Raw genomic sequence first — 57,671 nt, forward strand, 5'->3', positions numbered from 1 at the left:
CCGGTTGCTGGCTGAACTGGGCTGGTCACTGCGGTGCGCGCCGATGCCGCCGAAGGGTCAGCACTGGCGGCTGCTGTCGACGATCAAGGAGCTCGACCCGGCCTGGGTGCGCTATCTCGGCGAGGGCGCGGCATGATGCCCGACTTGCGGGGCACTCTCGGCGCGTCGGTGCACCGCGACTGATACGGTTTGCGCGTGAGCACAGCACTTACCCATTCCCTCCTCGGAGGGGTTCCGCTGTTGTTGTTCGTGGTCCTGGCGTTGATCTTCATGACCCGCAGGGGACCGCACCCGGCTACCTACAAGATGTCCGAGCCGTGGACCCACGAGCCCATCCTGTGGGCTGCCGAGGAGCCGCAGGATCACGGGCACGGCGGGCATGATTCACACGGCGTGACGATCGGAGGCGGCGCAAGTGGCAAGTGGTGAACTGGCGACTGCCACGCAGGACCTGGACCTGCCCTACGGCTACGCCCTGACGTACAGCGGTCGGATCTCGGGAGTTACCGAGCCCGGTGAGCTGTCGGTGCACTACCCGTTCCCGACGATGGACCTCGTCGTCCTCGACGACGCGCTGAAGTACGGGTCGCGGGCGGCCAAGGCCCGGTTCGCGGTCTACATCGGCGACCTGGGTGCGGACACCGCGGCCACGGCACGCGAGATCCTGGCCAAGGTGCCGACCCCCAACAATGCGGTGCTGCTTGCGGTCTCACCCGATCAGCACGCCATCGAGGTGGTCTACGGCGCCGACGTCAAGGGCCGTGGCATCGAAGAGGCTGCCCCGCTGGGCGTCTCGGCGGCTGCCGCCTCCTTCAAGGAAGGCAACTTGATCGACGGTCTGATCAGCGCCGTGCGCGTGCTGTCGGCCGGCGTTGCCCCCGCCTGATTTTCCATACCTGGCACCGAGCGTGCGTGGTTGTCATACGACGGCCACGCACGCTCGCTGCATTTGTGGGGTCGGCTAACCCACCAGCGCGTTGCGGATCTCCACATAGCGCGTCAAGAACATCCGCTCGTCGAGCCGTTTGCGCCGCATCCAGGTGCTGACCTCGAAGTTGCACTTGCTGGCATTGCACGACCCGCATGCCGGTACCACGTTGTCCACGGTGTAGCGCCCGCCGCGCGAGATGGCCATCACGCAGTCCTTCTGGAACGGGCCACCCGCGCCGCCGCAGTACGCGCACCCGCCCCACGCCGCTTTGATGGCCTCCCACTGCTCGTCGGTGAGGTCGTGGACCACGAGGTCCATCCGACGCTTGCGCTTGCGGGAAGCCCGGGCCGCGCGGGTTCGACTGACCGCCATCGGCCAAGCCTATTTGCCCCGCGAGCGTGCGCAGAATGCTCCTCCGACACGGCGTGTCGGGGCGCAGACGCGCACGCTCGCGGGGGCAGACGAATCAGCTCACATCGAAGGCACGGGCGCGCAGGGAACGCTCCACGCCGGCACGTCCCTCGATCACCAGGCGGCGCAGCGCGGGCGGCACCTCGGGATCGGACAGGAAGGCGTCAGCCGCATCGAGCCCGTTGCGGCTGATGTCCCACGACGGGTACAGCCCGATCACCACGGTCTGCGCGACCTCGCTGGACCGCCGCTCCCACACCCCGGAGATCGCGGCGAAGTAGCGAGTCGTGAACGGCGCCAGCAGTTCGGCCTGGCCGGGCTGCACAAAGCCGCCGACGATTGCACGGGTGGTGATGTTGGCGATCGTGTCGTCCTCGATGACCTGCTCCCACGCCGCGGACTTCACGACGTCCTGCGGGCGGGCCGCCGATGCCGCCGCGGCCTGACGCTTGCCTGCCGCGGTCGGGTCGCTCTCGGCCTCGGCGTCGATGAACGGCGTCTCGGGTCCATCGGCGTCGATCTGTCCGGTGCGGGCCAGCGCGGTGACGATCCGCCAGCGCAGATCGGTGTCGATCACCAGGCCGGGCATGTTCACCTCGGCCGGTTCGTTGTCGAGCAGTGTCGACAGCACGGCGACGTGGTTCGCCGACAGCACCGAGGTGCACAGCGCGTTCACGAAGGCGAGCTGGTGATCAGAACCGGGGGCAGCGTCCCGCGCCCGATCGAGCAGCGCATCGGCGAACGCCGGCCAGCCGATCTCGGTGGCCCACGCGGGATCTGCGTAAGAACCGAGTGCGGTCTGGGCCTGCATCAGGAGGCGCTGCGCGACACCCACCTCGGATTCGGCGTGGATACCGCTCATCACCAGGGCGACGAAGTCGCGGGCCTTCATCTCGGCCTCGCGCGTCATCTCCCAGGCCGCCGACCAGGCCAGGGTCCGGGGGAGTGGATCGGCGATATCGGCGATCCGCGACAGCACGGTCGACAGCGAGGTCGGGTCCAGCCGCAGCGAGCAGTACGTCAGGTCGTCATCGTTGACCAGGATCAGCTTCCCGCGTGAAACACCCACCAGGGCAGGGACATCCGTGACCGGACCCTCCACGTCGAGCTCCTCGCGGTGTACCCGCACGAGCTTGCCCGAGCCGGCAGGGTCGTCGTCGTAAATGCCGACGGCCAGCCGGTGCACCCGGGTCTCCCCGGCGCCCGGCGCCGCCCCCGACTGCGCGATGACGAACCGGGTGAACGCACCCGAATCGTCCACATCGAAATCAGCCCGCAGCGTGTTCAAACCCGTTGTCTTGAGCCACTGTTGACCCCAGCCGGACAGGTCGCGCCCGGAGGACTTCTCCAGTGCGCCCAACAGGTCGCCGAACGTGGCGTTCCCGAACGCGTGGTCGCGGAAGTAGTCGCGCAGCCCGGACAGGAACTCTTCGAGCCCGACGTAGGCCACCAGCTGCTTGAGCACCGAGGCACCCTTGGCGTAGGTGATGCCGTCGAAGTTGACCTCGACCGCGGCCAGATCCGGGATGTCGGCGGCAACCGGATGGGTCGAGGGCAGCTGATCCTGCCGGTAGGCCCAGGACTTCTCCACATTGGCGAAAGTGGTCCACGCCGTGTCGTATTCGGTGGCCTCGGCCTGGCAGAGCACCGACGCGAACGTCGCGAAGGACTCGTTGAGCCACAGGTCGTCCCACCACTGCATGGTCACCAGATCGCCGAACCACATGTGTGCCATCTCGTGCAGCACGGTCTCGGCGCGGCGCTCGTAGGAGGCCCGGGTCACCTTGGAGCGGAAGACGTAGTCCTCCAGGAACGTCACCGCGCCGGCGTTCTCCATGGCGCCCGCATTGAACTCGGGCACGAACAGCTGGTCGTACTTGCCGAAGGCGTACGGCGTGCCGAAATTGGCGTGGTAGAAGCCGAAGCCCTGCTTGGTTTCGGTGAAAAGCCGCTCGGCGTCCATGAATTCGGCCAGCGAGGCCCGGCAGAAGATGCCCAGCGGGATCTCGCCGTGGGTATCGGAATACGAATCCCGCCACACCGCGTAGGGTCCGGCGATCAGCGCCGCCAGGTAGGTGCTCATCTTCGGCGTGGTGGCGAAGGTGTGCACGGTGACCGGCCCGTCGGGTTCGGCGGCGGCGGTCGCCCCGTTGGAGATCACCTGCCAGTGCGAGGGCGCGGTGACCTGGACGTCGAAGGTGGCCTTCAGGTCCGGCTGGTCGAAGCAGGCCAACATCCGCTTGGCGTCGGCGGTCTCGAACTGCGAGTACAGGTAGACCTCGTCGTCGACCGGGTCGACGAACCGGTGCAGGCCCTCACCGGTGTTGGAGTACAGGCAGTCGGCATCGACGACCAGGACGTTGTGGGCGGCCAGCCCGGACAACGTGATGCCAGTGGATTCGTCGTAGCCGGATACGTCCAGCGCGACGCCGTTGAGCGTGGCGCTGCGCACCGTGTCGGCCGACAGGTCGATGAAGGTGTCGGAGCCGGCGAGGGCATCGAACGTCACCGTCGTGGTGGACCGGAAGGTGCGGTCGCCGGGGTTGCCGGAGCCGTCGGTGAGGTCGAGGACGACGCGGTAATTGTCGACGGTGACCAGAGCGGCGCGCTCGACGGCCTGTTCGCGGGTGAGATTGGGAAGTGCCACCCGTCCAACCTAGTGGCTGGACGGCGGCCGGACCCGGCCTACCGGGGGAAGCCGGCGATCCCGGCCAGTCCGTTGAGGGCGTCCAGGTTGTTCAGGATCGACCCGTCGCCGATCGAGGACATCATCTGCGGGCAGTACATCTGGATGGCGATGCCGGTGAAGAACGACGCCATCTGTGGGGACATGCCGCCGTCGCCGCGCATCTGGGAGGCCACCGACGCGAAGTCCTTGCCCGGCTCGACCAGCATCGGACACACGTCCTGGCCCATCTGCACTGCGGTACCCGGATCGCCGTAGCCCACCCCGGCGTTGTTCAGCGCGTTCAGGAATGAGCTGTCGGTCGGATCGGCCGGGGCCGGCACCGGGTCGGCCTGCGCCGGAACTGCCAACGCGAGGGCGGCGGCGACGGCACCGGCCGTCGCCAGGAAGGCACGAGCGGCCATATTGAGCTCCTCAGATATCACGCAGAACCCGTACATCGCTCTGCTCACTTGGGCAACAGTGGTTCACCAGGGTCACAGGAACACCACGTTTCGGTAAAGGTTCGCGCACTATGCGTTTCCTGTGCTGCTGCCGTGACTTCATCATGCATGTCGACATGCCGGCGACATGCCAGTCACCCTGATTGTCGCAATCGCTCCCCGGATAGTTACTCGCATCGGGAACATCTCGGCGAGGGTGCACAGTTGTGCTGAACGCAGTTGTGCCTTGAACCACACGAGAGGAACGCGTAGATGGCTCCCCAGGATCAACCCAACGATCAACAGGACACCGCCGGCTTCTGGTTCGACCCGCTGTGCCCCTGGTGCTGGATCACCTCACGCTGGATCCTCGAAGTCGAGAAGGTCCGCGACATCGACGTGCAGTTCCACGTCATGAGCCTGGCGGTACTCAACGAGGGCCGGGACCTGTCCGAGAACTATCAGGAACTGATGAAGAAGGCGTGGGGCCCCGTCCGTGTCGCCATCGCTGCCGAAGAGCTCAAGGGGCCGGAGATCCTCGGTCCGCTGTACACCGCGATGGGATTCCGGATTCACAATCTGAACAACAAGGACCTCGATGAGGTGATCGCGCAGTCACTCGAAGAGGTCGGCCTGCCCGCCGAACTGGCGGAGGCCGCCGAGTCCGACAAATACGACGAGGCGCTGCGCAAGAGTCATCATGCCGGGATGGACGCCGTCGGTGACGACGTCGGCACCCCGACCATTCACGTCAACGGGGTCGCCTTCTTCGGCCCGGTGCTCTCGAAGATCCCGCGTGGCGAAGAGGCCGGCAAGCTCTGGGATGCCTCGGTGACATTCGCGTCGTATCCGCATTTCTGGGAGCTCAAGCGCTCCCGCACCGAGAGCCCCGAGTTCGAATGAGCGGGTAACGCCGAGCGCGAGCATGCCGGGCAGGGGGGCGTCGTCTGCGAGAATGACCGCCATGCGCGTCTACATCGGTGCCGACCACGCCGGATTCGAATTCAAGAAAACCATCATCGAACACCTCAAGAAGACCGGCCACGAGCCGATCGACTGCGGTGCGTACAGCTATGACGCCGACGACGACTACCCGGCGTTCTGCATCGACGCGGCGGTCAAGACCGTCGCCGACCCGGGCAGCCTGGGCATCGTGCTCGGCGGCTCGGGCAACGGTGAGCAGATCGCCGCGAACAAGGTGCCCGGCGCACGATGTGCCCTGGCCTGGAGCGTCGAGACCGCCAAGCTGGCTCGCGAGCACAACAACGCGCAGCTGATGGGCCTGGGCGGACGCATGCACACCGAGGAGGAGGCGCTGGCCATCGTCGACGCCTTCCTGGCGACCCCGTGGTCGGAGGCCGAGCGCCACCAACGCCGCATCGACATCCTCGCCGCCTACGAGAAGGACCACGTGGCCCCGCCGGTGCCCGGCGCCTGACCGTGCCCGAAGGGCACACCCTGCACCGGCTGGCCCGGCTGCACCAGAAACGTTTCGGCCGGGCGCCGGTGCTGGTCTCCAGCCCGCAGGGCCGCTTCACCGACGGTGCGGCGGCGGTCAACGGGCACGTGTTCACCCGGGCCGACGCCTGGGGCAAGCACCTGTTCCACCATTACGACGGCGGCCGGGTGGTGCACATCCACCTCGGCCTGTACGGCACGTTCACCGAAGTGCCCGTCCCGCTGGGGCTGCCGGTCGGCCAGGTGCGGATGCGGATCGTGGGCACCGAGTACGGCACCGACCTTCGCGGGCCGACGGTGTGTGAGGTGATCGCCGAACCCGACATTGCCGGTGTGGTCGCGCGGCTCGGCCCCGACCCGCTGCGCAAGGACGCCGACCCCGCGTCGGCCTGGGCGCGAATCAGCAAGTCGCGCAGGTCGATCGGTGCGTTGTTGATGGACCAGTCGGTGATCGCCGGGGTCGGCAACGTGTACCGCAGTGAGCTGCTGTTCCGTCATCACCTGGACCCGTACCGGCCGGGTACGCATGTGGGGCAGGACGAATTCAGCGCCATGTGGACCGATCTCGTCGAGCTGATGAAGGTCGGGGTCCGCCGGGGCAAGATCGTCGTCATCCGCCCAGAACACGATCACGGTGCGCCGGCCTATGGTCCGGGCCGTCCGCGCACCTACGTCTACCGCCGGGCGGGGGAGGCCTGCCGGGTGTGCGGGACCGCAGTGCGCACCGCAGAACTGGAGGGCCGCAACCTGTTCTGGTGTCCCGACTGCCAGGTGTGAGTGCGCGCGGGCGGAGCGGACACGGGACAATCTCCCGGTGGAATTGATCCTCGTCGTTGTCGGAGCCATCCTCGTCACAGCAATCGCGCATCGGCGAGGTCTCGAACCTGCCCTGATCATCGTGGTGATCGGCAGCGTGGTGTCGTTCCTCCCGGGCTTCGAACCGCCCGAACTTGATTCGCACATTCTGCTGACGGTGGTGCTGCCGCCGCTGCTGTACTCGGCAGCCCTGGACTTCTCCTTCCCGACGTTCTTCCGCAACATCCGCCCGATCCTGGGTCTCGGCATCGGGCTGGTCGTGGTGACGGCCTTCGCCGTGGCGGCGGTGTCGTCCTGGTTGGTGCTGGTGCCGCTGACCTTCGGGCTGGCACTGGTGCTCGGCGCGATCGTCGCACCACCCGACGCCGTCACCGCCGTAGCGGTGGGGCGCAAGCTGGGTCTGCCCAAACGCGTGATGGCGATCCTCACCGGAGAGAGCCTGATCAACGACGCCGCCGCGCTGACGCTGTTCTCCATCGCGGTGGCACAGGTCGCCGGCAGCCACACCTTCATCGAGAACCCGTTCCTGCTCTTCGGCTACAGCGCCGTCATCGGTCCGTTGGTCGGGGCACTACTGGGCTATGTGACGTTGTGGATTCGCAAGCAACTGGACAATCCAGGACTGGAGACCGTGCAGGGGTTGGTGGTGCCGTTCGCGGCGTTCATCACCGCCGAGGAGTTACACGCATCCGGTGTGTTGGCAGTGGTGGTCGCCGGCTTCATCGTCGGCAACGGCGCGATGGGCGCCGGGTATCAGACCCGACTGCAGGAGCGGTACGTCTGGAACTCGTTGGACGTGTTACTCGAGGCCTTCGTGTTCGCTTACATCGGTCTGCATCTGCGCTTCGTCCTGGAGGATCTGCAGGAAGCCCACGAGTCCATTGCCGTGGTCGGGGTCGCTTCGGCGATCGTGTTGGTGATCGTGCTGATGATCCGACCGTTGTCGGTGTTCCTGATGTTCGGGCGCAACAAGCTGTCCCGGCACGTGGAGAACAAGTTCAGCGCGCCGGTTTCCGACGGCACCCGCGGCCTGTTCGGCCGGGTCAGACGAAAGCCCAAGGCGCACTGGCGCACCCTGATCGATCGCCGGTCGTTGAGCTGGCGGGAGAGCGTCGTCGTGTCCTGGACCGGAATGCGCGGAGTGGTGACGCTGGCCGCGGCCGCCGCGATCCCGGTCACCACCGCGTCGGGCGAACCGTTCCCGGAACGGGCCACCATCCAGGCCATCGCGTTCATTGTGAGCGTGGGCACCCTGTTGATCCAGGGTTGGACGTTGCCGCTACTGATCCGCCGACTGAACCTGTCCCGGTTCTGCGACGATCACGCGGCGGACCGGGAAGAGGAACTGAAGGCCGAACGGGTGGTGCACGATGCGGCCGACGAGGTGCTCGACGCGTTCGAGGCGGACCCACCCGAAGGCCTGGACCGGGGTGTGGTGAGCGAGATCCGCGCGGTGATCGCCCGGCATTCGCAGGACGCCGACGAGATGCCCGACCCCGAGGCGCTGACGAAACGAGCGGCGGTGTTCACGGGTCTCTATCGCGATGTGCTGTCGGCGCAACGTGGCGCGCTCATCGCCGAGCGCGATGAAGGGCGCATCGAGGATGAGGCGGTGCGCGCCATGCTCGAACGCCTGGACCTCCAGGAGGCTGGTGTGTCGGCGCGTCTGGAGAGCCGCCTCTAGAGACTGCTCGGCAGAAGGTCAGAAGCCCCCGAAATCACCGCCGAAGTCGCCGAACCCGCCACCGTCGAAATCACCGCTATCCCAGCCGCCGGCGTCCGTACCGCCCCAGTCGCCGCCGTCGGCGCCGCCGGTGTCACCACCGTCGAAACCACCGCCGTCCTGGCCCGCGGCGAGCCCGTCGGAGTAGCCGTCACCGTAACCGTTCTCGAAACCCTGTGAGCCGTAGCCGACTCCGTGCATACCCGAGAACATCGCATCGAACAGCAACACCGATCCCAGGCCCCAGGCGCCGGCCACCAACGCCGGCTTCCACCACGGCTCGGAGTACCAGCCCGCCGGCACCGGGCGCCCGGCCACGCGGCCGCCGGGGTAGTAGTTCGGGGTGCGCTGCGACGGGGTCGGGGAGGCCTCGATCTCGCGGCCCTCGAAGTTGATCCGACGGTCCTCGGTGACCTCGCCGGCCGAACGCTGTCCGCTCAACGACTCCAATTCCGGACCCGGATCCATGCCCATCGCAGTGCGGGCCGCGCGCACGTAATAGAGGCCCTCGATGGCACTCTCCTTGGCCAGCGCGGCCTGCTTGCCCGTGGTGGCCTGATCGATCTGCGAGGACGCCGCGGTGTAGCGCTCGGAGGCGTCTGCCAGCGCCTGCTTGGACGCATCGTCGGACCCGGTGAGGTTGAGCACCTGCCCCCCGAGACGCTCGATCAGTCGGCGGGCGTCAGCCTTGGCGTCGGCCAGGGACTCCGCGGAGCGGCGACCATTGGCCTGCGACGAGCTGTAGACGGCAAACGCGATCGCGGCGATGACCAGGACGATGAGTATCAGCAAAACGCTGTTCATGGCGTCCAGCGTACCGACGGAAATCGGTGATTCCGGGTCCTCGAAGCGAACTCAAATTACGCCGAGAGCGGAGTAAACCTCGTTGGACAGCGCGACCGTGCGTGGATCGGCATTGCACTTGGTGGCGTCGAAATAATTCATCACGTAGGCGTAGCCGATCCGGTGCTCCAGATCGACGAACGCGTACGAGCCACCTGACCCGCCGTGCCCGAAGATTCTGGTATTCGGCCCGGCCACACCGCGCTGGTTGAGCATGTAGCCCAGGCCCCAACCGTGGTCGGCCACTCGCGGGCCCAACACCACGTCGGCGTCGAAACCGCCTTGGGAGATCCGGCAGCGCTCCATGTGCTCGCGGGTCAGCAGCTTCTCCTGGGCCAGCGCGTTGTAGACGGTCGCCATGCCGAGTGCGGAGACGTGCGCATTGGTGCTCGGGAACTCCGCGGCGCGCCAGGTGTCCAGAGCTTGCACACCCAACTCGTCGTCCGGCACGAAGTCCATCGACACCGCCCAGCCGGCCATCGGATGGTCATCGAGCGAGGCCGGTGGTTGGGTGACCTGGTGGTCGGCCAGCAGGCTCCGCACCGACGGCTTGTTCACCATCTCCGCGCATCGATGGTGCTGCCAGACAGGTAACCCGATGTGGATGTCGGCGCCCAGCGGTTCGGCGATCTCGGTGCGCAGATACTGACCCAGGGTGCGGCCCGTGACCCGGCGCACCACCTCGCCGAGGATGAAGCCGAATGTCACCACGTGGTAACCCTGCGCGCTGCCCGGCGGCCACCATGGCGTCGCGGCGGCGATCCGGGCGCACACCGCGTCCCAGTCCGTCACCTGCCGCCAGTCCACCGGTTCGCGCGGGCCGATCACCCCCGAGCGGTGACCGAGCACCATGGCGATGGTGATGTCCTGCTTTCCGGCCTGGCCGAACTCGGGCCAGTACCGGGCCACCGGCGCATCCAGGTCGATCTCACCGCGATCGGCCAACAGGTGGATACACGTGCTCAACAGCCCCTTGGAGCCGGAATACACACTGGTCAGGGTGTCCTGCTGCCAGGGTCGGGTGCCGCCCGCGTCGGCAGATCCGCCCCACAGGTTGACCACCAGATCGCCCTCGACCCAGACTGCGACAGCGGCGCCCACCTCACCCCGGTGGGCGAAGTTGTCCTCGAAGACGTCGCGCACCCGGGCGAATTCGGACATGCAGAAGCCATCGATCGTATCGATCGGCTGACTTCTCAACGGTCCTCCAGCAGTGGGCAATGGACGTGGGCAACGATGGCGTCGAAGTGCCGCTACACGTCACTGCCCCGATGCTAGGGGCGGCCCGCTAACTGAATCGATGGGCGCGGTCGGATCGTTACGAGGTTGGCGTCGGGCCTGCGCCGATTCGACGCAGGATCGAGACCGGAGGTTTCATCGTTTGCCCAGGTGAGCCACGCCCGGACCGTGCAGCTCGGCAGCGACCGCGGCGACGCGTCCCGTCATCGCCAGCAACAACGCCTCGCCAGGTCCGTGGACTTCGCGCCCGCGGCCGGCCGACCGCTCAGCGTGATGGCCTGCGACGTCGCGGACATTCCAGCCGCGGCACAAGGTGGGAGCCTGCCACTGTTGCGGGCTCAAGTCGTCGAGCAGATCGGCGAACTCCTGGCGTTCCTTGTGGGCCAGGGCGCGGACACTGATCATTCGGTTACCGAAACCGGCTGGCTTCGGGGGTGAACCCGAAACAGACCGCAGGTATTTCCGTCACTGCATATGCGCGAGCGACTCCGCCGATCGTGGGGAGGATCGGCGGAGTCGGCGGGTTTTTTGACTCAGTGACCGACGGGGGTGCCGCGCCGTCCCGAAAGTCCGGTGTAGACCGCGATCAACACGATTGCGCCCACGACGCCCACCACGAACGGGAGGATCTGGAACCCGCCGTTCGCATTGCTGTATCCGAAGGCCGACGTGAGCCAGGAGCCAAGCAGGGCTCCGGCGATCCCGAGCACAACGGTCATGAGTGTGCTCAAGTTCTGCTTACCGGGCATGACGAGTCGCGCGAGGACTCCGATAATCGCGCCGACGACGATTGCGCTGATAATTGCACCGATCATCTCGTTGCCTTTCGTTCAAGCCGACTTCCTTATGGTCGGTGTGATGTAACCCACTGTCCTCCGATTCTCAGCTCACTGCTCGCGCCGAGATGATCTCGATATGCAGCCGCGGCCTACTCGTGGGTTACCCGGTCAGTTGCCGGGATCGAAACGGCACGTAGATCGCTGTGACAGCGGGATAATCGGCTTTGTGTCCGTCGTTCTCTGGGTGATTGCCGCGGTGTTCGCCGTCGGCACCGTCGCCGGTGGGTTGTTGCGGCTTCGTGCGTGGCTCGCCAAGCCGGTGCCGCCCGAGGTGATCGAGGCGGCACACCGTGATGACGACAAGGACGAGTAGCACGATGAAAACGATGCTCGTCGGAGCGCTGGCGGCAAGCGTTCTGTCCATCGGATCGCCGGTCGCAGATGCGGATCGACCTGAACCGCCCCCGCTGTACGGCTACTACAACCTCGTCATCGACTTTTCGAAGCAGGCGTTCAACGGAATGCCGACACCGATGAATCCGATAACGGTGCCTGTCGAATTCACCACCCACTGTGACGTGAAGGGATGCACTGCGCGCATGGACAACACGGACGACCATGCCCGCAACCCAGGTGCCCCCGTGGCCTATGAGTACAGCTGGAACAACGGCCGGTGGGAGACAAGCGGCGAGTATCCCTATTTCTGCGACCGCAGCGACCCCAACAGCGCCGTGAAGGCCCAGCGCTCGGATTACTGGATTCCGAACCCAGACGGCAGCTTCTTCGGAGAGCGCACCCTCGTCATCGGTGGAGTCGGATGCCCAGGAGAGGGACCAGGCACCCATACCGTGCCGATATCGCTGACACCGATCGAGTCGCCGGCCGCGACGGGGCGGTGAGCAGGGGCAAACAAACAAAAAACCGCCCATCAGGGCGGTCCTTGTGGAGCGGGCGACGGGAATCGAACCCGCGTAGCTAGTTTGGAAGACTAGGGCTCTACCATTGAGCTACGCCCGCATGTGCAGCATCAGCACTGTACCGGTGTGCCCCCGACCAAAGCCAATTGAATGCTCCGTGCCGTGAGCACGTAGTATCTCGCGTGGTCCGTTTGTGGGGTTTGCCGCAGCGGATCGACGACCAGCACGGGGTGTAGCGCAGCTTGGTAGCGCATCCGCTTTGGGAGCGGAAGGCCGCAGGTTCAAATCCTGTCACCCCGACTCACCCGCCAGTACGAAAGAACTATCTAGGAGCAGGAACAGTGAAGAGCACAGTCGAGCAGCTGAGCCCCACCCGGGTGCGCATCAATGTGGAGGTGCCCTTCACTGAGCTTGAGCCCGATTTTGATCGTGCGTTCAAGTCGCTGGCCCAGCAGGTCCGCCTGCCCGGCTTCCGCCCGGGTAAGGCCCCGCGCAAGTTGCTGGAAGCCCGCGTCGGCCGCGGTGCGGTGCTGGAGCAGGTCGTCAACGACGCGCTGCCGAGCCGCTACAGCGAGGCCGTCACCGCTTCCGACGTCAAGCCGCTGGGTCAGCCCGAGATCGAGGTGACCAAGCTGGAGGACGGCCAGGAACTGGCGTTCACCGCCGAGGTCGATGTGCGCCCCGAGATCACCCTGCCCGAGTTCGACGCACTCAAGATCACCGTCGACCCGATCCAGGTGAGCGATGAGGAGGTCGACGCCGAGCTGCAGTCGCTGCGTGCCCGTTTCGGCACCCTGACCGGCGTCGAGCGCGCTGTTCAGGAAGGCGACTTCGTCTCCATCGATCTGTCGGCCACCGTTGACGGCACCGAGGTGCCCGAGGCCGCCACCGAGGGTCTGTCGCACGAGGTTGGTTCCGGTCAGCTGATCGAGGGCCTCGACGACGCGATCATCGGTCTGAAGGTCGGCGAGTCCAAGGTCTTCACCACCAAGCTGGCCGCCGGTGAGTACGCCGGTCAGGACGCCGACGTGACCGTGACCGTGAAGTCGGTCAAGGAGCGCGAGCTGCCCGAGGCTGACGACGATTTCGCCCAGCTGGCAAGCGAATTCGACACCATCGGCGAGCTCAAGGAGAGCCTCACCGACCAGGTGCGTCGGACCAAGAGCGTGCAGCAGGCCGAGCAGATTCGCGACAAGGCCATCGAGGCGCTGCTGGAGCAGACCGAGGTTCCGTTGCCGGAGAAGATCGTTCAGGCCCAGGTCGACGACGCCCTGCACAACGCAATCCACGGCCTTGAGCACGACGAGGACAAGTTCGCCGAGCAGCTGGCCGAACAGGGCAGCAGCCGTGAGGAATTCGACGCCGAGAACAAGTCGAATGCCGAGAAGGCCGTCAAGACGCAGCTGTTGATGGACGCAGTCGCCGACAAGCTCGACATCCAGGTCGGTCAGAACGATCTCACCGAGCGTCTGGTGCTGATGTCGCGTCAGTACGGCATCGAGCCCCAGCAGCTGATCCAGATCCTGCAGCAGAACAACCAGCTGCCGGCCATGTTCGCCGACGTGCGTCGCGGGCTGACGATCGCCGCTGTCGTGCACGCCGCCACCGTCACCGATACCGGCGGCACCGTGATCGACACCACTGAGTTCTTCGGTCCGGCCGAGGATGCCCAGGCCGAGGTTGCCGACGACGCGCCTGCTGAAGAGTCCGCCGAGAAGTCCGCCGACAAGGACACCGAAGCCGCCGAGTGACGCTGTGAGCGAAAGCGCCCCCGTACGGGAGTGCCTGGCTCCGCAGTTTCGTTAGTGTCGTCAGTACCAATGCGAAAGAGAAAGCAGGTATCCAGTCGTGACTGACATGCGTTCGAACGGGAGCGGGTTCAGCCTCGTCGACTCCGTCTATGAGCGCTTGCTTGCCGAGCGGATCATCTTCCTGGGCTCGCAAGTGGACGACGACATCGCCAACAAGCTGTGCGCGCAGATCCTGTTGCTGTCGGCGGAGGATCCGACCAAGGACATCCACCTCTACATCAACTCGCCCGGCGGCTCGATCAGCGCCGGCATGGCCATCTACGACACGATGGTGCTGGCGCCCTGCGACGTCGCCACCTACGCGATGGGTATGGCCGCCTCGATGGGTGAATTCCTGTTGGCCGCGGGCACGAAGGGCAAGCGGCACGCCCTGCCGCACGCCCGGGTCCTGATGCACCAGCCCCTCGGTGGTGTCACCGGAAGTGCCGCGGACATCGCCATCCAGGCCGAGCAGTTCCACGTCATCAAGAAGGAAATGTTCCGGCTCAACGCAGAGTTCACCGGCAAGTCCGTCGAGCAGATCGAGGCCGACTCCGACCGCGACCGCTGGTTCACTGCGCAGGAGGCGCTGGAGTACGGGTTCGTCGACCACATCATCACGAGCGCCAACGTCAACGGCACCGGACCGGGAGCAGGGCTGAAGAAATGACCGACCACATTCATCCCTCACTGGACTCCCGCGTGCAGCCGCAGGCCCGCTACATCCTGCCGTCGTTCATCGAGCACAGCAGCTTCGGCGTCAAGGAATCCAACCCGTACAACAAGCTGTTCGAGGAACGCATCATCTTCCTCGGCGTGCAGGTGGACGACGCGTCGGCCAACGACATCATGGCCCAGCTGCTCGTGCTGGAGTCGTTGGATCCCGACCGCGACATCACCATGTACATCAACTCGCCCGGTGGATCGTTCACCTCGCTGATGGCGATCTACGACACCATGCAGTACGTGCGCGCCGACATCCAGACGGTCTGCCTCGGTCAGGCCGCCTCGGCCGCCGCGGTGCTACTGGCCGCCGGAACCCCCGGTAAGCGGATGGCCCTGCCGAATGCCCGCGTCCTGATCCACCAGCCGTCGCTGGGCGGGGTGATCCAGGGACAGTTCTCGGACCTGGAGATCCAGGCCGCCGAGATCGAGCGGATGCGCACCCTGATGGAGACCACCCTGGCCCGTCACACCGGCAAGGATCCCGAGCAGGTCCGCAAGGACACCGACCGCGACAAGATCCTCACCGCCGCGCAGGCCAAGGACTACGGAATCATCGATACGGTCCTGGAGTACCGCAAGCTCTCTGCGCAGAGCAGCTAGGAAATCCCCAGCCCGATGACACACGCCCTGCCCCGTTATTGCGGTGCGGGGCGTGCGTCGTCGTGGAGGGATCGTCGACCCCGACGAATGCCCGTGTATGGCGCAGGTCACGTCTTCGTATCGCAACGACACGCCAGGGACACGGTCAGCGTGCCGACGGGTGGCGAGCCGCCAGGAGAGATATGTTCTCCTGCACACAACCAAATACCACCGGAGCGATTCGGCCTTATCGGTCGCACCGCAACGGAACGAACGGGTAGCGTCGGGTTTACGCCCGAGGTGACCCAGCAAGTGGCGTAACGACCGACTGCAAACAGGAAGTAGGACCCCCCCACATGGCGCGCATTGGAGACGGCGGTGACCTGCTGAAGTGCTCGTTCTGCGGCAAGAGTCAAAAGCAGGTCAAAAAGCTCATTGCCGGTCCGGGCGTGTACATCTGCGATGAGTGCATCGATCTGTGCAACGAGATCATCGAGGAGGAACTCGCCGACGCTGACGACGTCAAGCTCGACGAGCTGCCCAAGCCCATGGAGATCCGGGACTTCCTCGAGGGCTACGTCATCGGTCAGGACACGGCAAAACGGACGCTGGCCGTGGCCGTCTACAACCACTACAAGCGGATCCAGGCGCAGGAGAAGTCCCGCGATTCCCGCACCGAGCCCGTCGAGCTGACCAAGTCCAACATCCTGATGCTCGGCCCCACCGGCTGCGGTAAGACCTACCTGGCCCAGACCCTGGCCAAGATGCTCAATGTGCCGTTCGCCATCGCCGACGCCACCGCACTGACCGAAGCCGGGTATGTGGGCGAGGACGTCGAGAACATTCTGCTCAAGCTGATTCAGGCCGCAGACTACGACGTCAAGCGCGCCGAGACCGGCATCATCTACATCGACGAGGTCGACAAGATCGCCCGCAAGAGCGAGAACCCGTCGATCACGCGCGATGTCTCCGGCGAGGGTGTGCAGCAGGCCCTGCTGAAGATCCTGGAAGGGACCCAGGCCTCGGTCCCGCCGCAGGGCGGCCGGAAGCATCCGCACCAGGAATTCATCCAGATCGACACCACGAACGTGCTGTTCATCGTGGCGGGCGCATTCGCGGGCCTGGAGAGGATCGTCTCGGACCGGGTCGGCAAGCGTGGCCTGGGGTTCGGTGCCGAGGTGCGGTCCAAGGCCGAGATCGACACCCAGGATCACTTCGCCGAGGTGATGCCCGAGGATCTGATCAAGTTCGGTCTGATCCCGGAGTTCATCGGTCGTCTGCCGGTCGTGGCCTCGGTGACCAACCTGGACAAGGAGTCCTTGGTCAAGATCCTCTCCGAGCCCAAGAACGCTCTGGTGAAGCAGTACGTCCGGTTGTTCGAGATGGACGGTGTGGAACTGGAATTCGACGCTGACGCGTTGGATGCGATCGCCGATCAGGCCATCCACCGTGGTACCGGTGCCCGCGGCCTGCGCGCCATCATGGAGGAAGTCCTGCTGCCGGTGATGTACGACATTCCCAGCCGCGACGACGTCGCCAAGGTGGTCGTCACCAAGGAGACCGTGCAGGACAACGTGCTGCCGACCATCGTGCCGCGTAAGCCGCCGCGTTCGGAGCGCCGCGAAAAGACCGCTTAGGTCCCTCTTCGCGAGCAGTCATAAAAGTGCCCCAAATCAAACGATTTGGGGCACTTTTACGTCTGCTGGGCGAAATCTACTGCTGCACGCGATCGGGGCGGGTGTAGACGTTCATCGAGTCGCCCCGTAGGAACGCCACCAGGGTCAGTCCCGATTGGCTGGCCAAATCGACGGCCAGCGAGGACGGTGCCGAGACCGCGGCCAGGATCGGGATACCCGCCATCACGGCCTTCTGGGTGAGCTCGAACGAAGCCCGGCCACTCACCAACAGAACCGTCGCGGTCAATGGAACCCGGTGGTGTTCCAAGGCCCAGCCGATCACCTTGTCGACGGCGTTGTGCCTGCCGATGTCCTCGCGGACGACGAGCATGGTGCCGTCGACGGTGAACAGCGCCGCCGCGTGCAAGCCTCCGGTGCTGGCGAACAGCTTCTGGGCATCGCGCAGCTGGGCCGGCATCGCCGAGAGCGCCGCGGCGGCAACCGTCGACGGGTCATCGCCAGGGCAGTGTCTGCTGCTCAACCGCACCGCCTCCAGGGAGGCCTTGCCGCACACCCCGCACGATGACGTGGTGTAGAAGTTTCGGGTCACGTCCACATCGGGCTGCGGCACGTCAGGGGCCAGGGTCGCGTCGAGCACGTTGTACGTGTTGACTCCGTCCGCCTCGGCGCCCCGGCAGTAGCGCACCGACACCAGATCCTCGCGTTGCCCGATCAGGCCTTCGGTCAGCAGAAACCCTTGGGCCAACTCGACATCGGCGCCAGGGGTACGCATCGTGACGGTGATGGGCCTGCCGTCGACCCGGATCTCCAAGGGTTCCTCGACCACGAGGGTCTCGGGCCGGGCCTCGGCCGTCCCACCGGTGAAGTGGTGGGCGCGGCGGCGGGCGGTTACCCGGCCCACTAGGGGACATCCGTTTCGCGTCGCTGCAGCCGGATGACGACGGCCTTGGATGCCGGTGTGTTGGATCTTGCGGCGGTGTGGTCCAGCGGCACCAGTGGATTGGTCTCCGGGTAGTAGGCGGCGGCATTACCGGCCGGCGTCGAGTACGGCACCAGCAGGAAGTCTTTGGCGTACCGCTCCTCGCCCTCGAATTCCGAAACCAGGTCGACGCGATCGTTGGGTTTGAATCCCAGTCGTTCGATGTCGGTGGGGTTGACGAATACCACCCGGCGGCCGCCCTTGACTCCGCGGTAGCGGTCGTCCAGGCCATAGATGGTGGTGTTGTACTGGTCGTGACTACGCAGGGTCTGTAGAACGAGCCGGCCTTCGGGCACCGGAACCCACTGCAGCGGGTTGACCGCGAAGTTGGCTTTGCCTGTGGTGGTAGGGAATTCGCGCGAATCCCGTGGCGGGTGTGGGAGCTGGAACCCGTCAGGCCGGCGCACCTTGGTGTTGTAGTCCGCGCAGCCCGGCACCACCGCGGCGATCGCGTCGCGCACGGTGTCGTACTCGGCGGCGAAGGACTCCCACGGCACCGGATGGTCCGGACCCAGCAGGGTGCGGGCGAGCTCGCAGACGATGCCCACCTCGCTGCGCAACTGATCACTGGGCGGGTGCAGGCTGCCGCGCGACAGATGGACCATCGACATCGAATCCTCAACCGAGACTTGCTGTTTGTGCCCACCCACGATGTCGCGGTCGGTGCGGCCGAGGGTGGGCAGGATCAACGCGGTCTGGCCGTGCACCACGTGGCTGCGGTTGAGCTTCGTCGAAACCTGAACGGTCAGAGAGCAACTGCGCAACGCAGCCTCGGTGACCTCGGTGTCGGGCGTGGCCGAGACGAAGTTGCCGCCCATCCCGATGAACACGCCGGCCCGGCCGTCGCGCATGGCACGGATGGCGTCGACGGTGTCGTAGCCGTGCTTGCGCGGGCTGGAGATGCCGAACCGGGCATCGAGGGCATCCAGGAACTGGTCGGGCATCTTCTCCCAGATGCCCATGGTCCGGTCGCCCTGGACGTTGGAGTGGCCGCGCACCGGGCACACCCCGGCCCCGGGCTTGCCGATCATGCCGCGCAACAGCAAAAGGTTGGTGGCCTCACCGATGGTGGCCACCGCGTGATGATGCTGGGTCAGGCCCATCGCCCAGCAGATCACGGTGCGCTGGGAAGAAGCGAGCAGGTCGGCGACCCGCTGCAACTGGGCACGGTCCACGCCGCTGGCCTCGGTCACGGTGTCGAGGTCGACGCCGCGGGTCTGGGCGGCGTACTCGTCGTACCCGGCGCAGTGCGTGGCGATGAACTCGTGGTCGACGACGGTGCCGGGGGCACTGTCTTCGGCTTCCAGCAGCAGTCGGCCCAACCCGGCAAACAACGCCATGTCCCCGCCGAGGCGGATCTGTACGAACTCGTCGGCGATCGGAACCCCGTGCCCGACAACACCGTGCACCTTCTGCGGATCCTTGAACCGGATCAGGCCGGCCTCGGGAAGCGGGTTGATCGCAATGATCTTGGCGCCGTTGGCTTTTGCCTTCTCCAGCACCGACAGCATGCGCGGGTGGTTGGTGCCCGGATTCTGCCCGGCGATGAGGATCAGGTCGGCCTCGGTGACGTCCTCGACGGTGACCGAGCCCTTGCCGATACCGATCGATTCAGTGAGTGCGGTACCCGAGGATTCGTGGCACATGTTCGAGCAGTCCGGCAGGTTGTTGGTGCCGTAGCTGCGGACCATCAGCTGATACAGGAACGCGGCCTCGTTGCTGGTGCGTCCGGAGGTGTAGAACAGCGCCTCGTCAGGGGAGGCCAGCGCGTTGAGATGCTCGGCGATCAACCGGTAGGCGTCAGCCCAGGCGATCGGGCGGTAGTGATCGTGGCCTGGGGCCAGCACCATCGGATGGGTGAGGCGGCCCTGCTGGGATAGCCAGTATTCGGGCTTGGAATCGAGTTCGGCGACGCTGTGGCGGGCGAAGAATTCCGGTGTCACCACTCGCTTGGTGGCTTCTTCGGCGACGGCTTTGGCGCCGTTTTCGCAGAACTCGGCGAGTTTCCGTCCGCCGTGTTCCTCAGGCCAGGCGCACCCTGGGCAGTCGAAGCCGTGACGCTGGTTGAGCCGGGTGAGTGCAGCGGCCGTTCGCAGCGGCCCCATCTGCTCGAATCCTCGCTGCATGCTGACCAGGACTGCCTTGACCCCGGCGGCCTCATCTTTGGGTTCGGTGACAACCGCGGCGTGCTCGTCGTAGTCGGCATCGATGTCCTTGGCGCTGGTCATGAACCCAATCTAGTCCCCGAGATCCGAGCGACGTGCCGCTTGGCAGGGCGCTTGCAGTGATCGTTAGGGCCCGCGTACTGCCTTGCTGCTGAGGGCGTGGTTGTTGGGGTTGGGGTGTGGTGGGTGGGGGTCGAGCAGTGTCCAGCCGGGTGGGAGTCGGAGGTCGGCTGGGTCGAGTGGTTCTGTGTCCCAGAGGTGTTCGATGTTGGGCGGGGCGGGTGTGGGGTGGTCCCACTCCAGGTCCCAGTCCGGTTGCCACTCGGTTTCCCAGTCGAGGTTCCAGTCGGGATCCGGTGCCGGCACTGGTCGCGCTGACTCGGGTTCGGGTCGTTCGGGTGGAGTGAGTAAGAGTTCGGGGCGGTGGTGGTAGTTGATGCGGTTCTGGCCGTGTTCCAGGTGGGGTGGGGGCCGCCATTCCACGTCACCGTCGGGGTTGATGCTGGTGGTGTAGCCACCGTCGGTATGGACGAGGCGGTTGTCGGGGCCGCAGGCCAGGGCCATCTCATCAATATTGGTGTTGCCGCCATCGGCCCAATCGCTAACGGCGTGGTGGGCTTGGCAGCCGTAGGGGCCCACGGTGCAGCCTGGTTTGGTGCATCCTCCGTCGCGGGCGATCAACATGATGCGCTGGGCGGGGCTGGCGACCCGGCGGGCCCGGAAATGATTGAGTGCTGATCCGGTGGCCTGGTCGAACACCGCGAGGTGCCAGTGGGCGTGGCCGGCCATCCGGATGACGTCTGTGATGGGGATTTTGGTGCCGCCCCCGCTGATCCCGATCCCAGCGCGGGATTCGAGGTCTTGCAGGGTGGTGCGGATGATCAGTGATACCGGTAGCCCGTTGAGTTGACCCAGGTCGGTCATCAAGGCGATACGTCCGATGACGAGCAGGGCGTCGTGTTGGCGTTGGGCCAGGTTGCGGTGATCGTTGTCGATCTGGGTTTGGCTGGGGGTGCCGCTGGTGCAGGGCTGTTCGTCGGCGGGGCTGCACATACCCGGCGCAGCGAATTTGGCGAACAGGATTTCCCACACCGCGGCTGTTTCGGGGTCCAGGTGCGCGGTCAACGCGGTCATGCCGTCGCGACCCTGCCTGCCCATCGTGGCGCCGCGTTTGCGGGCGCGTTCGGTGTCATCGGGTTCGGGTCCGTCCTGATCGAGCAGGAACAGGCGTAGTTCGGCGGTGTCTTTGAGTTCTTTAGGGCCCACCCCGACGGCGACGCGCACCAGGTCGGCTTCGAACTGTTCGGCGGTGGTGGTGTCGACGAATCCGGGGAGTCGGCTGACCGCGTCGCGCAGCACCCGCACATGATCGGCGGTAATCAGCCCGGCAGCCTCAGCCGCAGCGACCACCGGCAACACCGGGGGCAACGGTTCACCGGTCAGGGTGCGTCGCGGCCCCAGCTCGGCGGCTTCACCCAGGCGGCGGCTGGCCTCGGCAGTGGACAGGCGCCATCGGATGCGCAGCACCGTGTTCCAGGATTTGGCGCCCATCTCCTGGGGGGTGGTGTCGGCTTGCAGCTGGGCCAACAACCGATGCAACGGGGACGGCAGCTGACACAGCAGGGCCTCGTAGTCGTCGAGCACGCCGAGCAATTCGGTGCGGGTCAAGGCGGTGAGGTCACAGGCAGCGAACGCGTCGTACGCGGTGCGTAACGCCGCTACCGCCTCACCCGCACCCGCCTGCATGACTCGAACATACATTCGACCACCGACAAGCGCGGCCGACGGGGCCCGGATCGGGGTGCGCCGATTTATCCGGGCTCAGCGGTGGGGGCTGGTTGGGCCTTGACCGGTGGTGTGGCGGCGGATGTCTCGGGCGCTGACGGCGCTGCGGACTGGGTCACGGTCTCGCCGAAGTGCATGGTGGGTTCGGCGGCGGGAACGGACATCTCGGGTGCGGTGTCGACCTGGGCCGTTTCGACGCCCAGTACGGCCATGGCTGCGACTGCCGTCAATCCGGCGGTGCCGAGGAGAAGCTTGGTTCTCGAATCCGTGCGCATTTCCCATGACCTCCGTCGTCTTTGCATTGAACCTCTATGTTAATTGAATGCATCTTCGGCGCGCGGCATTCCATGTTCATCGGGGCGACTGAGTCGCATTTCGATCTCGGGTCGGGGCCGGACGGTGCCGGAGAGCGCGGAGATCGGCCCGGCCGGGGAGACTTCATCCATGTCACGAGAGCTGGTCCCCGGGGTAACCGTGCTCGGCAACCTCGCGATCGACACCATCAATGGGGCGCCGCCCAGCCCGGGGGGATGTGCTTCGTTTGCCGGAGTCGCTCTGCAGGCGGCGGGTGGGCCCGGCCGGATCGTCGCGATGGGTGCCGAACGCGATCACGTTCTGTTCGACGGGCTTCGCGCGCGGTTCGGGTCGCTGGTGCAGATCCTGCCGTCGGAGGCGACGAGTTCGTTCAGCCTCGACTACGACGACACCGATCACCGACATATCGGTGTGCGGGCGATCGGCCCGGTCTGGACTGAGGCGGAGGTCGACGCGGCCGATCCGGCGACGACATGGGTGCATCTGGCTCCGTTGCTGCGCACCGATTTCCCGGCCGCGACGCTCGCTGCCCTGGCGGCGCGCGGCCATCGGGTCGCCTATGACGGGCAGGGCCTGGTGCGGGCCGACCGATTGGGTCCGTTGGTCGAGGATCGTGACTTTCCCGCAGAGTTGCTGGTCAACGTCGACATCCTCAAACTCGCCGAGGATGAGGCGGTGATCGTCGCTGACGGCGCGTTCGACGGGTCGACTGCGGAACGACTCGGCGTCGCGGAGATCCTGGTGACCTACGGCTCGGCGGGATGTGACATCTACGTCGACGGTGCGGTGCAACGAGTGCCGGCTGCCTGGCGGGTGCTGGATGTCCAGACCACGGGGGCGGGGGACATGTTCACCGCCTGTTATGTCGCGCACCGCGCGGCGGGCCATGCTCCGGACCGCGCCGCGGAGGCGGCGAGCGCGCTCGTGGCGCGGGAGTTGGACAAGCGGGTGCATGTCGGTACCCCCGATCACGGGTGAACGTAGGCCGAGGCTAAACTCGACATGTGTCAAGTTTGCGTTTGGCGCTGCTAGCGGGGAGCTACCGACCGGTAGCTTTTTCCTTAGAGAATGGCATTCTCCTAAACGTGACGAAAACCACAGTTTTGTCTCAACCCGGGCTTGTTCACGCACTCGAGCAGCATCTTCGCCGTGACTTCACCCGCGTGTCGGGGGGATGCGCGGTGAATCGCACCCTAAGAGCAGTGCAATAATCGGTACTGGTAGTGACATCAAAATTCGGTGGACGTTCGATCCGGCGGCAGGTTACGTGCCAGCGGCCCGGAAAGACGTGGTCTAAGCAGTGTGAAAGGCGGTAGCCGTGGGTGAGAACGGCAACGGCACTGGCGCCGCGCCGCGGCAGAAGCTCGAGAAGGTTGTCATACGCTTCGCCGGCGACTCCGGCGACGGTATGCAGCTGACCGGTGACCGCTTCACTTCTGAAGCTGCACTGTTTGGCAACGACCTGGCGACCCAGCCGAACTATCCGGCCGAGATCCGCGCGCCACAGGGCACCCTGCCCGGTGTGTCGTCGTTCCAGATCCAGATCGCCGACTACGACATCCTTACTGCCGGTGACCGCCCCGACGTGCTCGTGGCGATGAATCCGGCCGCACTCAAGGCCAATGTCTCGGATCTGCCCCGCGGCGGCCTGATCATTGCCAACTCAGATGAGTTCACCAAGCGGAACCTCGCAAAGGTCGGATACGACGCCAATCCGCTAGAGGATGACACGTTGTCCGACTACGTGGTGACCTCCGTCGCGATGACGACGCTGACCCTGGGTGCCGTCGAGGCGATCGGCGCCACCAAGAAGGACGGCCAGCGCGCCAAGAACATGTTCGCCCTCGGCCTGCTGTCGTGGATGTACGGCCGCGAGCTCGAGGCCAGTGAGGCCTTCATCCGGGAGAAGTTCGCCCGCAAGCCCGAGATCGCCGAGGCCAACGTGCTGGCGCTCAAGGCGGGCTGGAACTACGGCGAGACCACCGAGGCCTTCGCGGTCACCTACGAGGTGGCCCCGGCCAAGCTCAAATCCGGTGATTACCGCCAGATCTCGGGTAACACCGCGCTGGCCTACGGCATCGTGGCGGCTGGACACCTCGCGCAGATCCAGGTGGTGCTGGGCACCTACCCGATCACCCCGGCGTCGGACATCCTGCACGAGCTGTCCAAGCACAAGAACTTCAACGTCCTGACCTTCCAGGCCGAGGACGAAATCGCCGGCATCGGTGCAGCCATCGGTGCCTCCTACGGCGGCGCGCTGGGTGTCACCAGCACGTCGGGTCCGGGTGTCTCGCTCAAGTCCGAGGCGATCGGCCTGGCCGTGATGACCGAGCTGCCGCTGCTCATCGTCGATGTGCAGCGCGGTGGCCCGTCGACCGGTCTGCCGACCAAGACCGAGCAGGCCGACCTGCTGCAGGCGCTGTTCGGCCGCAACGGTGAATCGCCGGTGGCAATCCTGGCCCCGAAGTCACCGTCGGACTGCTTCGACATCGCGGTGGAGGCGTCGCGCATCGCGATCGACTACCACACCCCGGTCATCATCCTGTCCGACGGAGCCGTCGCCAACGGCTCTGAGCCCTGGCAGATCCCGGATATCAGCACCTACGAGCCGATCGAGCACAAGCTGGCCAAGGCCGGTGAGCCGTTCGCGCCGTACGCGCGCGATCCCGAGACCCTGGCCCGCCAGTTCGCGGTGCCGGGCACCCCGGGCCTGGAGCACCGGATCGGTGGTCTTGAGGCGGCCAACGGCTCGGGCAACATCTCGTACGAGCCCAAGAACCACGACCTCATGGTGCGGCTGCGCCAGGAGAAGATCGCCGGCATCACGGTGCCGGACCTCGAGGTCGAAGACCCCACCGGCGACGCCGAACTGCTGATGCTGGGCTGGGGCAGCAGCTATGGCCCGATCGGCGAGGCCTGCCGGCGGGCCCGCCGCAACGGCGTCAAGGTCGCCCAGGCCCACCTGCGCCACCTCAATCCCTTCCCGGCCAACCTCGGGGAGGTGCTGCGCCGCTACCCGAAGGTGGTGGTGCCGGAGATGAACCTCGGTCAGCTGGCGCTGATGCTGCGCGGCATATACCTGGTCGACGTCCAGTCGGTGACCAAGGTGGAGGGCATGGCCTTCCTCGCCGATGAGGTCGAAGGCATCATTGACAGCGCCTTGGATGGCACGCTGGCCGAGAAGGAAGCGGACAAGGCCAAGTTCGCGAGGCTGGCGGCGGCCACTATCGAGGAACCAACTGAGTCGAATGCTGTGGGAGCGGACGCATGACTGACCTGATCGGCGCAGATCTGGGGCTGACCGAAGGGGCGTTGACCAAGAACGCCCTGGTGCCTACCACCGACCAGCCGCAGAAGGGCAAGGACTTCACCAGTGACCAGGAGGTCCGCTGGTGCCCGGGTTGCGGTGACTACGTCATCCTCAACACCATCCGCAACTTCCTGCCGGAGTTGGGCCTCAAGCGCGAGAACATCGCGTTCATCAGCGGCATCGGCTGCTCCAGCCGGTTCCCGTACTACCTGGAGACCTACGGTTTCCATTCGATCCACGGTCGCGCGCCGACCATCGCCACCGGCCTGGCTCTGGCCCGTCCGGACCTGTCGGTGTGGGTCGTCACGGGTGACGGCGACTCGCTGTCGATCGGTGGCAACCACCTGATCCACGCGCTGCGCCGCAACGTGAACCTCACGATCCTGCTGTTCAACAACCGGATCTACGGCTTGACCAAGGGCCAGTACTCGCCGACCTCCGAGGTCGGCAAGGTCACCAAGTCCACCCCGATGGGCTCGCTGGACTACCCGTTCAACCCGGTGTCGCTGGCGCTCGGCGCGGAGGCCACCTTCGTGGGCCGCGCACTGGACTCCGACCGCAAGGGTCTGTCCGAGGTGCTGCGCGGTGCGGCCGAGCACCGCGGTGCCGCACTGGTGGAGATCATGCAGGACTGCCCGATCTTCAACGACGGTTCGTTCGACGCGTTGCGCAAGGAAGGCGCCGAGGAGCGGCTGATCAACGTCAGCCACGGTGAGCCGATCAAGTTCGGTACCGATGGCGAGTACTGCGTGGTCAGGTCCGGGTTCAGCCTGGAGGTCGCCAAGACCGCCGAGGTTGCAGCCGACGACATCGTGGTCCACAATGCCGAGATCGACGATCCGGCTTACGCATTCGCGCTGTCACGGTTGAGCGAGCAGAACCTCGATCACATGGTGATGGGTATCTTCCGGAAGGTCAGTCGACCGGCCTACGACGACGCCGCGCGCCAGCAGGTCAACACGGCGATCGAATCCAAGCCCCATGACACCGCGGCTCTGCAATCCTTGCTGCGTGGTAAAGACACCTGGACAGTCGACTAGTTGCGCTGAGCAGACCGACCGAAACAATCTGTGCACAGCCCCGCTCGCCGCGGTAGTTCTGGCGGGTGGGGCTTCGCGCCGTATGGGGCGCGACAAGGCGACGCTGCCGTTTGACGGTTCGACGATGGTCGAGCATGTGGTCGCCGCCGTGAGTACGCGGTGCTCACCGGTTTTTGTCATCGCCGCGCCCGGCCAGCCACTGCCTGAACTGAGTGCTGAGGTGTTGCGCGACGAGGTGCGTGGCGTCGGGCCGCTGGTGGCGACCGGCCGTGGGCTACGTGCCACCGCCGAAGCCGGCCTGGATCGCGCCTTCGTCTGCGCGGTCGACATGCCGTATCTGAATTCCGAACTGATCGACGTCCTGGCGGCGTCCGCCGATCGGGTGCCGGCCGATATCGTGCTGCCCTGGGACGGCAGGTCGCATTACCTGGCGGGGATCTATCGCAGCGCGCTCACCGAGCAGATCGCGGCCCTGGTGCACGCTGGCCGGCGCAGCATGCGCGCGCTGGCTGAGTCCGTCGACACGCAGCGGATCGTGATGCCACCGCAGCGAGGGCTGACGAACGTGAACACTGCGGCCGACCTGGCCTGAGCGTGAACTATCGGGCAGATATAGCTCAGCAAATTGTGAATTCGCATCAGAACTCGACGCTATTTACCGTTTCGAGATAATTGGTCGGTTATTTCACCGCATTTGGGGTCTCGGAAGCCGGATTAATTCAGGAAACGTCATCAGTGGGTGAACGTCGGGTGTGCGCGAAAGTCGCTGGCGTTCAATAACATTCATGTTACCGAGCAGTCCGGGAACTCTTCCCGTTATTCGCTCCGGCATGTGCTCAGTCTGTCTAAGTTTGTGTCACAACACCCCTGACCGCTCGGTTTGTCGGATCTGAGTGATTGCGAGTCGCGCCGCAGAGTTGGCCGGGCAGGCTGACAATTCTGGATGTATCGACGAAAGTTCTTGTAGTTCAAGATGTTTAGACCGTCAGTTACCATCTCCGCGGGCGTCGAGCACGTTGCAGTCCGGCCCGGACGCAGTGGCCTACGGGCTCGATATCCCTTGTGCGCCAGGATGATCGGAAGCAGGCCCGGGTTACGAGGGCTGGACTTCTGCAGCGAACAGAATCGCCCCGGTTCGGCCCGGCGTGACACTCGTCGATGGCATCTACCAGCATATTTGTTGTCTCAGGCGTTGTTTGCCCGCAGTGCCGCACCCAAATCAAGTGGGCCAGTTCACAAAAAATGCGTGATCTGCCTCACGTTAAGTTTGCGCCGATCACGAAATGGTAACGGCGGCGCCGCCCCGCTGACCTGCACGAACGATTCGTCCGGCGCCTCGTTATCTGTCCGTGATATTCCCGCTATCGCTTCTACATCGAGATGACTTCTCTTCGAGACCTTTGTACGGTCCAAAGCGTCTCCGATACGGAGCAAACAATTTCAACAGCATGAACCTGCGTGTGAGTGGGGCCGCGGTGGCGATTACGCCCGACGCGGGGGCCTGGGTCTGATCCTGGGCCGGGCACTGTGGCCCTCCCTTTCGTGCCCGACCGAGACGGCGCGAACCAACCCCTCCGGCCTGGAGTCAGGCCGCCGCACCCGTGTGAGCGGGTGTGGATGGTGCGCGCTTGGCGAAAGGAACAACGTGAAGAACATCCGCAAGACGTTTGGAATGGGCATCATCGCCGGAGCACTCGCTGTGGCTCCCGTGGCTCTGGGCGCCGGTACCGCCAATGCGGACAGCGTCAACTGGGACGCGGTCGCAGCCTGCGAGTCGGGTGGCAACTGGGCGATCAACACCGGTAACGGCTACTACGGTGGCCTGCAGTTCAACATGGGCACTTGGCGCTCCAACGGTGGTTCCGGTTCGCCGCACCAGGCCTCGCGCTCGGAGCAGATCCGGGTCGCCGAGAACGTGCTGCGCAGCCAGGGCATCGGCGCGTGGCCGACCTGCGGTCGGCGCGGCTAGGACAGCGCCACCAGCACAAATAAATACTTGATACGAAGCGGTGCCGGGCTGTTGCCCGGCACCGCTTCTGTTTCATCAGAATGCTCTCGGGTTACTCCAGCCCCGAGAACCTCCGATGAAACTTCAGCCTCCCCTGTAACGCGTGACGTTGGTCACACGAACCTATTAGTGACCGCACAGTTGCACGAACGTGATCGGCATCTGCCGCGGTCCTGGTGTCAAAGGTCGGGGAAGGGCCGTGAGATGACCATAAGAAGGACTTTGAACAGGGCTTTCTGGCTTACCGCAGCGTCGGCCGGGCTTATGCTCACGCCCCTGTTGGGGGTAACGGCGACCGCCGGCGCGGACACGGTGAACTGGGATGCGATCGCCGACTGTGAGTCGGGCGGCAACTGGTCCATCAATACCGGCAACGGCCACTACGGCGGTCTGCAGTTCAAACCGGCCACCTGGGCCTCGAACGGCGGATTCGGATCGCCTGCCTCGGCGTCCCGTGAAGAGCAGATCCGCGTCGCCGAGAACGTCCTGGCCACCCAGGGGATCGGGGCCTGGCCGAAGTGCGGCGCCCGCGGCGGAGCGCCGGCGGGCTGGGCGGCGCCCACCGCTCCGACCGGCTGCCAGGCGGTGCGTCCCGGCGCGGTGCTGGGAATCTTCGACCTGCGTCGGATCTGCACGACCTTCCTGGACCCGCTGACCGCGTTCGGTGTGCCGCGCTGAGCTCAGCGCACGGGGGTGAATGCCCTGCGCGCGGCGATCGAGGCCAGATGCCGGGTCAACACGACCTCGGGCACCAATACTGACGCCCGCGTGGCAGCGGCGCTGAGTACCTGCGGACGCAGGTTCACGACCCGGCCGATGAACTGTGACTCCCGGACGATCGCCATCACGCGTCTGCGTCGCACGGTCGCGAATCGGGAGAAGGCGGTCGCCAGATCTGGGCCCCCGGCCGCAAGGGCGGCCAGGATGGCGGCATCCTCCAACCCCTGACAGCCGCCCTGGCCGAGATGCGGGCGCATCGGATGGGCGGCGTCCCCGGCGATCACCACCGGCCCCCGGGCCCAGCAGCGGGCCGGGGCCCGGTCGTAGAGATCGTTGCGGAGCACTTGATCGGGATCGGTCGTGGCGAGCAGGGTCGGGATGGGGTCGGCCCAGCCGCCGAAGATCCGTTGCAGGTGCTTCAGCTCCCCGTCGGCGTTCCGGTGTCCCTGCGGAGCCCGTTGGGTGGCGAACCAGTACGTGTGGTCGGGGCCGAGGGGCACATGGCCGGCCTCCATTCCGGGGGCCATCGTCTCGCCCGAGAGTTCGGGGTCGATGGCATGGTCGGCTACCCCGCGCCAGGCCGTGTACCCGGCGTAGCGACGTTCCAGCGGTCCGTTGAGGTGACGCGCCACGGTGGAATCGACTCCGTCGGCGCCGATTACCGCGGCCACCGCCCGCACAGTTCCGCCCGACATCTGCACCCGCACCGCGCCGTCGTGTACGTCGAGTGTCTGCGCGCCGACCCCGTATTCGACGGTGCCCGGGTGCAACGCCCCGGTGAGGATCTCGGTCAACGCCGTTCGATGAATCACCACGAGCGGTTCGCCGAGCGCTCGAATCATCCGGTCGGCAGCCGGGCGACGCAGCCAGGTGCCGTCGTGCCAGCGCATGGCCCCCGCGGTGACCCGCCCGCCGGACGCGCGCACCTGGTCGCCGAGGCCGATCTCGTCGAGCGCCGCCAGCGCGTTGGGCCAGATGCTGATGCCGGCACCTGTGGTGGTGTCGGTACGAGCCTCGGCGACAGACACCTCAAACCCGTGACGCTGCAACGCGACTGCGGTGGCCAGGCCGGTGATGCCTGCGCCGACGACCAGGACGGACTGTGCCATCGGTCGAATCTAGCCGGGCCGGGTACGGGCGACTCACCACGGTCGGCGTCGGAATGGGTAGCCTTCCAGCGTTCTCGCAGTGTGTCTACAGGTTCCCGCGCCGAATTCGCCGGGACGGAACAAATGAATGAGGTCAGATGAAACTCACCCGCTTCGGTATCGCGCTCGGCGCCACACTGATTGCCGCCGCGGCACTGAGTGGTTGCTCGAAGGTGATCGATATCCGGGACGCGGCCGCCGGGGCGGCCGAGAAGGTCGTCGCCTCAGGCACCGAGAAGATCACCGAAGCGGTGTCGGGCAACCTGTTCACCGCGGAGGGCATCGACAACGCCTACGCGGCGATCGGTGAAAAGGTCGGCGCCAACCCGATGCAGGTGGTCGACGTCGTGATCGCGCCCGGCGTACTCAAGGTCGAGGCCATCGACCCCAACGCCCCGGCCGAGCTCAACGAATGGAGCTACACGTCCGGCGTGGTCGCACCGCCACGCCCCATCGACTATGACGACGACACCGAGGCGTTGCAACAGAATCTGTTCGCCTCCTCCGACGTGCCGACCAGTGCGATCGTCGCCGCGATCGACGGCGCCGTGGCGGCCAGCGAGATCCCTGACGGCAAGGTCCAGACGGTAAGTATCAAGCGCAACATGCCGTTCGATGAGAACGTGATCGTCTTCATCAACGTCCAGGGCGAGCGCAGCAGCAAGCAGGTTCGGGCGGACGTCACCGGAGCGATCACCGAGGTGGTCTGACCGCTGCACCGTTACCGTGGGGAGCCATGACGGCCTTCGACGATCTCGACGACTACTTCGCCTTGCCCCGGGTATCAGGTCTAGCGGTGTCGCCGGATGGTTCGCGGCTGGTCACCACGGTCAGCACGCTCAATGACAAGCGCACCGAATTTCTCAGTGCCATATGGGAATTGGACCCTGCAGGACTGGAGCCGGCGCGCAGGCTGACCCACGGACTCAAAGGAGAGTCCGCGCCGGTGTTCACCACTCACGGTGATCTGTTGTTCCTGGCGGTGCGTCCCGGCGAAGACGAGGGCAAGCCGCCCGCGGCCCTGTGGCGTCTCCCCGCGAGCGGTGGCGAGGCATTCGAGGTGCTGGCGATGCCCGGAGGCGTCACCGCGGCCGTGAGTGCCCGCGCCGCCGACGCGACGGTGGTGACCGCGCCTCTGCTGCCGTCATCGGCCGGAGTCGACGACGACAAGGCGCGGCGGGAGGCGCGCAAGGAAAACAAGGTGTCGGCGATCCTGCACACCGGTTACCCGATCCGGCAGTGGGACCACGACCTCGGCCCGGACCAACCCCACCTCTTCGACCTCGGCGCCGACTCCGACGGGCGGCGGGACCTGACCGCCGACCCGGGCGCGGCGTTGCGGGAGGCGACCTTCGACCTCAGCGCCGACGGCGGATTCGTGGTGACGTCCTGGCAGGTGCCGGGCCCGGGCTCGGCAATGCGGTGGACCCTGGTGCGTATCGACCGGGCCACCGGGGAGCGCACCAAGATCGCCGAAGAGCCCGGAGCGGACCTGGAACACCCGGTGATCGCGCCGGACGGCCACGCCCTGGCCTTCACCAGGGAGACCCATTCCACCCCGGACTCGCCGCCGCGGATCACGCTGAGCCGCATGCGGTTCGGTGAAGATCCCGTGGAGCTGACGGCGGACTGGGATCGGTGGCCGTCCTCGGTGGCGTGGACGCCGGATTCGTCGGCGCTGATCGTGACGGCCGACGACGGTGGCCGCGGTCCGATCTTTTCCGTCGACCCCGCCTCGGGGGCGGTGACTCGACTGACCGACGACGACTTCACCTACTCCGACGTCAGGCCCGCACCCGGTGGCGTGATCTATGCGTTGCGCAGCTCGTACGCTGTGCCGCAGCATCCTGTCCGCATCGATGCCGACGGCACTGTCACCGAATTGCCGTGCGTCGACGCGCCCGCATTGCCCGGCACGCTGACCGAGGTGACCGCGACCGCGGCCGACGGCACCCCGATCAGGTCCTGGCTCACCCTGCCCGCCGGGGACGAGCCGGCCCCGCTGGTGCTGTGGATTCACGGCGGGCCGTTGGGCAGCTGGAACAGCTGGCACTGGCGGTGGAACCCGTGGCTGCTCACCGCACAGGGATACGCGGTGCTGATGCCGGATCCGGGGCTGTCCACTGGCTATGGACAAGACTTCATCGCCCGCGGCTGGGGCGCCTGGGGTGGCGAGCCCTACACCGACCTGATGGCCGCCACCGATGCCGCGTGCGCACATCCACGTGTCGATGCATCGCGGACCGCCGCGATGGGCGGCTCGTTCGGTGGCTACATGGCCAATTGGATCGCCGGGCACACCGATCGGTTCGATGCGGTCGTCTCCCATGCCGGCCTGTGGGCGCTGGACCAGTTCGGGCCTACCACCGATGGTGCGTACTGGTGGGCTCGTGAAATGACCGAGCAGATGACACATCAAAATTCGCCGCACCGGTCCGTCGGTGAAATCGCTACTCCGATGCTGGTCATCCACGGCGACAAGGACTATCGCGTTCCGATCGGCGAGGCGCTGCGGCTGTGGTACGAGCTGCTGACCTACTCGGGTCTGCCTGCTGATGACAACGGTGAAAGCCCACACCGGTTCCTGTATTACCCGACCGAGAACCACTGGGTGCTGGCCCCGCAGCACGCCAAGATCTGGTACCAGGTGGTCACCGCGTTCTTGGGCGAGCACCTACGCGGCGAACCGGCGCGGCCGCCGGAACTGCTCGGGTAGCGTCGGGAACGTGACCCAGCGTGAGTTTGATCTGGTGCTTTACGGCGCCACGGGATTCGTCGGCAAGCTGACCGCGGAGTATCTCGCCCGAGCCGGGGGACCGGCCCGGATCGCCCTGGCCGGCCGCTCCGAGGAGCGACTGCGGGCCATCCGCGACGGACTGGGACCCGGTGCGCAATCGTGGCCGCTGCTGACCGCTGACGCGACCGACCCGGCCTCCCTCGACGCGATGGCCGCGCGTACCCAGGTCGTGGTGACCACGGTGGGGCCCTACGCCCGCTACGGCATGCCGCTGGTGGCCGCCTGCGCCGCGGCCGGGACCGACTACGCCGATCTCACCGGTGAGACGACCTTCATCCGCGACAGCATCGATCTGTATCACAAGCAGGCGGTCGACACCGGTGCGCGAATCGTGCATTCGTGCGGATTCGATTCGGTGCCATCCGATCTCACCGTGTACGCACTCCATCGGCGAGCTACCGCAGACGACGCGGGCCAACTCTGTGACACCAACCTGGTGGTGCGTACCTTCGCCGGCGGTGTGTCCGGCGGCACCGTCGCCTCGATGCTGGAACTGCTCGACACGCTGTCGTCGGATCCAGAGGCCAGGGCGCTGATGAACGATCCCTACACCCTCAGCCCGGACCGTGCGGCCGAGCCCGAACTGGGTGCTCAGCCCGATGTCCGGTGGCGTCGCGGCGGTGAGATCGCGCCCGAGCTTGCCGGGTACTGGACCGGGGCTTTCGCCATGGCGGCGCCCAACAGCCGAATCGTGCGGCGCAGCAACGCATTACTGGACTATGCCTATGGTCGCCGCTTCGAGTACGCCGAGCAGATGAGCGTGGGCCGGTCGGTGGTGGCGCCGTTGGCCGCCGCGGCGATGACCGGGTCCAACGCCTTCACTCTCGGTGTGGGGGGCCGCTACTTCAACCGGTTGCCCCGCCGACTGGTCGAGCGCCTTGTGCCCAAACCCGGAACCGGTCCCAGTGAGCGGACCCGCGAGCGCGGCCACTACTGCATCGAGACGTACACGACCACCACATCGGGTGCCCGCTATGTGGCAACCATCGCTCAGCAAGGAGATCCCGGATACAAGGCGACAGCAGTGTTGCTCGGGGAGTGCGGACTTGCGCTGGCTACCGACCGTGATGCCCTCTCGGAGCTGCGGGGCGTGCTGACGCCGGTGGCCGCGATGGGCGATGCGCTCATGACCCGGCTACCGGCCGCCGGCGTGACGTTGGAAACCGCTGCCCTGGGCTGAGCTGGCACGACATGGATGCATCGGCCTGAGTCGAACCCGTGTGGGGCAAGATCGGATTCGGCTAGTGTCGTTGGTGAGGACTTCAAGTACGTCGGCAACGAAGGTGGGATGAAAAATGGCCGGTCTCGATGATCTGTTCGCGCAGATCCCGGTGGCGGATATTGCAAGCAAGCTCGGTGCCGATGAAGGCGAGGTGAACGCCGCCATCAAGACCCTGGTTCCTGCGCTCGTCGGCGGAGTGGCTGAGAACGTACAGGCTGACAACATCGACTCCAGTGACCTCGAGTCGGCGGTCAGCGCACAGGGCGTCAGCGGCCTCCTCGACGGCGGCGTGGCCGTCGACCAGGTCGACGCCGAAGAAGGCAACCAGATCGTCTCGAAGATCTTCGGCGGCAACGACAGCAATCAGGTCGCGTCGGCGTTGGCGGGTACGGGCGCTGCCGGCGGCGATCTGATCAAGAAGCTGCTGCCGATCCTGGCGCCGATCGTGCTGGCCTACATCGGCAAGCAGTTCGCCCAGAAGAACGCCGCACCCGCGGGCGAGGCTCAGGCTTCCGGCGGCGGGCTCGGGGACATCCTCGGCAGCATCCTGGGCGGCGCGACCGGCGGCGGTGCCGCGAACAACCCGCTCGGCAGCATCCTGGGCAGCGTGCTCGGCGGCGGTGGCAGCCAGGGCAACGCCATCGGAGAGATCCTCGGCGGTCTGCTCGGCGGCAAGAAGTAGCCCAACTCCAGCTCGAAGGCCCCCGACGCCCGGTGAACGCACCGGGTATCGGGGGCTTTCGCGTATTTGGGCCCGTCCTTCTTAGAATGGCTCGGTGACCGCCACCCCTGACAATCGTGCCGATGCCCTCCCCAAATCCTGGGATCCGGCCGCGGTAGAAGCCGACCTGTACCAGGGCTGGGTGGATGCCGGATACTTCACCGCCGATCCGGCCAGCGAAAAGCCGCCGTATTCGATCGTGCTGCCGCCGCCCAACGTGACCGGCAGCCTGCATATGGGCCACGCGCTCGACCACACACTCATGGACGCCCTCACCCGGCGCAAGCGCATGCAGGGCTTCGAGGTGTTGTGGCTGCCGGGCATGGACCATGCCGGGATCGCCACCCAGACATTGGTGGAGAAGCAACTCGGTGCCGACGGCAAGTCCAAGGAAGACTTCGGCCGCGAGCTGTTCATCGAGAAGGTGTGGGACTGGAAGCGTGAGTCCGGCGGAACCATCGGCGGGCAGATGCGCCGCCTCGGTGACGGTGTGGACTGGAGCCGCGACCGCTTCACCATGGACGAGGGCCTGTCGCGTGCCGTGCGCACGATCTTCAAGAGGCTCTTTGACGCCGGCCTGATCTATCAGGCCGAACGGCTGGTCAACTGGTCGCCGGTGCTGGAGACCGCGATCAGTGACCTCGAGGTCAAGTACGAAGACGTCGAGGGCGAGCTGGTCTCGTTCCGCTACGGCTCGATGAACGACGACGAGCCGCACATCATCGTGGCCACCACCCGGGTCGAGACCATGCTCGGTGACACCGCGATCGCGGTGCATCCCGACGACGAGCGTTACCGCGACCTGGTGGGCAAGACCCTGCCGCACCCGTTCGTCGACCACGAGATGATCGTGGTGGCGGACACTCACGTCGACCCCGAATTCGGTACCGGCGCAGTCAAGGTCACCCCCGCGCACGACCCGAACGACTTCGAGATCGGCATGCGCCATCAGCTGCCGATGCCGACGATCATGGACAGCAAGGGCCGGATCGCCGACACCGGAACCCAGTTCGACGGCATGGACCGCTTCGAGGCGCGGGTCAAGGTGCGCGAGGCGCTGGCCGAACAAGGCCGGATCGTCGCAGAGAAGCGGCCCTATCTGCACAGCGTCGGACATTCCGAACGCAGCGGTGAACCCATCGAGCCACGTCTGTCCCTGCAGTGGTGGGTCAAGGTGGACGGTCTGGCCAAGTCGGCGGGCGATGCGGTGCGCAACGGCGACACCGTGATTCACCCACCGAGCCTGGAGCCGCGATGGTTCGCCTGGGTGGACAACATGCACGACTGGTGCATCTCCCGGCAGCTGTGGTGGGGCCACCGGATCCCGATCTGGCACGGTCCCCACGGCGAGACGGTGTGTGTCGGCCCCGACGAGACCCCGCCGGAGGGCTGGGAGCAGGACCCCGATGTCCTCGACACCTGGTTCTCTTCGGCGCTGTGGCCGTTCTCCACCATGGGCTGGCCCGAGCGCACCCCCGAACTGGCCAAGTTCTATCCGACGTCGGTGCTGGTCACCGGTTACGACATCCTGTTCTTCTGGGTGGCCCGGATGATGATGTTCGGCACCTTCGTCGCCGATGATCCGGCGATCACGTTCGATGGGGCGCGCCCCCCGCAGGTGCCGTTCGAGAACGTCTTCCTGCACGGCCTGATCCGCGACGAGTTCGGCCGCAAGATGAGCAAGTCGCGCGGCAACGGCATCGACCCGCTGGACTGGGTCGAGAAGTTCGGCGCCGACGCTCTGCGATTCACCCTGGCACGTGGGGCCAGCCCCGGCGGTGACCTGTCCATCGGTGAGGACCACGCTCGCGCATCGCGCAATTTCGCCACCAAGTTGTTCAACGCGACCCGCTTCGCGTTGATGAACGGTGCCGCTCCCGCTCCGTTGCCCGCTGCCGCCGACCTGACCGACGCCGACCGCTGGATCCTCGGTCGGCTCGAAGAGGTCCGTGTCGAGGTCGACGGTGCGCTCGACAGCTACGAGTTCAGCCGGGCCTGCGAATCGCTGTATCACTTCGCCTGGGACGAATTCTGTGACTGGTACGTGGAACTGGCCAAGGTGCAGCTGGGTGAGGGTGTGGCTCACACGACAGGGGTGTTGGCGGCTGTCCTCGACGCCCTGCTCAAACTGCTGCACCCGGTGATGCCGTTCGTCACCGAAACGCTGTGGAAGACGCTCACCGACGGCGAGTCGATCGTCATCGCGCAGTGGCCAGAAGCGTCGGGCATCGCGCTCGATCCGGTTGCGGCACAACACATTGCCGACATGCAGAAGCTGATCACCGAGGTTCGCCGCTTCCGCAGCGACCAGGGTCTGGCCGACCGGCAGCGGGTCCCGGCCCGCCTGTCGGCTATCGCCGAGGCCGGCCTGACCGAGCAACTGCCCGCGGTCACCGCACTGGCCTGGCTGACCGATGCCGGTGACGGATTCACCCCGTCGGCCTCGGTCGAGGTGCGTCTGGCGCAGGCCACGGTACTCGTCGAGGTGGACACCTCGGGCACCGTCGATGTCGCGGCCGAGCGGCGCCGGATGGAGAAGGATCTGGCCGCCGCGCAGAAGGAATTTGCCACCACGACGGCCAAGCTCGGAAACGAGGAGTTCCTGTCCAAGGCGCCCGACAATGTCGTCGAAAAGATCCGCGGCCGCCAGCAGTTGGCCTCCGAAGAGGTCGAGCGGATCACTGCCCGCCTGGCCGGACTCAAATGAGGATCCGGTGACCGATCCGATCCCCACTCCGGACGAGATCGCCGCGCTGCTGCAGGTCGAGCATCTACTCGATCAGCGCTGGCCCGAGACCAAGCTGGACCCCAGCACCGCGCGCATCGCAGCCCTGCTGGAACTGCTGGGCTCGCCGCAGCAGGCCTACCCGTCGATCCATGTCGCGGGGACGAACGGCAAGACGTCGGTCGCACGCCTCATCGATGCGCTGTTGACCGCACTACACCGCCGTACGGGGCGCACCACCAGTCCACACCTGCAGTCCGCGGTGGAGCGCATCTCGATCGACGGAAAACCCATCACGCCGGCGCAATACGTCAACGCGTACACCGAGATCGAACCATTCGTCGAACTGGTGGACCAGCAGTCCGAAGCCGACGGTGGCCCGAAGATGAGCAAATTCGAGGTGCTCACCGCGATGGCCTTCGCAGCTTTCGCCGACGTGCCCATCGACGTCGCGGTCGTCGAGGTCGGCATGGGTGGACGCTGGGACGCCACCAACGTCGTCAACGCCCCGGTCGCGGTGATCACTCCGATCGGCCTCGACCACACCGACTACCTGGGTGACACGATCGCCGCGATCGCGGGGGAAAAGGCCGGCATCATCACCCGGCAGCCCGACGACCTGGTGCCGGTCGACACGGTGGCGGTCATCGCCACGCAGGTTCCCGAGGCCATGGAGGTACTGCTGGAAGAGGCGGTGCGTGCCGATGCTGCCGTCGCCCGCGAAGACTCGGAGTTCGCCGTGCTGTCCAGGCAGGTCGCCATCGGCGGCCAGGTGTTGGAGTTGCAGGGCCTGAGCGGGGTGTATTCGGAGATCTTCCTGCCGCTGCACGGTGAGCATCAGGCCCACAACGCCGTTCTCGCACTGGCCGCGGTCGAGGCGTTCTTCGGTGCGGGTGCCGGCAGTCAACTCGACGTCGAGGCGATCCGGGCCGGCTTCGCGGCCGTGCACAGCCCGGGCCGGATGGAGCGCATGCGAAGCGCGCCAACAGTTTTCATCGATGCGGCACACAATCCTGCCGGCGCCGCGGCGCTGGCGCAGACCTTGCAGCAGGAGTTCGACTTCCGCTTCCTGGTCGGGGTGGTGTCGGTGATGGGGGACAAGGACGCCGGTGGCATCCTGGCCGCGCTGGAGCCGGTGTTCGACCAGATCGTGGTCACCCACAACGGTTCGCCCCGGGCGATGGACGTCGAGTCATTGGCGTTGTTGGCCGAGGAAAGGTTCGGCCAGGATCGGGTGATCACCGCCACGACGCTGTCGGATGCCATCGAAACCGCCACCGCGTTGGTCGAGGAGGCCGGCGCAGAGGAAGGCCTGTCCGGGGCCGGCATGGTGATCACCGGTTCGGTGGTGACTGCCGGCGTGGCCCGGACCCTGTTCGGACGGGACCCGCAATGAACGATCAGACACCCGGCGACACGCCGGCCCCTACTGACCCCTGGAAGAGCTTCCGTGGGGTGATGGCAGCGACGTTGATCCTCGAAGCCATCGTGGTACTTCTGGCCCTACCGGTGGTCGGTGTCAGTGACGACGGGCTGACCTGGACGTCGGGCGGATTCGTGATCGGCCTGGCCGTCGTGTTGATCCTGATGTCGGGGCTTCAGGGGCGGCCCTGGGCTATCTGGGCGAACCTGGGCATCCAACTGGTGGTGATCGCCGGAGCGCTGATCCATGGGGCGATCGGCTTTATCGGTGTGATCTTCGCCGTGGTCTGGCTGCTGATCGTGTACCTGCGGGGTGAGGTCAAACGCAGGCAGGATCGGGGTCTGCTGCCCGGTCAGCAACCGCCCAGCGAATAGCCGCGGCCGGGTGCGGACCCCGTCGGGAGCCCGCGGTGGCACGGCAGGGTTACCGACCGGTACGCTCACTGCTCGTGACTGAGCAGACCCTTGTCTTGATTAAGCCCGACGGCGTGCAGCGCCACCTGGTCGGGGAGATCCTCGGCCGGATCGAGCGCAAGGGTCTGACCCTGGCAGCGCTCGAACTGAAGAACGTCAGCGTCGAGCTGGCCAAGCAGCACTACGCCGAGCACGACGGCAAGCCGTTCTTCGATTCGCTGCTGGAATTCATCACTTCCGGCCCCGTCGTCGCCGCCATCGTGGAGGGGCCGCGGGCTATCGCGGCCTTCCGTCAGATCGCCGGTGGCACGGACCCGGTGGAGAAGGCTGTGCCCGGCACCATCCGCGGTGACCTGGCGCTTGTCACCCAGGACAACCTCGTGCACGGATCGGATTCGCCGGAGTCGGCGGCCCGTGAGATCGCCCTGTGGTTCCCTGGCGAAGCCTCCGCCTGATAATCCTTCTCGCAGTCTGGTCTGTACCGCGTCAGTGATGTGGGATACTGGGTACGGGTAGCCAGCCTCAACCGAGGCTGGGTACCCGAATGAAGACTTCGACGAGCGCGACCACCGCAATCCGGTGCGGCGCGGGCCGTCCAGCCATCATTCAGCCAGGCACCGGGTGGGTTCGGTAGCGAACCGCCCGGAGCGAGACCACAACAAGCCCGGGGAAAGTGTCCCGGGCCAATAGCGGAAGCCCTCGCGTGGCCGCGTCGATACGACGCGCCCGGGGGCTTGAGGAGAATTCGTGGCCGAAGATGCCCAGAATGACGACCTATCCACCGAGACTCCGCAACAGGAGGGACTGCCCGAGCGGCTGAGAGTCCACTCGCTGGCGCGGGTGCTCGGCACCACCAGCAGGCGGGTGCTCGACGCCCTGGCTGAGTTCGACGGCCGTCGGCGCAGTGCGCACTCCACGATCGACAAGGCCGACGCGGAGCGGGTCCGTGACGCACTGGCCCTCGACTCGGCGGAGCCGGCTCAGACCGAGCAGGCAGAACCGGTGCAGGTCGAGGCAGTCACGGTCGCAGTGACCGAGTCCGTCGCGGCCCCGGCAGAAGATGCCCCGGCAGAAGATCCGGTCGAAACCCCCGAGGTCGAGGCTCCCGAGGAAGACCCCGTCCTGGTGGGCGATGAGCCCGAGTCGCGGTTGATCCTGGAGACCGCGAACATCCCCGCGGCTCGGGAATCCCACACCGAACGGGCCGACTACCTGCCGCTGTTCGTCGCCCCGCAGCCCGTCAGCTTCGTGCCGGTCCTCGTCGAAGACGATGACGACGACGAAGACGACACGGATACCGACGACGACGCCGATGCCGACTCGGATACCGACGACGATCAGGCGGATCGACCCGCCGCACGCCGGCGCCGTCGGGGCCGGCGGGGTCGCGGTCGTGGCCGCGGTGAGCAGGCAGACGACAACGAGTCCGATTCGGGCCCGGATTCCGATACCGACACCGCTGATGACCAGAGCGATTCCGACGAGGAATCCGACGACGAGTCCGATGAATCCGATGAGGGCACCGACGAGGACACCGCGGGTAGTGACGGCAACCGTCGCCGTCGCCGCCGGCGTCGGCGCAAGTCCGGCTCCGGTGACGGTGACGACTCGAGCTCACCGGATGACCCGCCCAACACCGTCGTGCACGAGCGTCCGTCCCGGCCCGAACGTTCGGGCCGGAGCAGCGATGACTCGGAGATCCAGGGGATCAGCGGATCGACCCGCCTGGAGGCCAAGCGTCAGCGCCGCCGCGATGGCCGTGACGCCGGCCGTCGTCGTCCCCCCATCCTGAGCGAGGCCGAGTTCCTGGCCCGCCGCGAGGCCGTCGAACGCACCATGATCGTGCGCGACAAGGTCCGCACCGAGCCGCCGCATCAAGGTGCCCGCTACACGCAGATCGCCGTGCTGGAAGACGGCGTCCTCGTCGAGCATTTTGTGACGTCAGCGGCATCCGCCAGTCTGGTCGGCAACATCTACCTCGGCATCGTGCAGAACGTGCTGCCGTCGATGGAGGCCGCCTTCGTCGACATCGGCCGCGGTCGTAACGGTGTGCTCTACGCCGGTGAGGTGAACTGGGAGGCTGCCGGCCTCGGCGGGTCGAACCGCAAGATCGAACAGGCCCTCAAGCCGGGGGACTATGTCGTCGTCCAGGTCAGCAAGGATCCGGTCGGGCACAAGGGCGCCCGGCTCACCACGCAGGTGTCGCTGGCCGGCCGCTACCTGGTCTACGTGCCGGGCGCATCGTCGACCGGCATCAGCCGCAAGCTGCCCGACACCGAACGCCAGCGGCTCAAGGAGATCCTCAAAGAGGTTGTTCCGGCCGATGCCGGAGTGATCATCCGCACCGCGTCGGAGGGCGTCAAAGCCGAGGACATCCGATCCGACGTCGAGCGGCTGCAGCAGCGCTGGACCGAGATCGACGCCAAGGGCGCCGCGGTCAGCGCGAAGAAGGCCGGCGCGGCCGTCGCCCTCTACGAAGAGCCCGATGTTCTGGTCAAGGTCATCCGTGACCTGTTCAACGAGGACTTCTCCGGCCTGATCGTCTCCGGTGACGAAGCCTGGGACACGATCAACGCCTACGTCAACACCGTTGCGCCTGACCTCATGGGCCGGCTCACGAAGTACGAACCCGCCGGTGGCGCCGACGCGCCCGACGTGTTCGCCGTACACCGCGTCGACGAGCAGCTGGCCAAGGCGCTGGACCGCAAGGTGTGGCTGCCTTCGGGTGGAACCCTGGTGATCGACCGCACCGAGGCGATGACCGTCGTCGACGTCAACACCGGCAAGTTCACCGGCGCCGGCGGCAACCTAGAGCAGACCGTCACCCGCAACAACCTGGAAGCTGCCGAGGAGGTCGTGCGGCAACTGCGCTTGCGTGACATCGGCGGCATCGTGGTCATCGACTTCATCGACATGGTCCTCGAATCGAACCGGGATCTCGTGCTGCGCAGGCTGACCGAGGCCCTGGGCCGGGACCGCACGCGGCACCAGGTGTCCGAGGTGACCTCACTGGGCCTCGTGCAGCTGACCCGAAAGAAGTTGGGTACCGGTCTGATCGAGGCATTCTCGACAACGTGCACGCACTGCGCCGGCCGCGGCATCGTGCTGCATGGTGACCCGGTCGATACGGCTTCGTCGTCGAACACCGGCCGTAAGGCCGAATCCAGTGGCGGCGGTAGCAGCAGCAGCAGCGGCAGCGGCAGCAGTCGACGCAGCAAGCGGGGCAAGCGCGGCAACGCCCGTCCGGAGCCCGAAGAGGCGCCGGTCGTCAAGGTGCCCGACCATCCGGTCGGTGAGCACCCGATGTTCAAGGCCATGGCTGCGGCGAGCGACCGCCACGACGAAGACCCCGAAGGTCACGAGGACATTGACGAGCACGAGCACGGCGTCGAGCACACCGAGGCCGAGGGCGACGAGCAGGTGACTCCCGAGGACTCGGGCGTAACCGAGGATTCTCCCGACGGCGTTTTCGACATGCAGGACGCCGAGGAGTCCGACGAATCTGATGAGGAATCAGAAGAGGACTTGGACGAGGACGAAGACGAGATCGACCTCGATGACGAGGACCTCGATGACGACGACGAGGACCTCGACGACGACTCGGACGATGACTCAGACGAGGACGACGAATCCGACGATGACGACTCGGACGAGGATGACTCGGACGAGGACGAGGAGTGCGACGACTCTGACGAGTCTGAAGACGACGTCTACCAGGCTCCCGAGCCCGTGGTAGCGGAGGTGGCACCCAGCCGCGGCCGTATTCGTCGACGTGCCGCAGCCAGGCCCGCAGGGCCGCCACGCCAGGACTAGAGGGCGGTTTGACCCTCTACCCGCTGGTCAAGTACCCTTGACCAGTTGTCTCCAGTGCCTGTAATAGTCGCAGGCCGGTGACGGCGGGACATCCCGCCACCCAAGACCCGCGCACGCACCGACCGGTAGCGCGCGCCCGCAGAGAGCAGCAGAGCAGAGGACACGATGGCGACATACGCAATCGTCAAGACCGGCGGCAAGCAGTACAAGGTTGCCGTCGGTGACGTGGTGAAGGTTGAGAAGCTCGAGACTGAGCCTGGCGCATCGGTATCGCTGCCTGTCGCCCTGGTGGTCGACGGCGCCAAGGTCACCAGCAAGGCTGATGACCTGGCCAAGGTCGCCGTGACGGGCGAGGTGCTGGAGCACACCAAGGGTCCCAAGATCCGCATCCACAAGTTCAAGAACAAGACCGGCTACCACAAGCGCCAGGGGCACCGTCAGCAGCTGACCGTGCTCAAGGTCACCGGTATCAAGTAGCAAGGGAGCGATCTAATGGCACACAAAAAGGGCGCTTCCAGCTCGCGCAACGGTCGCGATTCCGCAGCGCAGCGGCTCGGCGTCAAGCGTTTCGGTGGTCAGGTCGTCAAGGCCGGCGAGATTCTCGTCCGCCAGCGCGGCACCCACTTCCACCCCGGCGTGAACGTCGGCCGTGGCGGCGATGACACGCTGTTCGCCTTGGCCCCCGGCGCCGTGGAGTTTGGCTCCAAGCGTGGCCGCAAGAACGTGAACATCGTTCCTGTGCCGCGCCCGGAGGCCTGAAACTTAGAGGATTCTCCGCGAATGTGAAGCAGCTGCGAGTTCTCGATCGAACTTTCGCGATAGCTTCACATTCGACGGAGAGGATGTCCGATGCCCCGGTTTGTCGACCGCGTCGTCATTCACACGCGTGCAGGCAACGGTGGCCACGGCTGCGCGTCGGTGCACCGAGAGAAATTCAAACCCCTCGGTGGGCCCGACGGCGGTAACGGTGGTCGTGGCGGCAGCATCGTGCTCGTCGTGGATCCGCAGGTGCACACCCTGCTGGACTTCCATTTCCATCCGCACGTCGACGCCCCCTCCGGCAAGCCGGGTGCGGGCAGCAATCGTGACGGTGCCACCGGCGACGATCTGATCGTGCGCGTGCCGGACGGCACGGTGGTGCTCGATGAGAACGGCCGGATGCTGGCCGACCTGGTCGGTGCCGGTACCCGGTTCGAAGCTGCGCAGGGTGGTCGAGGCGGTCTCGGTAACGCCGCACTGGCTTCCCGGGCCCGCAAGGCCCCCGGCTTCGCGCTCCTCGGTGAGAAGGGGCAGGCCCGTGATCTCACGCTGGAACTCAAGACCGTTGCCGATGTCGGCCTGATCGGGTTCCCGTCGGCGGGCAAATCGTCTCTGGTGTCGACCATCTCGGCGGCCAAGCCCAAGATCGCCGACTATCCGTTCACCACTCTGGTGCCCAACCTGGGCGTGGTGTCGGCCGGCGACAACACTTTCACCGTCGCCGACGTTCCCGGTTTGATCCCCGGCGCATCCGAGGGCCGGGGTCTCGGCCTGGAATTCCTTCGGCACCTTGAGCGCTGCGCGGTGCTCGTGCATGTCGTGGACTGCGCCACAATGGAACCCGGCCGTGACCCGATCTCCGACATCGAGGCGCTGGAGGCCGAACTCGCGGCCTACACCCCGACCCTGCAAGGCGATTCCACGCTGGGCGACCTGGCGTCGCGGCCACGTGCGGTGGTGCTCAACAAGATCGACGTTCCCGACGCTCGGGAGTTGGCCGACTTCGTGCGGGAAGAGGTGCAGTCCCAGTTCGGCTGGCCGGTGTACGAGATCTCGACAGTCAGCCGTGATGGTTTGCGACCGTTGATCTTTGCACTGTGGGAGATGGTGAAGGCGTATCGCGATGCGCAGCCTGAGGCGGTGCCCAGGCGTCCGGTGATCCGGCCGATCGCCATCGACGAGAGCGGATTCACCGTGGAATCGGACGGATCCGGTGGATTTTTGGTGCGCGGTACCCGTCCCGAGCGCTGGATCGCCCAGACCGACTTCGGCAACGATGAGGCCGTCGGCTACCTCGGTGACCGGTTGGCGCGGTTGGGCGTCGAGGATGCGTTGTTCAAGAACGGCGCCAAGCCCGGCTGCGCCGTGACCATCGGCGACATGACCTTCGACTGGGAACCGCAGACCCCGGCCGGCATCGATATGCCGCTGACCGGTCGAGGTACTGACATCCGGCTCGAACAGACCGACCGGACCGGTGCCTCCGAACGCAAGGCCGCACGGCGCGAACGGCGCCAGCCCGGGAGCGAAGACGAGTGACCGGTGCAGGCTCGACGCGTTCCGCACACCGGGAAGCGATTCGGACCGCACGCAGTGTCGTCGTCAAGATCGGCACCACTGCGCTGACCACTCCGTCCGGGGTGTTTGACGCCGGACGGCTCGCTGTCCTGGTCGAGGCCATCGAAGGCCGGATGCGCGCCGGCTCTGATCTGGTGATCGTGTCCTCCGGCGCCATTGCCGCGGGAATCGAACCGCTCGGACTGTCCAAGCGCCCAACGGATCTGGCTACCAAGCAGGCGGCGGCTAGCGTCGGGCAGGTAGCTCTGGTCAACGCCTGGAGTTCGGCCTTCGCCGTCTACAACCGCACGGTCGGGCAGGTACTGCTGACCGCCCATGACATTGCGATGCGGGTGCAGCACAACAACGCTCAACGCACGCTGGACCGGTTGCGTGCCCTGCACGCGGTCGCGATCGTCAACGAGAACGACACGGTGGCCACCAATGAGATCAGGTTCGGCGACAACGACCGGCTTTCGGCGCTGGTGGCCCAGCTGGTCGGTGCCGACGCACTAATCCTGCTGTCCGACATCGACGGCCTGTATGACTCTGATCCCCGAAAAGGGAACGCGCGCTTCATTCCTGAGGTTGGTGCGCAGGGGGATCTCGACGGGGTGGTGGCCGGAGGTGGTAGCCACCTGGGTACCGGCGGCATGGCCTCGAAGCTGTCCTCTGCACTGCTGGCCGCCGATGCCGGGGTGCCGGTGCTGTTGGCCGCCGCGGCGGATGCCGGTGCGGCGCTCAGCGATGCCTCGGTCGGCACCGTGTTCGCACCGCGTCCCGAGCGGATGTCGGCGCGGCGGTTCTGGGTTCGCCACGCCGCGGAGTCGCACGGGGCGCTGACCCTCGACGACGGTGCGGTGCGCGCGGTCGTCCAGCAGCGGCGCTCACTGCTGCCTGCCGGGATCACCGAGGTCACCGGCCACTTCCACGGCGGCGATGTGGTGGATCTGAGGGCGCTTGACGGGCAAACCGTCGCGCGGGGCGTGGTGGCCTACGAGGCTTCGGAGTTGGCCGCGATCATCGGCCGTTCGACGCCGGATCTGCCGGCCGAACTGCGCCGCCCCGCCGTTCACGCCGACGATCTGGTCGCTACCTAGCGATTTGTGCACCTCCGGTAACGCTGACCGTTACGCGCGGTGCACAAATCACAGCTTGGGGGACTCCAGATACAGCGCACCCCAGACGATCTGGGTGATCGTGTCGGCCAACTCGGCATCGTAGGACGCCGGGTGTGACGGCAGATTCTGATGGCAGGACCGTTCCACCATCCACGTCAACGTGCTGGCGGTGGCGGCGGCAGGCAGTTGCGGCCGGATCGACCCGTCGGATTGGCCGTCCTCGATCACCTTGGTGAGTTGATCGGAGATCCCGGCCAGCAGTTCCCGGTAGGTCTGTGCGACGAGTGGGTCATAGCTCGACATCTCGGTGAGTGCGATCAACACGGGTTGGTGGCGCCGATAGCTCGCGACGATGCCCGACATGGCGGAATGGGCGTCGGCGGGGTCGCGGCGTCCGGCGACGCTCCACCACTGTTGGGCAGCCTGGGTCAGATCACCGAACACCTGGGTGGCCAGCCGGCGCAGCAGATGGCCCTTGTCCTCGAAATAGATATAGAAACTGGCCCGGGAGATCCCGGCCGCGGTGGCGAGTTTGTCCACGCTGAGCTCGGTGAAGCTGGTGCCGTCGGCCATCAGCCGGTCGGTGGCGTCGAGCAGTTGGCGTTCGATCCGCTCGCGGCGTTCCTCCCGCTTGGCCTGCGGTTTTCGCGTTACCGATGGCATGACCTCAGGGTATCCGCTTTCGCCACACCTTGACTAGACATAGTGTCTAGACTTATTGTCACCAACATGACTGTGTCGCCCATCACATCAGCCCCTTCGTGGCCTTCCACCGCACGCCCCTACGACCCGATCGACCTGTCGTCGCGGAAGTTCTGGGCCACCACGGCCGCCGATCGTGAGGTCACGTTCGCCGAACTGCGCACCTCCCGCCCGGTCAGCTGGCATCCGCCCGTCGAGGACGCCCTCATGAAGGATCCCGACGATCGCGGGTTCTGGGCGGTGACCCGGCACGCCGACATCGTGGCGGTCAGCCGTGACAGCGAGACATTCCTGTCGGGCAAAGGGGTGCTGTTCGAATCCGTTCCCGAAGAGCTGCTCGAGGCGTCACAGTCCTTCCTGGCGATGGACGCGCCGCGACACACGCTGATCCGCAAACTGGTCCACGCCGCGTTCACGCCCCGGCAGGTGGCCCGCATCGAAGACTCGATCAAGGAGAACGCACGCGACATCGTGGCCGAGCTCAAGGAAGTCGGCAGCGGGGTGGACTTCGTCGACCAGTGCGCCAAGGAACTGCCCATCCGCACGCTGTCGGACATGGTCGGGATTCCCGAGTCCGAACGCCAGCGGGTGGCCCATGCCGCGGACGCGCTGGTGTCCTGGGCCGACCCGGTCTATCTGGCCGGGCGCAACCCGCTGGAGGTGCTGCTGCAGAACCAGATGTGCCTGCATCAGGTGGCGAATGCGCTTGCCGCAGAACGCAGGGAGAATCCGGGCAATGATCTGATCAGCGCGCTGGTGCACGCCGAGGTCGACGGGGACCGGCTCACGGATGCCGAGGTGGCGGCGTTCTTCGTCCTGCTGGCGGTGGCGGGCAACGACACCACCCGCCAGACCACCAGCCACGCGCTCAAGGCGCTCACCGACCACCCTGACCAGAGGGACTGGCTGATGGCGGCTTTCGATGATCGGATCGGCGGCGCCGTGGAAGAGTTCGTCCGGTGGGCCAGCCCGGTGATGACCTTCCGCCGCACCGCTGCGGTCGATACCGAACTGGGTGGGCAGCAGATCGCGGCGGGGGAGAAGGTGGTGATGTTCTATGCATCGGGCAACTGGGACGCCGATGTGTTCGACCGGCCCGAGGTCTTCGACCTGAGCCGAAAGCCCAATCCACACCTCGGTTTCGGCGGCGGCGGACGGCACTTCTGCCTGGGCGCGCATGTCGCCCGGACGCAACTGCGGGCCATCTTCGGTGAGCTGCTGCATCAACTGCCCGACATCGCCGCCGGCGAACCGGCCTACCTGGAGGGCAATTTCGTGCACGCTATCCGGTCGATGCCGTGCACGTTCTCCTGAGTTCACCGGCCAGCAGGACCAGCATCTCCGAACAGCCCGTCTCGACCTTGACGGTGGCCAGGTCGTCGCCGCGGGTAGGTCCGCGGTTGATGATCCCCACCGGGATACCGTGTGCGGCCGCGTGCCGGACGAACCGGTATCCGGAGTACACGGTCAGCGAGGACCCCGCTACCAGGAGTGCATCGGCGTCGTCGATCATCGAATACGCCTGATCGACACGGGGTTTGGGGACACTCTCGCCGAAGTAGACGATGTCGGGTTTGAGCATGCCCGCACAGGCCGGGCAGTCCATGACGACGAACGAGTCCGTCTCGGTGACCACGGCGTCGGCGTCGGGTGCCACCGCGATGCCGCCGACCGACTCGGCGCGTTCGAGGAAGCCGGGGTTGGCTGCCTCCAGTGCGGCGGCCAGCTCGTCGCGAGCCATCGTCGTGCCACAATCCAGGCAGACCACCCGGGCGTAGGTGCCGTGCAGGTTGACCACCGATCGGCTACCCGCCTTACTGTGCAGGAGATCGACGTTCTGGGTGATCAGTCCGTTCACCACACCGGCGGATTCCAGCGTGGCGAGGGCACGATGCCCGGCATTGGGCATGGTTTCGTCCATGTGGCGCCAGCCGACGTGATTGCGGGCCCAGTACCGCTGGCGGAACTCCGGATCGGTGGTGAACTGCCGGATCGTCATCGGGTTGCTCGGCGGGGAGTCCGGGCCGCGGTAGTCGGGGATGCCCGAATCGGTCGACATGCCGGCGCCGGTCAGCACCGCGACACGGCGTCCCTGCAGCAGGGCGACGAGTTCGGGGGCATCCACGCATCCAGGGTAGATCGGTGGGAAAAAGCGTTTGCCTCCCGTGGCAGGGTGACGGGGTGCCCACCTCTCCGGATCTGACCGGCCGCACTCGACGAGCGGCGGCGGCAGCGCTGGACGCCGGGCGTGCGCTCGGCCTGCCTGCCACCGGGACAACGGTGCTGCACGATGCGTTCTCGGTCGTCGTGCGCCTGGAACCGACTCCGGTGGTGGCGCGAGTCCAGGTTGTGTTGCCGCCCGGGATGACACCGCACGCTCAGGCAGAGCGGCAACAGCGCGAACTGGACGCGGTGGCCTGGCTCGAGGGGAGGGGCGTGCCGGTCGTAGCTCCGGCACCACTGTTGCCCCGGTCGCCGGTGCGCCGAGGCGGCTTCGGAATGACGTTCTGGGAGTTGGCCGATGTTGCGGCGGACCACGAGCCGTACTCGGCCGTCCCCATGGTGCATACCGCGACGCTGCACGCCGCGCTTGCGGAACATCCGGACGAACTGCCGTTTCTCACCCCGTTCAACCGGTCGCTCGGAGGTTTGATCGACGAGTTGGACGATGCGTCCCTGCTGCTGCCGAGCGATATCGGCCGGGTCCGCGACGAATACGCGGTGCTGCGTTCGGTGCTGGCCGATCGTGCCGCGTTCGCGGCCAGGTTCCCCGACATGAGTGTGCAGACGATTCACGGGGATGGACCGGCGCTCAATGTGATCCGGACAACCGACGGCGTGCGGTTCTCGGATTTCGAGGACGTCACCTGTGGGCCGGTGGAGTGGGACCTGGCACTGGCCGGCTCAGCTGCGGTCGCCGAGTACGACGACGCGGCGCGAGAACTGGGGTTGCGCACCACGAATCCCGAAGTGCAGAGCCTGGTCGATGCCGCCGCGAGATTGATGATGGTCAGCTGTGCTTTGCTGATACCTCAGTTGCCGGTGCTCGCCGAAGGACTGCTGCCGATGATCGAGGCCTGGCGGGAGTCTCCGTCACTGACGTGAAGTTCACCCATCGCGGTATCACTCATGCGTCAATTGGTACCCAGTGACCCGATCGTGACACTTTTCGGGTGACAATGGGCGCGATGGACTTCTACAGCGCCTACCACCACGGTTTCGTGCGGGTCGCCGCCTGCACCCACCACACGGCGCTGGCGGATCCGCCGGCCAACGCCGAATCGGTGCTCCGGTTGGCGCAGGACTGCCATGACGACGGGGTAGCTGTCGCGGTGTTTCCGGAGTTGACGTTGTCGGGCTACTCGATCGACGACATCCTCCTTCAGGACACCCTGCTGGAGTCGGTGGAGCAGGCGCTCATCGAAATCGTCGCGGCCTCGGTGGTGTTGACGCCGGTGCTGGTCGTCGGTGCGCCGGTGCGGTACCGGCACCGGATCTACAACACCGCGGTCGTCATCCACCGCGGAGCGGTGCTCGGAGTGGCTCCCAAGTCCTACCTGCCGACGTACCGGGAGTTCTACGAACGCAGGCAGATGGCCACCGGCGCCGACGTGCGCGGCACTATCCGGGTGGCCGGTGCCGAGGTGCCGTTCGGGCCGGACCTGCTGTTCGTGGCGTCCGATCTTCCCGGGCTGGTCCTGCATGTCGAGATCTGTGAGGACATGTTCGTGCCCGTGCCGCCCAGTGCGCAGGCCGCGCTGGCAGGTGCGACGGTGCTGGCCAATCTCTCCGGTAGCCCGATCACCGTCGGCCGTGCCGAAGACCGTGCGCTGCTGGCCCGTTCGGCCTCGTCGCGGTGCTTGGCCGCCTATGTGTACGCCGCTGCGGGCGAGGGGGAGTCGACCACCGACCTGGCCTGGGACGGCCAGACCATGATCTGGGAGAACGGGCTGCTGCTCGCCGAGAGCGAGCGCTTCCCGCGCGGTGAACGACGCTCGGTGGCCGACGTGGACCTGGAGTTGCTGCGGTCGGAGCGGCTGCGGATGGGTACGTTCGATGACAACGCCAGACACCATGGCGCCCAAGTCGATTCGTTCCGCCGTATCGAGTTCCAACTCGACCCGCCGACGGGTGACATCGGACTGCGGCGCGAGATCGAGCGGTTCCCGTTCGTGCCGGCGGATCCTGAACGACTGCAACGGGATTGCTACGAGGCCTACAACATCCAGGTGTCCGGGTTGGAACAGCGGTTGCGGGCGCTGAACTACCCCAAGGTGGTGATCGGGGTGTCCGGCGGGCTGGATTCCACGCACGCCCTGATCGTGGCGGCGCGGGCGATGGATCGGGAGAACCGTCCGCGCAGCGACATTCTCGCGTTCACGATGCCCGGCTTCGCTACCGGCGAGCACACCAAGAACAACGCGATCCGGTTGAGCCGGGCCCTGGGTGTGACGTTCGCCGAGATCGACATCAAGAAGACCGCCGAGCTGATGCTGACCGAGATGGACCATCCGTTCGGCCGCGGCGAGAAGGTCTACGACGTGACGTTCGAGAACGTCCAGGCCGGCCTGCGCACCGACTACCTGTTCCGGCTGGCCAATCAGCGCGGCGGCATCGTGCTCGGTACGGGTGACCTGTCGGAGCTGGCGCTGGGTTGGTCGACTTACGGTGTCGGCGACCAGATGTCGCACTACAACGTCAACGGCGGAGTGCCGAAAACCTTGATCCAGCACCTGATCCGGTGGGTGATCTCATCCGATCAGTTCGGGGCCGAGGTAAACGGGGTACTCCAATCGGTGCTGAACACCGAGATCACCCCGGAGTTGGTGCCCGCCGGCGAGGGTGATGAGATCCAGAGCAGCGAGGCCAAGGTCGGCCCCTATGCGCTGCAGGACTTTTCGTTGTTCCAGGTGCTGCGCTACGGGTTCCGCCCGTCCAAGGTGGCCTTCCTGGCCTGGCATGCCTGGCATGACGCAGCCGACGGTGACTGGCCCGCCGGGTTCCCCGAGGACAAGCGTCCGGCGTATTCGCTCAGCGAGATCCGGCACTGGCTGCAGGTCTTCGCGCAGCGGTTCTTCTCGTTCTCACAGTTCAAGCGTTCTGCGTTGCCCAACGGCCCCAAGGTGTCGCACGGCGGCTCCCTGTCGCCGCGTGGGGACTGGCGCGCGCCGTCGGACATGTCGGCGCGGATCTGGCTCGACGAGATCGAACGGGGCGTCCCGGAGCAGTAGTTTTTGCGTCCACCCCACGGTCAATTCAAATTGACGACGCAAAAAATTGACAAGCTAACCTTCTGGCTCGCATCGCCGCGCTAATGTGCGTCGGGTCACATTTCGGTGCCGCCGATGTCGGGTCGAGGGGGTTGTGTTGGGTGCTGCAAAGTACGTCGGTCGGGTAGGTGGATTGGCGGTTGCGCTCGGGGTCGGTTCGGCCGTCGTCCTGGGCGGGCAGGTGCTGGGCACCCCGGTGGCCTCGGCATCGCCCGGCTCGGCCGATACGTCGTCTGAGTCCGCCTCCGCGCCTGCCCACAAGAGTCGGGCCAAGGACCGGCAGAGTGCCCGCTCATTGCGGCAGGCCGCGGTGCGTACGGCGATCAAGGACCGGACGACCAAGCTCGGTGAACCCGGCCGTCATCGCGTCAGCGCGACGACGCCGAAGTCTGACGTCGTCCAAACGATCACCGACCGGCTGTCGGAGGCACAGGACACGATCAAGGCCGGCGTGACCCGTCACGCCAGTGACTCGGACCCGGTCGCCGCCGCCGGAAAACCCAAGGTCACCAAGCCCGCTGAGACGCCGCGGAGCCTGTCATTCGACACCCCCACACTGCCGCGCCCCCTGCGCGATCAGGCCCAGGTCGCCGAGCCAACCGCCATTGCAGAGCCGACGATCGACGCCATCGAAACCGGCGCGAAGGCCGAGCCGCCACCTTCGGCCGGTCCGGCTCCGGTGCGGGGCCTGATCGAGACCGTGGTCAACGACCTCGCGAGGACGCTGGCCGGAAACTCGCCCACCGCGCCCTCGACTGATTCGCCCGCCGAGTGGGTTCTGCTGGCGGCCGCGCGCCGGGAGTTCGCCACCTCGGCCGCCGCGCCCTCCGTGAGCGCCACCGGCGGCATCACCGCGGCCCCGTCGGTCGGCATCACCGATGGCATCATCCGCGGCCAAACCGGGGCCACCAGTTCGAGTGGGCTGCCGCTCAGCTACACCGTCATCGGTGACCCGAGCGGAGGCGGCAAGGTCCGGCTCAACTCGGCCAACGGCAGCTTCACGTTCCTGCCCTATGCGACCGTCGTCGCCAGCGGCGGCACCGAGAAGTTCACCGTCCTGGTCGCTGAGACCACGGCGTTTGATGCTGCACTGCAACAGATCCCGATAGTGGGCATGGTCGTGCCGCAGGTGCTGGTGATCGTGCATCAGGTACCGATCGTCAACGACTTGTTGGCGCCGCTCATCGGCAAGTCGGAGATGGTGGACGTCAACGTGGACGTCGGCGAGCTCGCACCGGCGGGTACCCCGGTGGCCTACACGGTCAAGGTGACGTCCTTCGACGGCACGCCGATCAGCATGAACTATTTCCCGGCATCGGGCCTTCAGGAAGGGGAAAAGGCGCCGACGATCTTCAGCGGCGCGGGCCTGTCCAGTGCAGGGGATACGAACCCGTACTCCGGCGGCGCCACCGGTGTCGGCACGTTCCGCAACGCGGGCTACAACGTCGTCACCTGGGATTCGCGGGGCGAGCACGACTCGGGCGGGCTCCTGCAACTCGACAATCCGTTCTTCGAGGGCCGCGACGTGTCGGCCATGATCGACTACGTCGCCAAACAGTCCGGCACGCAACTCGACGCCGCGAATGATCCGCGGATGGGCATGGTGGGCCCGTCATACGGCGGTGGCATCCAGTGGGTGGCCGCGGGCACCGACAACCGGATCGACGCGATCGTCCCGACGATCTCGTGGAACTCCCTGAACAGTTCGCTGTACCCCAACGAGGCGTTCAAGACGTCGTATGCGGCGCTGCTGCTGCTGTCGTTGGTGACGTCGGGCGCGAACATCAACAGCCAGCTGTACACCGGCATCTTCACCGGTGGGCTGCTCGGCATCCTGACCCCCGAGCAGCAAGCCCTGCTGGCCAGCAGCGGCCCGACCGCGCTGGTCAACAAAGTCACCGCACCGACGCTGATCATCCAGGGCACCGTCGACGTGTTGTTCCCGCTGCAGCAGGCCATGGACAACGCGCAGATCCTCGACGCCAACGGCGTGCCGGTGAAGATGGTCTGGTTCTGCGGCGGCCACGGCAACTGCGAGACCCCGCCCGGTGACAGTGCCGAGATGGTTCAGACCGCGACGCTGAGCTGGTTGGACACCTACGTCAAACACAAGGGCGAAGCCGTCGACGACGGGCTGCCCAAGTTCCAGTGGATCGATCAGAACGGCGACCACTACACGTCCGACCTCCTGCCGACCGACCCGAATTTCACCGGGACCCCGGTCACCGCATCGGGCAGCGGCGGGCTGCTCGGAATCGTCCCGATCCTCGGTGGTTCCGGACCGGGCGCGGCGGGGATCCCCTTCGGCCTCGGGGACGGCACCAAGGCCGCCAACGCGGTGAACGTCAAGGTGACCGCGCCGTCGGGCACCGCCACCCAGATCGTCGGTGCGCCCGAGCTGACGATGACCTACTCCGGCATCGGCACCAGCCGCCACGTGTACGCCCAGATCGTCGACGACCAGACCGGGCAGGTGATCGGCAACGTGGTCACACCGATTCCGGTCACTCTCGACGGCCGGGAACGCACCGTCACCATCCCGATGGAGGCCGTGGCCTACACGCTGGAGCCCGGACACACCGCCACGGTGCAGATCACCACGTCGGCGACGTCGTTCCTCAACTTCACCCAGTTCGGCGCCATCAACATTTCCGGTGTGGAGGTGTCGTTGCCGACCGCGGGACCCGGAGCCAATGTGCAGCCCGCGGCGGCTGCCAGGGAGGACCTGGTCAGCGTCTAGAGCCGGCCCTCGACGCGCAGATCCGGGTGGACCCACTCCGGTGAGCGTCGTGCCTTGAAGGCGCGGAAACCCTCCGCTGCCTCGTCGCCGCTGTAGCTCGCCTTCATGCCGATCCGGTCGTAGAGGCCCATATAGCTGTCCAGGCTGGACTTGACCACCCCGCGGGCCCGGGGTGCGGTCCGGCAGCATTGGGCGAGCACTTCGGTTGCGGCAGAGAGTAATTCGTCGTGCGGCACCAGCCGGGCGACCAAGCCCCAGTCGACGGCCTCCTGGGCGCTGAGCGTGCGTCCGGTGAACATCAGGTCGCGGGTGCGGACCGGGCCGATCAGGCGGGCCAACATCTGGCTGTAGTAGGTGTCGGCGATGCCGCGGTACAACTCGGGCACCCGGAAGGTGGCGCGGTCGCTGACCACCGCCATGTCACTGCAGATCGCGATCTGGAACCCGCCGCCCTGGCACAACCCGTTGACCGCGCTCACCACCGGCTTGACCGATTGGCGCAGCGTTTCGAACGGGGTGACGTCCATCGACAGGGCTGCGCCGAAGCTCATCCAGTCGTCGACGCCGTTGCCGCCGCCGAGGTCGCCGCCGGGTGCGAACACGTCCCCGGTTCCGGTGATCAGCAGGCCGGCCAGATCGGGATCCGCCTCGACGTGGGTGACCGCGTACCGGATGCCGAAGTACATGGCCGGGGTCATCGCATTGCGGGCCTCGGGCCGGTCCAGGGTGACCACGCCGAACGGTCCCTGCCGTTCGAACCTGAGGTACGGGGTGCCGAGCCAGTCGCCTTCGGGTGGTCGTGGACTGTTTCCCTGGGTCATGTCGGCGACTATAACGCCAACGGTATCGGCTTCAGTTGGCGGCGTCAGGGCATCAGGACGGCGTCGATGTCGGCAGCCGACGGCGCGCAGCCGCCGGCCCCGCGCACCAGGGTGGCCAACGCTCCGGCCGCGCAGGCGCGCCGCAGCGCCGACTCGTGACCGGCGGTCCAGTTGGCGGCCAGCACCCCGGCGAACACGTCACCGGCACCGGCGGTGTCCAGGGCCTGTACCGCGGGGGCCGGCACGTCGAACCGCTCTTCAGTGCCCAGGTAGCTGGCGCCTCGTGCGCCCCGGGTGATCACCAGATGTCGTACCGGCCAGTGCCATTCGGCTGCCTCGGTCTCGTTGACCACCACCACGTCGACCAGTTCCGACAGGCCGAGCAGCTGATGGGCGGCGGTACCTCCCGGTGAGGCGTTGAGCATCACCACCGCCCCGGCCGCCTTTGCCAACCGGGCCGCGGCGATCGCCGTCGCCACCGGGATCTCCAACTGGATCAGGACGACCTCGCTCCAGACGATGGCCGTGCGTGCCGCGGCGGAATCCACCTCGAGCCGGGCATTGGCGCCCGGCGCCACCACGATGCAGTTCTCGCCGACCCCGTCGACCAGGATCGCGGCCGATCCGCTCGGACCGGGCACACATGTCACGGCGTCGGTCGCGACCCCGGTGGCTTGGAGATGCTCCCGCAGGTTTGTCGCGGCGGCATCGTCACCGAGCGCGGCGACCAGTGCGACCTCGGCGCCGGCCCGCGCGGCCGCCACCGCCTGGTTACCGCCCTTGCCGCCGGGCGCGGACACCAGCGACGACGCGAGCACGGTCTGTCCCGGGCGCGGCAGCGCGCCGACGGTGAAGGTGAGGTCGGCGTTGATGCTCCCGACGACGCAAACCCGCGCAGCGGCCATAAACGAAAAGGCTAGCCCGGCGTGCTTGTCTTAGGGCGCCTGACACCTGTCGAAGGGCGTCAACTCCTCCGATACGCTGGCTAGATGAGCGTTCAGACGCAGTCGCCGGCGGTGTCGCAAGCAGACCTGCGCGAGCAGGTGCACGAGGCCGCGCGTCGCGCCCGCGTCGCGGCCCGCACCCTGGGCACCCTGAGCACCGAGACCAAGAACCGTGCGCTGCATGCCGCGGCCGACAGCGTGCTGGCCCATGTCCAC

At 66.4% G+C, this 57,671-nt stretch carries 53 protein-coding genes and 2 tRNA genes (2 of these 55 cut by a window edge); 38 read left to right on the forward strand and 17 right to left on the reverse strand.

Features of this window, described 5'->3' with window-relative positions; translation table 11 throughout:
* The 3 genes in view from JOF57_RS05475 to JOF57_RS05485 are tightly spaced (at most 59 nt apart) and all read left to right on the forward strand, a layout consistent with a single transcriptional unit that may run on beyond the window.
* Positions 1-136 carry the end of an HNH endonuclease gene (locus JOF57_RS05475; protein WP_209914478.1) on the forward strand. It extends 509 nt beyond the left edge of the window, so only the last 136 of its 645 coding nucleotides appear in the window; its start codon lies beyond the left edge, outside the window; it ends in the stop codon at positions 134-136.
* Between the two features lie 59 nt (positions 137-195).
* A complete protein-coding gene (gene ctaJ, locus JOF57_RS05480; RefSeq protein ID WP_209914480.1) occupies positions 196-429 on the forward strand; it encodes an aa3-type cytochrome oxidase subunit CtaJ in 234 nt (77 codons plus the stop codon).
* A complete protein-coding gene (locus tag JOF57_RS05485; protein WP_209914483.1) occupies positions 416-886 on the forward strand; it encodes a DUF5130 domain-containing protein in 471 nt (156 codons plus the stop codon). The genes ctaJ and JOF57_RS05485 overlap by 14 nt, the downstream gene beginning before the upstream one ends.
* Before the next feature lie 75 nt (positions 887-961).
* Here the strand turns inward: JOF57_RS05485 and JOF57_RS05490 are convergent, their stop codons facing one another.
* The 3 genes from JOF57_RS05490 to JOF57_RS05500 all read right to left on the reverse strand — a co-directional run bounded on the left by JOF57_RS05490 (position 962) and on the right by JOF57_RS05500 (position 4,432).
* Positions 962-1,303, reverse strand: coding sequence for an HNH endonuclease (locus JOF57_RS05490; RefSeq protein WP_209914486.1), 342 nt, complete (start codon positions 1,301-1,303; stop codon positions 962-964).
* Between the two features lie 94 nt (positions 1,304-1,397).
* Positions 1,398-3,989, reverse strand: a complete 2,592-nt coding sequence (gene pepN, locus JOF57_RS05495; RefSeq protein ID WP_209914488.1) for an aminopeptidase N — start codon at positions 3,987-3,989, stop codon at positions 1,398-1,400.
* A gap of 38 nt (positions 3,990-4,027) precedes the next feature.
* Positions 4,028-4,432 (reverse strand): DUF732 domain-containing protein, encoded by a 405-nt coding sequence (locus tag JOF57_RS05500; protein ID WP_209914490.1) that lies wholly within the window; start codon positions 4,430-4,432, stop codon positions 4,028-4,030.
* A gap of 291 nt (positions 4,433-4,723) precedes the next feature.
* Here JOF57_RS05500 and JOF57_RS05505 point away from each other — a divergent pair, with 291 nt between their 5' ends.
* The 4 genes from JOF57_RS05505 (at position 4,724) to JOF57_RS05520 (ending at position 8,408) form a co-directional block, all read left to right on the forward strand.
* Positions 4,724-5,353, forward strand: coding sequence for a mycothiol-dependent nitroreductase Rv2466c family protein (locus JOF57_RS05505; RefSeq protein WP_209914492.1), 630 nt, complete (start codon positions 4,724-4,726; stop codon positions 5,351-5,353).
* Positions 5,354-5,414: 61 nt separating this feature from the next.
* Entirely contained in the window at positions 5,415-5,888 is a 474-nt protein-coding gene (locus JOF57_RS05510) for a ribose-5-phosphate isomerase (protein ID WP_179964453.1), read from the forward strand.
* 2 nt (positions 5,889-5,890) lie between these two features.
* Complete coding sequence (locus tag JOF57_RS05515; RefSeq protein WP_209914495.1) at positions 5,891-6,685, forward strand: Fpg/Nei family DNA glycosylase; 795 nt, start codon at positions 5,891-5,893, stop codon at positions 6,683-6,685.
* A gap of 37 nt (positions 6,686-6,722) precedes the next feature.
* Positions 6,723-8,408, forward strand: a complete 1,686-nt coding sequence (locus tag JOF57_RS05520) for a cation:proton antiporter (protein WP_209914497.1) — start codon at positions 6,723-6,725, stop codon at positions 8,406-8,408.
* Between the two features lie 18 nt (positions 8,409-8,426).
* On the opposite strand, the gene JOF57_RS05525 is transcribed toward JOF57_RS05520, so the two are convergent.
* The 4 genes from JOF57_RS05525 to JOF57_RS05540 all read right to left on the reverse strand — a co-directional run bounded on the left by JOF57_RS05525 (position 8,427) and on the right by JOF57_RS05540 (position 11,344).
* Positions 8,427-9,251, reverse strand: coding sequence for a DUF1542 domain-containing protein (locus tag JOF57_RS05525; protein ID WP_209914500.1), 825 nt, complete (start codon positions 9,249-9,251; stop codon positions 8,427-8,429).
* A 51-nt stretch (positions 9,252-9,302) separates the two neighbouring features.
* On the reverse strand, positions 9,303-10,451 hold the full coding sequence (locus JOF57_RS05530; RefSeq protein WP_209914503.1) for a serine hydrolase domain-containing protein: 1,149 nt from the start codon (positions 10,449-10,451) through the stop codon (positions 9,303-9,305).
* A 213-nt stretch (positions 10,452-10,664) separates the two neighbouring features.
* A complete protein-coding gene (locus JOF57_RS05535; protein WP_209914506.1) occupies positions 10,665-10,934 on the reverse strand; it encodes a maleylpyruvate isomerase N-terminal domain-containing protein in 270 nt (89 codons plus the stop codon).
* A 128-nt stretch (positions 10,935-11,062) separates the two neighbouring features.
* Positions 11,063-11,344 carry a GlsB/YeaQ/YmgE family stress response membrane protein gene (locus JOF57_RS05540; RefSeq protein ID WP_209914509.1) on the reverse strand — a complete coding sequence of 94 codons (282 nt, stop codon included), beginning with the start codon at positions 11,342-11,344 and terminating at the stop codon, positions 11,063-11,065.
* Positions 11,345-11,534: 190 nt separating this feature from the next.
* Here JOF57_RS05540 and JOF57_RS05545 point away from each other — a divergent pair, with 190 nt between their 5' ends.
* Positions 11,535-11,681, forward strand: a complete 147-nt coding sequence (locus JOF57_RS05545; RefSeq protein ID WP_209914512.1) for a hypothetical protein — start codon at positions 11,535-11,537, stop codon at positions 11,679-11,681.
* Between the two features lie 4 nt (positions 11,682-11,685).
* Positions 11,686-12,207 (forward strand): MBOE_33420 family protein, encoded by a 522-nt coding sequence (locus JOF57_RS05550; protein ID WP_209914514.1) that lies wholly within the window; start codon positions 11,686-11,688, stop codon positions 12,205-12,207.
* Between the two features lie 44 nt (positions 12,208-12,251).
* Here JOF57_RS05550 and JOF57_RS05555 read toward each other — a convergent pair.
* A tRNA-Gly gene (locus JOF57_RS05555) sits at positions 12,252-12,325 on the reverse strand.
* A 126-nt stretch (positions 12,326-12,451) separates the two neighbouring features.
* Between JOF57_RS05555 and JOF57_RS05560 the strand changes: the two genes are divergently transcribed.
* The 5 genes from JOF57_RS05560 to clpX all read left to right on the forward strand — a co-directional run bounded on the left by JOF57_RS05560 (position 12,452) and on the right by clpX (position 16,957).
* Positions 12,452-12,525 (forward strand) — tRNA-Pro (locus tag JOF57_RS05560).
* 41 nt (positions 12,526-12,566) lie between these two features.
* Positions 12,567-13,976 carry a trigger factor gene (gene tig, locus JOF57_RS05565; protein ID WP_209914516.1) on the forward strand — a complete coding sequence of 470 codons (1,410 nt, stop codon included), beginning with the start codon at positions 12,567-12,569 and terminating at the stop codon, positions 13,974-13,976.
* Positions 13,977-14,082: 106 nt separating this feature from the next.
* Positions 14,083-14,685, forward strand: a complete 603-nt coding sequence (locus JOF57_RS05570) for an ATP-dependent Clp protease proteolytic subunit (RefSeq protein ID WP_163670423.1) — start codon at positions 14,083-14,085, stop codon at positions 14,683-14,685.
* A complete protein-coding gene (locus JOF57_RS05575; protein ID WP_209914519.1) occupies positions 14,682-15,341 on the forward strand; it encodes an ATP-dependent Clp protease proteolytic subunit in 660 nt (219 codons plus the stop codon). Before JOF57_RS05570 ends, JOF57_RS05575 begins: the two co-directional genes overlap by 4 nt.
* A 335-nt stretch (positions 15,342-15,676) precedes the next feature.
* The gene (gene clpX / locus JOF57_RS05580) at positions 15,677-16,957 is read left to right on the forward strand and encodes an ATP-dependent Clp protease ATP-binding subunit ClpX (RefSeq protein ID WP_209914522.1); all 1,281 of its coding nucleotides are present in this window, start codon (positions 15,677-15,679) and stop codon (positions 16,955-16,957) included.
* A 76-nt stretch (positions 16,958-17,033) separates the two neighbouring features.
* On the opposite strand, the gene fdhD is transcribed toward clpX, so the two are convergent.
* From fdhD to JOF57_RS05600, 4 genes are all read right to left on the reverse strand, one after another.
* Positions 17,034-17,858 (reverse strand): formate dehydrogenase accessory sulfurtransferase FdhD, encoded by an 825-nt coding sequence (gene fdhD / locus JOF57_RS05585; RefSeq protein ID WP_209914525.1) that lies wholly within the window; start codon positions 17,856-17,858, stop codon positions 17,034-17,036.
* The gene (locus JOF57_RS05590) at positions 17,858-20,164 is read right to left on the reverse strand and encodes an FdhF/YdeP family oxidoreductase (RefSeq protein ID WP_209914527.1); all 2,307 of its coding nucleotides are present in this window, start codon (positions 20,162-20,164) and stop codon (positions 17,858-17,860) included. The genes fdhD and JOF57_RS05590 overlap by 1 nt, the downstream gene beginning before the upstream one ends.
* A 63-nt stretch (positions 20,165-20,227) precedes the next feature.
* Complete coding sequence (locus JOF57_RS05595; protein ID WP_209914532.1) at positions 20,228-21,862, reverse strand: HNH endonuclease signature motif containing protein; 1,635 nt, start codon at positions 21,860-21,862, stop codon at positions 20,228-20,230.
* Positions 21,863-21,912: 50 nt separating this feature from the next.
* Positions 21,913-22,161: a hypothetical protein gene (locus JOF57_RS05600; protein WP_209914535.1), complete on the reverse strand. Its 249-nt coding sequence runs from the start codon at positions 22,159-22,161 to the stop codon at positions 21,913-21,915.
* Positions 22,162-22,330: 169 nt separating this feature from the next.
* Here JOF57_RS05600 and JOF57_RS05605 point away from each other — a divergent pair, with 169 nt between their 5' ends.
* From JOF57_RS05605 to JOF57_RS05630, 6 genes are all read left to right on the forward strand, one after another.
* Complete coding sequence (locus JOF57_RS05605; protein ID WP_209914538.1) at positions 22,331-23,179, forward strand: PfkB family carbohydrate kinase; 849 nt, start codon at positions 22,331-22,333, stop codon at positions 23,177-23,179.
* A gap of 340 nt (positions 23,180-23,519) precedes the next feature.
* Positions 23,520-25,472, forward strand: coding sequence for a 2-oxoacid:acceptor oxidoreductase subunit alpha (locus JOF57_RS05610; RefSeq protein ID WP_209914542.1), 1,953 nt, complete (start codon positions 23,520-23,522; stop codon positions 25,470-25,472).
* Positions 25,469-26,551, forward strand: coding sequence for a 2-oxoacid:ferredoxin oxidoreductase subunit beta (locus JOF57_RS05615; RefSeq protein WP_209914544.1), 1,083 nt, complete (start codon positions 25,469-25,471; stop codon positions 26,549-26,551). The genes JOF57_RS05610 and JOF57_RS05615 overlap by 4 nt, the downstream gene beginning before the upstream one ends.
* Before the next feature lie 28 nt (positions 26,552-26,579).
* Complete coding sequence (gene mobA, locus JOF57_RS05620) at positions 26,580-27,143, forward strand: molybdenum cofactor guanylyltransferase (protein ID WP_273544656.1); 564 nt, start codon at positions 26,580-26,582, stop codon at positions 27,141-27,143.
* Between the two features lie 1,053 nt (positions 27,144-28,196).
* Positions 28,197-28,520 carry a transglycosylase family protein gene (locus tag JOF57_RS05625; protein ID WP_307869966.1) on the forward strand — a complete coding sequence of 108 codons (324 nt, stop codon included), beginning with the start codon at positions 28,197-28,199 and terminating at the stop codon, positions 28,518-28,520.
* A gap of 243 nt (positions 28,521-28,763) precedes the next feature.
* Positions 28,764-29,237, forward strand: coding sequence for a transglycosylase family protein (locus JOF57_RS05630; RefSeq protein WP_209914549.1), 474 nt, complete (start codon positions 28,764-28,766; stop codon positions 29,235-29,237).
* Positions 29,238-29,239: 2 nt separating this feature from the next.
* Here the strand turns inward: JOF57_RS05630 and JOF57_RS05635 are convergent, their stop codons facing one another.
* Entirely contained in the window at positions 29,240-30,388 is a 1,149-nt protein-coding gene (locus tag JOF57_RS05635) for an FAD-dependent monooxygenase (protein ID WP_209914551.1), read from the reverse strand.
* Positions 30,389-30,525: 137 nt separating this feature from the next.
* Here JOF57_RS05635 and JOF57_RS05640 point away from each other — a divergent pair, with 137 nt between their 5' ends.
* The 13 genes from JOF57_RS05640 to proB all read left to right on the forward strand — a co-directional run bounded on the left by JOF57_RS05640 (position 30,526) and on the right by proB (position 46,957).
* Positions 30,526-31,137 carry a hypothetical protein gene (locus tag JOF57_RS05640; protein WP_209914553.1) on the forward strand — a complete coding sequence of 204 codons (612 nt, stop codon included), beginning with the start codon at positions 30,526-30,528 and terminating at the stop codon, positions 31,135-31,137.
* Positions 31,138-31,163: 26 nt separating this feature from the next.
* On the forward strand, positions 31,164-33,143 hold the full coding sequence (locus JOF57_RS05645; RefSeq protein WP_209914555.1) for a S9 family peptidase: 1,980 nt from the start codon (positions 31,164-31,166) through the stop codon (positions 33,141-33,143).
* Positions 33,144-33,153: 10 nt separating this feature from the next.
* Positions 33,154-34,404 carry a saccharopine dehydrogenase family protein gene (locus JOF57_RS05650; RefSeq protein ID WP_209914558.1) on the forward strand — a complete coding sequence of 417 codons (1,251 nt, stop codon included), beginning with the start codon at positions 33,154-33,156 and terminating at the stop codon, positions 34,402-34,404.
* Positions 34,405-34,519: 115 nt separating this feature from the next.
* A complete protein-coding gene (locus tag JOF57_RS05655) occupies positions 34,520-35,128 on the forward strand; it encodes a DUF937 domain-containing protein (RefSeq protein WP_209914561.1) in 609 nt (202 codons plus the stop codon).
* Positions 35,129-35,222: 94 nt separating this feature from the next.
* On the forward strand, positions 35,223-37,874 hold the full coding sequence (locus JOF57_RS05660) for a valine--tRNA ligase (protein WP_209914564.1): 2,652 nt from the start codon (positions 35,223-35,225) through the stop codon (positions 37,872-37,874).
* 7 nt (positions 37,875-37,881) lie between these two features.
* Entirely contained in the window at positions 37,882-39,288 is a 1,407-nt protein-coding gene (gene folC, locus JOF57_RS05665; RefSeq protein ID WP_209914567.1) for a bifunctional tetrahydrofolate synthase/dihydrofolate synthase, read from the forward strand.
* The gene (locus tag JOF57_RS05670) at positions 39,285-39,689 is read left to right on the forward strand and encodes a DUF4233 domain-containing protein (RefSeq protein ID WP_209914570.1); all 405 of its coding nucleotides are present in this window, start codon (positions 39,285-39,287) and stop codon (positions 39,687-39,689) included. Before folC ends, JOF57_RS05670 begins: the two co-directional genes overlap by 4 nt.
* Before the next feature lie 74 nt (positions 39,690-39,763).
* On the forward strand, positions 39,764-40,183 hold the full coding sequence (gene ndk, locus JOF57_RS05675; RefSeq protein ID WP_090509598.1) for a nucleoside-diphosphate kinase: 420 nt from the start codon (positions 39,764-39,766) through the stop codon (positions 40,181-40,183).
* A gap of 292 nt (positions 40,184-40,475) precedes the next feature.
* The gene (locus tag JOF57_RS05680; protein ID WP_209914573.1) at positions 40,476-43,541 is read left to right on the forward strand and encodes a ribonuclease E; all 3,066 of its coding nucleotides are present in this window, start codon (positions 40,476-40,478) and stop codon (positions 43,539-43,541) included.
* A 165-nt stretch (positions 43,542-43,706) separates the two neighbouring features.
* Positions 43,707-44,018 (forward strand): 50S ribosomal protein L21, encoded by a 312-nt coding sequence (gene rplU, locus JOF57_RS05685; RefSeq protein WP_135456321.1) that lies wholly within the window; start codon positions 43,707-43,709, stop codon positions 44,016-44,018.
* 15 nt (positions 44,019-44,033) lie between these two features.
* Positions 44,034-44,300 (forward strand): 50S ribosomal protein L27, encoded by a 267-nt coding sequence (gene rpmA / locus JOF57_RS05690; RefSeq protein WP_018599244.1) that lies wholly within the window; start codon positions 44,034-44,036, stop codon positions 44,298-44,300.
* Positions 44,301-44,390: 90 nt separating this feature from the next.
* Positions 44,391-45,839 (forward strand): GTPase ObgE, encoded by a 1,449-nt coding sequence (gene obgE, locus JOF57_RS05695; protein ID WP_209914576.1) that lies wholly within the window; start codon positions 44,391-44,393, stop codon positions 45,837-45,839.
* Positions 45,836-46,957 carry a glutamate 5-kinase gene (gene proB / locus JOF57_RS05700; RefSeq protein WP_209914578.1) on the forward strand — a complete coding sequence of 374 codons (1,122 nt, stop codon included), beginning with the start codon at positions 45,836-45,838 and terminating at the stop codon, positions 46,955-46,957. The genes obgE and proB overlap by 4 nt, the downstream gene beginning before the upstream one ends.
* A 48-nt stretch (positions 46,958-47,005) precedes the next feature.
* Here the strand turns inward: proB and JOF57_RS05705 are convergent, their stop codons facing one another.
* Positions 47,006-47,641: a TetR/AcrR family transcriptional regulator gene (locus JOF57_RS05705; RefSeq protein ID WP_209914581.1), complete on the reverse strand. Its 636-nt coding sequence runs from the start codon at positions 47,639-47,641 to the stop codon at positions 47,006-47,008.
* A gap of 66 nt (positions 47,642-47,707) precedes the next feature.
* On the opposite strand from JOF57_RS05705, the gene JOF57_RS05710 reads away from it, so the two are divergent.
* Positions 47,708-48,994 carry a cytochrome P450 gene (locus tag JOF57_RS05710; protein WP_209914584.1) on the forward strand — a complete coding sequence of 429 codons (1,287 nt, stop codon included), beginning with the start codon at positions 47,708-47,710 and terminating at the stop codon, positions 48,992-48,994.
* Here the strand turns inward: JOF57_RS05710 and JOF57_RS05715 are convergent.
* Positions 48,963-49,805, reverse strand: a complete 843-nt coding sequence (locus JOF57_RS05715; RefSeq protein WP_209914587.1) for an NAD-dependent protein deacetylase — start codon at positions 49,803-49,805, stop codon at positions 48,963-48,965. The genes JOF57_RS05710 and JOF57_RS05715 overlap by 32 nt on opposite strands.
* A 56-nt stretch (positions 49,806-49,861) precedes the next feature.
* Here JOF57_RS05715 and JOF57_RS05720 point away from each other — a divergent pair, with 56 nt between their 5' ends.
* From JOF57_RS05720 to JOF57_RS05730, 3 genes are all read left to right on the forward strand, one after another.
* Positions 49,862-50,785: a phosphotransferase gene (locus tag JOF57_RS05720; protein ID WP_209914590.1), complete on the forward strand. Its 924-nt coding sequence runs from the start codon at positions 49,862-49,864 to the stop codon at positions 50,783-50,785.
* An 83-nt stretch (positions 50,786-50,868) separates the two neighbouring features.
* Positions 50,869-52,911 (forward strand): NAD(+) synthase, encoded by a 2,043-nt coding sequence (locus JOF57_RS05725; protein ID WP_209915847.1) that lies wholly within the window; start codon positions 50,869-50,871, stop codon positions 52,909-52,911.
* Between the two features lie 133 nt (positions 52,912-53,044).
* Positions 53,045-55,690 (forward strand): S15 peptidase family protein, encoded by a 2,646-nt coding sequence (locus JOF57_RS05730; protein ID WP_209914593.1) that lies wholly within the window; start codon positions 53,045-53,047, stop codon positions 55,688-55,690.
* On the opposite strand, the gene JOF57_RS05735 is transcribed toward JOF57_RS05730, so the two are convergent.
* Positions 55,687-56,511 carry an enoyl-CoA hydratase/isomerase family protein gene (locus tag JOF57_RS05735; RefSeq protein WP_209914596.1) on the reverse strand — a complete coding sequence of 275 codons (825 nt, stop codon included), beginning with the start codon at positions 56,509-56,511 and terminating at the stop codon, positions 55,687-55,689. The genes JOF57_RS05730 and JOF57_RS05735 overlap by 4 nt on opposite strands.
* A 44-nt stretch (positions 56,512-56,555) precedes the next feature.
* A complete protein-coding gene (locus tag JOF57_RS05740) occupies positions 56,556-57,416 on the reverse strand; it encodes a ribokinase (RefSeq protein WP_209914598.1) in 861 nt (286 codons plus the stop codon).
* An 84-nt stretch (positions 57,417-57,500) separates the two neighbouring features.
* Between JOF57_RS05740 and JOF57_RS05745 the strand changes: the two genes are divergently transcribed.
* Positions 57,501-57,671 carry the 5' portion of a glutamate-5-semialdehyde dehydrogenase gene (locus JOF57_RS05745; protein WP_209914601.1) on the forward strand. Its footprint extends 1,089 nt past the window's final position, so 171 of the gene's 1,260 nt are visible here — the first part of the coding sequence; its start codon is at positions 57,501-57,503; its stop codon lies off the right edge, out of view.

The organism is Mycolicibacterium lutetiense (assembly GCF_017876775.1).
Taxonomy (GTDB): Bacteria; Actinomycetota; Actinomycetes; order Mycobacteriales; family Mycobacteriaceae; genus Mycobacterium; species Mycobacterium lutetiense.

Coding starts and splice junctions, on each gene's coding strand:
- JOF57_RS05490 (WP_209914486.1), bottom strand. CDS start 1,303: ATGGCGGTCAGTCGAACCCGCGCGGCCCGGGCTTCCCGCAAGCGCAAG.
- JOF57_RS05500 (WP_209914490.1), bottom strand. CDS start 4,432: ATGGCCGCTCGTGCCTTCCTGGCGACGGCCGGTGCCGTCGCCGCCGCC.
- JOF57_RS05505 (WP_209914492.1), top strand. CDS start 4,724: ATGGCTCCCCAGGATCAACCCAACGATCAACAGGACACCGCCGGCTTC.
- JOF57_RS05510 (WP_179964453.1), top strand. CDS start 5,415: ATGCGCGTCTACATCGGTGCCGACCACGCCGGATTCGAATTCAAGAAA.
- JOF57_RS05525 (WP_209914500.1), bottom strand. CDS start 9,251: ATGAACAGCGTTTTGCTGATACTCATCGTCCTGGTCATCGCCGCGATC.
- JOF57_RS05530 (WP_209914503.1), bottom strand. CDS start 10,451: ATGTCCGAATTCGCCCGGGTGCGCGACGTCTTCGAGGACAACTTCGCC.
- JOF57_RS05535 (WP_209914506.1), bottom strand. CDS start 10,934: ATGATCAGTGTCCGCGCCCTGGCCCACAAGGAACGCCAGGAGTTCGCC.
- JOF57_RS05540 (WP_209914509.1), bottom strand. CDS start 11,344: ATGATCGGTGCAATTATCAGCGCAATCGTCGTCGGCGCGATTATCGGA.
- JOF57_RS05550 (WP_209914514.1), top strand. CDS start 11,686: ATGAAAACGATGCTCGTCGGAGCGCTGGCGGCAAGCGTTCTGTCCATC.
- JOF57_RS05570 (WP_163670423.1), top strand. CDS start 14,083: ATGCGTTCGAACGGGAGCGGGTTCAGCCTCGTCGACTCCGTCTATGAG.
- JOF57_RS05575 (WP_209914519.1), top strand. CDS start 14,682: ATGACCGACCACATTCATCCCTCACTGGACTCCCGCGTGCAGCCGCAG.
- clpX (WP_209914522.1), top strand. CDS start 15,677: ATGGCGCGCATTGGAGACGGCGGTGACCTGCTGAAGTGCTCGTTCTGC.
- JOF57_RS05590 (WP_209914527.1), bottom strand. CDS start 20,164: ATGACCAGCGCCAAGGACATCGATGCCGACTACGACGAGCACGCCGCG.
- JOF57_RS05595 (WP_209914532.1), bottom strand. CDS start 21,862: ATGTATGTTCGAGTCATGCAGGCGGGTGCGGGTGAGGCGGTAGCGGCG.
- JOF57_RS05600 (WP_209914535.1), bottom strand. CDS start 22,161: ATGCGCACGGATTCGAGAACCAAGCTTCTCCTCGGCACCGCCGGATTG.
- JOF57_RS05605 (WP_209914538.1), top strand. CDS start 22,331: ATGTCACGAGAGCTGGTCCCCGGGGTAACCGTGCTCGGCAACCTCGCG.
- JOF57_RS05615 (WP_209914544.1), top strand. CDS start 25,469: ATGACTGACCTGATCGGCGCAGATCTGGGGCTGACCGAAGGGGCGTTG.
- JOF57_RS05630 (WP_209914549.1), top strand. CDS start 28,764: ATGACCATAAGAAGGACTTTGAACAGGGCTTTCTGGCTTACCGCAGCG.
- JOF57_RS05635 (WP_209914551.1), bottom strand. CDS start 30,388: ATGGCACAGTCCGTCCTGGTCGTCGGCGCAGGCATCACCGGCCTGGCC.
- JOF57_RS05640 (WP_209914553.1), top strand. CDS start 30,526: ATGAAACTCACCCGCTTCGGTATCGCGCTCGGCGCCACACTGATTGCC.
- JOF57_RS05645 (WP_209914555.1), top strand. CDS start 31,164: ATGACGGCCTTCGACGATCTCGACGACTACTTCGCCTTGCCCCGGGTA.
- JOF57_RS05655 (WP_209914561.1), top strand. CDS start 34,520: ATGGCCGGTCTCGATGATCTGTTCGCGCAGATCCCGGTGGCGGATATT.
- JOF57_RS05670 (WP_209914570.1), top strand. CDS start 39,285: ATGAACGATCAGACACCCGGCGACACGCCGGCCCCTACTGACCCCTGG.
- rplU (WP_135456321.1), top strand. CDS start 43,707: ATGGCGACATACGCAATCGTCAAGACCGGCGGCAAGCAGTACAAGGTT.
- rpmA (WP_018599244.1), top strand. CDS start 44,034: ATGGCACACAAAAAGGGCGCTTCCAGCTCGCGCAACGGTCGCGATTCC.
- obgE (WP_209914576.1), top strand. CDS start 44,391: ATGCCCCGGTTTGTCGACCGCGTCGTCATTCACACGCGTGCAGGCAAC.
- JOF57_RS05705 (WP_209914581.1), bottom strand. CDS start 47,641: ATGCCATCGGTAACGCGAAAACCGCAGGCCAAGCGGGAGGAACGCCGC.
- JOF57_RS05710 (WP_209914584.1), top strand. CDS start 47,708: ATGACTGTGTCGCCCATCACATCAGCCCCTTCGTGGCCTTCCACCGCA.
- JOF57_RS05725 (WP_209915847.1), top strand. CDS start 50,869: ATGGACTTCTACAGCGCCTACCACCACGGTTTCGTGCGGGTCGCCGCC.
- JOF57_RS05735 (WP_209914596.1), bottom strand. CDS start 56,511: ATGACCCAGGGAAACAGTCCACGACCACCCGAAGGCGACTGGCTCGGC.
- JOF57_RS05740 (WP_209914598.1), bottom strand. CDS start 57,416: ATGGCCGCTGCGCGGGTTTGCGTCGTCGGGAGCATCAACGCCGACCTC.